Origin of the sequence: Vibrio sp. 14G-20, from assembly GCF_026241515.1 — a bacterium.
Classification (GTDB): Bacteria; Pseudomonadota; Gammaproteobacteria; order Enterobacterales; family Vibrionaceae; genus Vibrio.
The window spans coordinates 57,672-101,631 of record NZ_JAPHPW010000017.1 but is presented as its reverse complement, the minus strand read 5'-3'; the positions used below and the strand labels follow the sequence as shown (position 1 = coordinate 101,631).

Genomic DNA, 43,960 nt, shown 5'->3' with positions numbered 1-43,960 from the left:
CCTGCGACCCCATCATTATGAGTGATGTGCTCTAACCAACTGAGCTAAGTAGCCATTTCCAAATTGTCGTTCATTTCGAGACGTTGCCGCTTCGTTGTGAACGGGGCGCATTATGCGTAGTTGAGCGAAACCCGTCAACTTTTTTTTTGAATAAATCGCGAATAAACATCTGTTCGGTTTCTTTTTAGGCAAAGAGGCGTATTTGTCGACAAAAAATAGGTCTAAAAGGCGATATATATAGGAAGTTAAGTTTCTGGTGAGGGGCAATTTAGAAACGGGAAAAACAAAAAGGCCAGTGAATTCACTGGCCTTTTTTCTAGATGTTTAATCAGAATTATACGTTGAAGCGGAAGTGAACAACGTCACCATCTTTAACGATGTATTCTTTACCTTCAAGGCGCCATTTACCTGCGTCTTTCGCACCGCTCTCACCGTTAAATTCGATGAAGTGATCGAATCCAACAACTTCAGCACGGATGAAACCTTTCTCGAAGTCTGTGTGGATCTTACCCGCTGCTTGTGGCGCAGTTGCACCTACAGGGATTGTCCAAGCGCGAACTTCTTTAACGCCAGCTGTGAAGTAAGTTTGAAGAGTCAGTAGTTCGTAACCAGAGCGGATCACTCGGTTAAGACCTGGTTCTTCGATACCCATATCCGCTAGGAACTCTTCTCGATCTTCGTCATCAAGCTCAGAAAGCTCAGATTCGATTGCTGCACAAACTGCAACAACTACGTTGTTTTCGTTTTCAGCGTATTCACGAACAGCGTCTAGGTATGGGTTATTTTCAAAGCCATCTTCTGCAACGTTTGCGATGTACATGGTTGGCTTAAGCGTTAGGAAGTTTAGGTAGCCGATTGCTGCCGCTTCTTCTTTGCCAAGTTCAACAGTACGCGCCATACCACCTTCAGTAAGAACTGGAAGTAGCTTTTCTAGTACAGTGATTTCGAATTTAGCGTCTTTGTCGCCGCCTTTTGCTTTTTTCGCGTTACGTTGAATTGCACGCTCACAGCTGTCTAAGTCAGCCAATGCAAGTTCAAGGTTGATCACTTCGATATCTTCGATTGGAGATACTTTGCCAGCAACGTGAACAATGTTTTCATTTTCAAAGCAGCGTACAACGTGACCGATAGCGTCAGTTTCACGGATGTTAGCTAGGAATTTGTTACCAAGACCTTCACCTTTAGATGCGCCAGCTACTAGGCCCGCGATATCTACGAATTCCATTGTCGTTGGAAGGATCTTCTGTGGATTAACAATTTTTGCTAATGCATCTAAGCGTAGATCTGGAACCGGAACGATACCTGTGTTTGGTTCGATCGTACAAAATGGAAAGTTTGCTGCTTCGATGCCTGCTTTAGTCAGTGCGTTAAACAGAGTTGACTTACCAACGTTTGGTAGACCAACGATGCCACATTTAAAACCCATGATATAAACCTTATTCTGCTTTGAACGTATGTAAGCGATTTTGTGCTTTTGGTAGGCCATCTTTTAATAAGATGTCTAGGCTGCGAACCGATTCGTCAACGACGGCCTCGATACACTCTTGCTCTTTTTGAGGAGCTTTGCCTAATACATAACCTGCAACTTTATCTTTGTGTCCTGGATGGCCGATGCCTAATCTAAGACGATAGAATTCTTTATTGTTACCCTGTTTGCTGATGATGTCTTTCAGACCATTATGTCCACCATGCCCACCACCTTTTTTAAACTTTCCAATACCAGGAGGCAGATCTAACTCATCGTGAGCGACCATGATCTCTTCAGGTTTAATTTGGTAGAACTTTGCTAAGGCTGCAACTGCTTTGCCTGACAAGTTCATAAAAGTCGTTGGGATCAGCAAACGAAGATCTTCACCGTGAACCATGATACGACCCGTTAGGCCAAAGAACTTTGGTTCGTTCTTTAGTGTCACGTTATATACACGCGCTAATTCTTCAACTACCCAAGCGCCCGCGTTGTGGCGAGTTTTGGCGTATTCTGGACCTGGATTAGCCAGTCCAACGAGAAGTTTTATTTGTTGGCTCAAGGTATGGATCTCTCTTGGGATTTCAAAAAGCGCCGTATGATATCACAGTTTATGAAAAAGGTGCGAGCTAGCTGATAGCTGCGCGATTATTCCTGTTTGTGATAACTAGCAGTGCAATATTACTCACACATAAAAAAAGCACTTCATTGAATGAAGTGCTTAATGTTTTTCTCTCGTGTGTTCCTAAAGCAAAGCTATTGGGCTTTGATTAGTTGAACATCGCTGAGATTGATTCTTCGTTGCTGATACGACGAATCGCTTCAGCAAGCATGCGAGAAAGGCTAAGTGTTGTCACTTTACCAGTCGCAGCCATCTCTGGAGATAGAGAGATAGAATCCGTTACGATAACTTGGTCTAGAACAGAGTTCTTGATGTTGTTCGCAGCAGTACCAGAGAAAACAGCGTGAGTTGCGTAAGCGAATACACGCTTAGCACCGCGCTCTTTAAGCGCTTCAGCTGCTTTACATAGTGTGCCACCCGTATCGATCATGTCATCAACGATAACACAGTCACGGCCTTCAACATCACCGATTAGGTTCATTACTTCAGAAACATTAGCACGTGGACGACGCTTATCAACGATAGCGATGTCAACATCACCTAGCGCTTTAGCTGTTGCACGAGCACGTACAACACCACCAAGGTCTGGAGAAACCACTACTGGGTTTTCTAGGCCACGGTTAGCCATGTCTTCTAGAAGAACTGGAGTACCGAAGATGTTATCAACAGGTACATCGAAGAAGCCTTGGATTTGCTCTGCGTGTAGGTCGATAGTAAGAACGCGGTCAACACCAACGTTAGAAAGGAAGTCTGCAACAACTTTTGCAGTAATAGGCACACGAGCAGAACGTACACGACGATCTTGACGGGCATAACCGAAGTAAGGGATTACAGCAGTAATACGGCCAGCAGAAGCACGGCGCATTGCGTCAATCATTACCACCAACTCCATAAGGTTGTCATTGGTTGGTGCACAAGTTGATTGAATCAGGAATACATCGCTACCACGAACGTTTTCATTGATTTGAACAGCGACTTCGCCATCAGAAAAACGGTCTACGGTAGCATCGCCAAGAGAGATGTATAGACGATCAGCAATACGTTGGGCTAGTTCAGGTGTTGCGTTACCAGCAAATAGCTTCATATCAGGCACGGTGGAAACCTCGGGTTGCGTCCAGTTTTAAATAGATTGTGGGTGGGCTGATTGGTATTCAGCCAGAGTTTCTTTTAAAGGAGAAATATTTCTTCCTTTCGCTACGAAAGCGGAAACTGTGTCAGGCAGTTGTTCTCGCACCAATTCGGCTTCTTTTTTGCTGTTAAATTCAGCAAAAACGCACGAACCTGTGCCAGTCAATCTCGACGGCGCGTATTGTAGCAGCCATGAAAGTTGCTTATCAACCTCTGGGTACAGCATTCGCACAATTTTTTCGCAATCGTTTACGTATTCTTGCTCTAGAAGCGTTGATAGCGCTCGCTTTGGCGTGTTTCGAGTTAATTCTGAATGTGTAAATATGTCTACAGTTGCTATGCTCACTTGAGGCTTGACCACAAGATACCATTTTTCATCCGGATTAGCGGGCTGTAGTTGTTCTCCAACCCCTTCAGCAAAGGCGGAGTGGCCTCGAACGAAGACTGGAACGTCAGCACCAAGCTTCAAACCGATCTCGGCGAGTTGATCATCTGACAGGTTGAGCTGCCATAAATAATTCAGAGCGACCATCACTGTTGCTGCATTTGAAGAGCCTCCACCAATACCACCTCCCATAGGCAGCACTTTCTTGAGTTCAATATCCGCACCGAAAGAGGTTGAGGTATATTGCTGAAGCGCAGTAGCGGCTTTCCAGATCAGGTTGTCTTCAAGTGCTACCCCAGGAATTTCTGGTGTGATTGTTATCGAGTTAGTTTCTGAGTTTGCGGTAACCGTCAGTTCATCACCAAAATCGACAAACTGAAATAAAGTTTGAAGTTCGTGATAGCCATTGTCACGTCGACCAGTGATATAGAGAAATAAATTCAGTTTAGCCGGAGAAGGCCAATGGGTTGGCGTTGTTATCATTTTTTCAGTGTCCACTTCGAAACTACAATGTTGATTTTGTTATTGTCTTGCTTGAATGACAATCGAGTAGGGAGTGGGATTGTCTCTACCTTAGTGTTGTCTTCATCCGATAGTTGCTTATTCGGCATCTCTGTATTGCGATAGTTAGCAAAACTCAGTGTCCATAGTTGGTTGCTGACTTGTTTGGAGAGAGATTCAAGCGTGTTGGTGGTGTTCAATTGGTAGCTATCGGCTTGGTCTGGAATGCCAAGGAACCATTGTGGTAGATGATCAATAGGGATCTGTAAGCCTGTCAGCTGCTCAACCAAGACTGAAGCACTCGCATGAGTAAATACTTGATCATCATAGGTCACGACTTTTGCACCTGATGGATCAATGGTTAGGTTCAATGCAGTTTGACCGAGAAAAGTCGTAAGCCTTAATTGACTTTGATTTGGTGAATGCTTCCAAATGAAATTTAGGCTTTGGCGTTGCTCTGGGGAAATGTAAGCGAGCTTGCCTGAGGCTTGATAGTTGTCTATCTGTAAAAGCCGATCTTGATGACTTTGCCATTCAACGCTGGTTGGTTGTTCTGGGATAGACGAGCAACCCACCATAATTATGGCCATAAAAATAAGAGACGTGATTTTGAGAAGCTTGCTCATATTTGCTCACAACTTGTTCAAATTTATCTAAAAAACGCTTCAACTATAGCATTGAATTCACGAAGTCAGGAAAACAAATCCTGCTTGCTCTTTAAATAGAGCCATGCATCAAGTAAAATTCGCCCCTTGTTTCCATTCCCTGATCGAGAACTTCTGATACATGTCTTTGCTTGCCGTAGGTATCAATCACAATACAGCGTCGGTTGAATTGCGAGAAAAAGTCGCTTTTGGTCCAGATAAATTATCTGAGGCACTCAAGCAACTTAACGCAAATGCACACGTAAATGGAAGTGTCATACTTTCTACCTGTAATCGAACTGAATTGTATTGTGACGTCAAAGGCGTGGCAAAAAACAAGCTCATCGATTGGTTGTCAGTTTTCCATCAAGTGAGCCCTGAAGAGCTAAAACCGAGCATTTATGTCCATGAAGAGCAGGCGGCGATTAAACATTTAATGCGCGTAGCTTGTGGCTTGGACTCTTTGGTATTGGGTGAACCACAGATCTTAGGTCAGGTGAAGCAAGCTTATACAGACTCGCGAGAGAACAAATCTGTTGATGCTTCAATGGAAAAGCTGTTCCAGAAATCATTCTCTGTCGCGAAGCGTGTTCGAACTGAAACGGAGATCGGCGGAAGCGCGGTTTCGGTTGCTTACGCAGCTTGTACGTTAGCCAAACACATCTTTGAGTCGATTGCCGATTCAACCGTGTTATTGGTGGGTGCGGGTGAAACCATTGAGTTGGTGGCTAAGCATCTTTCAGCGAATGGTTGTACCAAGATGATAGTTGCTAACCGTACTCGTGAGCGAGCTTTAGGGTTGGCTGAAGAGTTTGGTGCTGAAGTGATCAGCCTCAATGAGATCCCTGATCATCTGCATCGAGCGGATATCGTGATCAGCTCAACCGCAAGTCCGTTACCTATCATTGGTAAAGGTATGGTTGAAACTGCACTGAAAACAAGAAAACATCAACCTATGTTGTTGGTTGATATCGCAGTTCCTCGCGATGTTGAATCTCAGGTCGGTGAATTGAATGACGCCTACCTTTATTCAGTGGATGATCTGCAGTCGATTGTTGATGGCAACATTGAACAACGCAAAGTGGAAGCGATTCAAGCGGAAGCAATAGTTAGCGAAGAAAGTGCGGCGTTCATGAGTTGGATGCGTTCACTGCAAGCAGTAGACAGTATTCGTGACTACCGTAAATCGGCTAACGAAATCCGAGAAGAATTATTAAGTAAGAGTTTACAATCGCTTGCCGCTGGCAGTGACCCTGAAAAAGTCTTACTTGAGCTGAGTAATAAGCTCACAAACAAATTGATCCATGCTCCAACGCGCGCACTTCAAAGTGCAGCTGAGCAAGGAGAACCTGCAAAATTAATGGTCATTAGACAGAGTTTGGGCTTAGAAAACCCTCAATAATATTAGACCTCCAACAGAATAAGACATTATGAAAGCCTCGATTCTAGTAAAGCTTGAAACACTTGTTGAACGCTATGAAGAAGTTCAACATCTACTTGGTGATCCAGATGTAATCGGGAATCAAGACAAATTCCGTGCACTTTCTAAAGAGTACTCTCAACTAGAAGAAGTGACGGCTTGCTTCCAGTCATACCAGCAAGCTCAAGAAGATCTAGAAGCTGCTGAAGAGATGGCAAACGAAGATGACGCTGAAATGCGTGAAATGGCTCAAGACGAAATCAAAGACGCAAAAGCGGCGATTGAACGTTTGACTGATGAGCTACAGATTCTTCTGATTCCAAAAGATCCAAACGATGAGCGTAACTGTTTCCTTGAAATCCGTGCAGGCGCGGGTGGTGATGAAGCGGGTATCTTCGCGGGTAACCTGTTCCGTATGTACTCTAAGTTTGCTGAGAAGAAAGGTTGGCGCGTTGAAATCATGAGCAGCAATGCTTCTGAACAAGGCGGCTACAAAGAGATGATTGCTAAGGTTAGTGGCGACGCTGTTTACGGTACAATGAAGTTTGAGTCGGGCGGTCATCGTGTACAACGTGTACCTGAAACCGAGTCTCAAGGTCGTGTTCACACGTCAGCATGTACGGTTGCAGTTATGCCGGAAATTCCAGAAGCGGATCTTCCAGAAATCAAAGCGGGCGACCTTAAAATTGATACTTTCCGTGCATCAGGCGCGGGTGGTCAGCACGTTAACACCACGGATTCAGCAATCCGTATTACTCACTTACCAACGGGTACAGTAGTAGAGTGTCAAGACGAGCGTTCTCAGCATAAAAACAAAGCGAAAGCGATGGCTGTTCTTGCTGCTCGTATTGTTCAAGCAGAAGAAGAGCGCCGCGCGGCAGCGGTTTCTGACACTCGTCGTAACCTGCTAGGTTCTGGTGACCGTAGTGACCGTATTCGTACGTACAACTACCCACAAGGTCGTGTTTCGGATCACCGTATCAACCTTACTATCTACCGTCTTAACGAAGTTCTGGAAGGTGACATGCAAAGCCTGCTTGATCCTGTACTTCAAGAGCACCAAGCTGACCAGCTTGCTGCACTTGCAGAACATAACTAACCTGTATGCAGTCAGCATATACGGTTGAAAGTGCTTTAAAAGCGGCAATCGTAAAGCTTCAAGAGGGTGATAACACATCACCCTCTGTTGATGCCGCGGTACTGCTTTGTCACGCCTTAGATAAACCAAGATCTTACCTACTGACTTGGCCTGAGAAGCATCTCACCTCAGAGCAAGAGTCTGAATTCAATGCTCTTCTAAAACGTCGCTTAACCGGTGAGCCTGTGGCTTACATTATCGGTGAGCGTGAGTTTTGGTCACTGCCGTTAAAAGTTTCCCCTTCTACATTAATCCCACGCCCAGATACCGAGCGTTTGGTTGAGGTGGCTTTGGATAAAACTTACGGCAAGCAAGGTGCGATTCTGGATTTAGGGACAGGTACAGGTGCTATCGCGTTAGCATTGGCATCAGAGATGCCGAATCGACAGGTAACGGGGATTGATCTTCGTCCGGAAGCGCAACAACTTGCGACAGAAAACGCACGACGCCTGAATATCACCAACGCCACCTTTTTACACGGCAGTTGGTTTGAGCCTTTGAACCTAGCTAACTCTGAAAAAGAAGCGGTGAAGTTCTCGTTGATTGTCTCTAACCCTCCATACATTGAGAAGAATGATCCTCATTTGTCTCAAGGCGATGTGCGTTTTGAGCCAATCACAGCACTGGTTGCTGAAGAGAAAGGACTCGCGGATATTCGATACATTTCTGAAAATGCACGTGGCTTTTTGGAAAATGAAGGCTGGTTGGCATTTGAACACGGTTACGACCAAGGTTTGGCAGTACGTGAGATTATGCAGGCGCTCGGTTATCTCGATGTGGTTACAGAAAAAGATTACGGTGGTAATGACCGAGTGACATTGGGTCGTTATTGTTCATAGTGATTGTTCATAGGCTGCGGTTAATCATCTTGTGAGCAATAGATGATGAACTTGCTAAATTGATACCTTTAACTCGACAATACATTTCACTCGGTGATGCATTTAACGCAGAAATACAGAGCATTAACGGGTATTGTGTAGCTCGTGTTAGCGAAAGCACATATAAAAATATAAAGGAATACCATGTACGAAGGTTTAAAACATTTTCACTTACTTACGATTGCTATAAGCGCACTGCTGCTTTCGATTCGTTTCGCTCTTATGATGGCTAACTCTCCGAAGCTTAAGCACCCTTTCTTGCAGCGTTTTCCTCATATCAATGACTCGTTGCTACTGCTATCGGGTATTGGTTTGATTTTTATCACTGGCTTTATTCCATTTACACCTGCAGCACCATGGTTAACCGAAAAACTAACCTGTGTTATGGCATACATCGCATTGGGCTTCTTTGCGCTTAAGCTAGGTAAGAACAAGTTATTGAGAGTTTTCTCTTTCTTTGGTGCACTTGGCTGGTTAGCAATGGCAGGCAAAATCGCAATGACGAAGACACCAACATTTTTCGGTTAATTATCTCCTTATTTCGGTTAACTATCTATGTACGAATTTTTTGATGAAGACTTTGACCAGCTAGAGTTAGCTGAAGGTGCATTGATCTTAAATAAAGCGATTAACCCAGACACTCAAGACAGTTGGGCAGAGCAAGAGCTGGCGAGATTGTTAAAAGACGCCGAATTTGCTCTGGTTAATGAAACCGATGAACAGCAGAAGTTTGAATCTTTTATTCGACTATTCTTTTATGAATGGGGCTTTGCTGGCGATAAAGAGGCGTATTTCTCTTCGGAAAACGCGTTCATCGATAAAGTGCTTGAGAGAAAGAAAGGCATTCCAGTGAGTTTGGGGGCGATCTTTCTTTTTCTAGGTCGCAAGCTAGGCTTTCCTGTAGAGGGTGTCTCTTTCCCAACTCAGTTCTTGCTTAAAGTGAGCTGGTACGGGCAAGCTGCTGCCTATATTAATCCTTATAACGGTGAGTACGTTGGTGAACAAACGTTGAGAGCATGGTTAATAGGACATGATGGCCCATTAGCTAAGGTGAAACCTGAACACTTAGAAGTCGCCGACCACCCAACCATTATTGGTAAGTGGTTAGCACTGCTCAAGAGTGCACTACTGCGAGAAGAGCGCTATACGCTTGCACTAAAATGTACTGATCTTGCATTAACGTTTGTACCGGATGACCCGTATGAAATCCGCGATCGTGGCTTTATCTATCAACAGCTAGATTGTCACCAAGTAGCAGCAACGGATTATCAATACTTTATCGACCAATGCCCAGATGACCCGGCATCTGAGTTACTTAAATCTCAAGTGAACGTCATGAACGAAAAAGCCGTGGTCGTTCACTAGTTAATAATTATTTTAGAGAGAATATGATGGAACAGAAAACAGTTCATATTGGCGACATGCCAATTGCTAACGACAAGCCATTTACGCTATTTGCAGGCATGAACGTTCTTGAATCTCGCGATCTAGCAATGCAGATCTGTGAGCACTACGTGAAAGTAACAGAGAAGCTGGGTATCCCTTACGTATTTAAGGCGTCTTTCGATAAAGCGAACCGTAGCTCTGTTCACTCATACCGTGGTCCTGGTATGGAAGAAGGTCTTAAAATCTTCCAAGAGCTGAAAGATACATTTGGCGTGAAGATCATCACTGATGTTCACACTGAAGCACAAGCTCAGCCTGTTGCTGATGTGGTTGATGTAATCCAACTACCTGCATTCCTAGCTCGTCAAACGGACCTTGTTGAAGCAATGGCTAAGACTGGTGCGGTAATCAACGTGAAGAAGCCTCAGTTCATGAGCCCGAACCAAGTTGGCAACATCGTTGATAAGTTTGCTGAGTGTGGTAACGACAAGATAATCCTTTGCGAGCGTGGCGCTTGCATGGGTTACGACAACCTAGTGGTTGATATGCTTGGCTTTGGTGTAATGAAGAAGTCTTCAAACGGTAGTCCAATCATCTTCGACGTGACGCACTCTCTACAAATGCGTGACCCATCAGGTGCAGCATCTGGCGGTCGTCGTGAGCAAACGGTTGAACTAGCTAAAGCTGGCCTAGCGACAGGTATTGCGGGTCTGTTTATTGAAGCGCACCCGAACCCAGATCAAGCACGCTGTGATGGTCCATCTGCGCTACCTCTAGATAAACTAGAACCGTTCTTGAAACAGATGAAAGCACTTGATGACCTTATCAAAGGCTTTGAGCACATCGATATTAAATAGCTGTAGCTGATGTTAAGTAACTCGCTAATGTGAATTAGTTAAAGTGGTTATTTTAAAGAGATCAAATAAACGCCCAACTCTAAGAGTTGGGCGTTTTTGTTTATCTGGGTATCAGTTCTTTTCACTGTGCGCTTATCTGTTTTTCTGAGTACTAATTAGCGCTAGATGATTAATTCTTTGTTAACAGAACCTCTGATTCCCTAAGAAAGTGGTATAGGTGTGTGAGGTCTGTCCTGTTTATAGTAAATTACTGATGTTCATCACACTTTATAAGTAAACGATTGCCTGTGATGCAGGGGAAGTTTGAGTGTAATCTCATAATTTTGTTACACTTAACTGCCGATCTATGCGTGACCAATTCGACATAAATATGAAATCGTCGTGTTACATCTAGAATGTTAATTTAAGATTAGTCATGTTGAAGTCTTATTGTTCGAACTCCAGGAAAGGGGTCGCAATAGATTATAAAAAGCAGTGGATTCCCCTAAAAAGTTCAAAGGTATGACAATGAAGCAACGCCTTATTCTAAAGACAGCACTAAGTGCTGCAATCCTAGCTACTCTAGCTGGGTGTGCGTCTCAATCAACTCAAGATTGGAACCAAGACGAAACTTACAAGCTAACGGTTCTGCATACTAACGACAACCATGGTCGTTTTTGGCAGAACAAATACGGTGAATACGGAATGTCTGCGCGTAAAACGCTTGTTGATCAACTTCGTGCTGAAGTTGAAGCAGAAGGCGGTAGCGTGTTGCTTCTATCTGGTGGTGACATCAACACGGGTGTGCCAGAGTCAGATCTTCAAGATGCAGAACCTGATTTCAAAGGTATGAATAAAATTGGTTACGATGCAATGGCATTGGGTAACCACGAGTTTGACAACTCTTTAGACGTACTACAAAAGCAGATCGACTGGGCTAACTTCCCAATGCTATCTGCAAACATCTACGACAAAGCAACAGGCGAACGCAAGTTCCAAGCTTACGAGATGTTTGAAAAGCAAGGTATCAAGATTGCGGTTATCGGTCTAACCACTGAAGATACGGCAAAAATCGGTAACCCTGAGTTCATCGCGAGCATTGACTTCCGTGACCCTAAAGAAGAAGCGAAGAAGCTAATCGCTGAACTTAAAGAAACAGAGAAGCCAGACTTAATCTTCGCTGTGACTCACATGGGTCACTACGAAAACGGCCAACGTGGTGTTAACGCACCGGGTGATGTAGCACTTGCTCGTTACCTAAACGAAGGCGACCTAGACATGATCGTTGGTGGTCACTCTCAAGAGCCTGTATGTATGGAAGGCCCTAACGTTGCGAAGAAAAACTTCAAGCCGGGTGATGAGTGTAAACCAGACGTACAGAACGGTACCTACATCGTTCAAGCTCACGAGTGGGGCAAGTACGTAGGCCGTGCTGATTACGAATTCCGTAACGGTGAACTAGAGATGGTGAACTACGATCTGGTTCCAGTTAACCTTAAGAAGAAAGTTAAGATTGACGGTAAGAAGCAACGTGTTCTTATTCAAGATGAAATCGCACAAGATCCAGAGTTGCTTGAATTCCTACGTCCTTTCCAAGAGCAAGGTCAAGCACAGCTAGAAGTTCAAATTGCTGAGACAAATGGCAAGCTTGAAGGCGATCGTAACGTCGTGCGCTTCCAACAAACTAACCTAGGTCGTTTGATTGCGACTTCTCACATGGAGCGTGCACAAGCAGACTTCGCTGTGATGAACTCTGGTGGTGTTCGTGACTCAATTGAAGCGGGCAATGTCACTTACAAAGATGTACTGAAGGTACAACCTTTTGCAAACATCCTGACTTACACAGACATGACAGGTAAAGAAGTTCTAGATTACCTAAACGTTGTGGCGACGAAACCAATCGATTCTGGTGCTTACGCGCAGTTTGCTGGCATTTCAATGACAGTAGCAAATGGTGAAGTATCGAATGTCTTCATCGGTGGCAAACAGCTTCGTTTAGACGAAACATACCGTTTCACAGTGCCAAGCTTCAACGCGGCCGGTGGTGACGGTTACCCTAAACTGTCTGATCACCCTGGTTACGTAAACACTGGCTTTGTTGATGCAGAAGTACTGAAAGAGTACCTAGAAGCAAACAGCCCAGTAGACGTGAACAAGTACGCGCCTTCTGGTCAAATGGTTTACAAGTAATTGAACCCAATAAATTTAATCACTAGGTGCTGAATTAGATTGACTCTAGCACCATGATAAATTTTACTAAAGCGACGCCTCGGCGTCGCTTTTTGTTTATCTATCGTTTGGATTTGTTATGACCCCAGCAATCAACCTTGCCAAGAAAAAGAAAATCGCTCATTCAGTGCATCAGTATCATCACGATGCGAATAATACCAACTATGGTTTAGAAGCGGTTGAAGCGCTTGGTCAGGATCCTAAACGAGTGTTCAAAACGCTGTTGTTCTGTTTGAATGGTGTGGCTAAAGACTTGGCTGTGGCGGTTATCCCTGTGGACCAAAAGTTAAACCTAAAACTTGCAGCAAAAGCGGCAAAAGGAAAAAAAGCAGAGATGGCCAATCCTGATATTGCACAGAAAACCACAGGTTATGTTGTGGGTGGAATCAGTCCGCTTGGTCAGAAAAAAGCATTACCTACTTTTGTCCATTCCAGCGCTACCAGTTTTGAAACGATATGTGTGAGTGCAGGGAAGCGAGGGCTAGAAATTGAGTTAGATCCAAAAGACTTAGCGATGCTGACTCGCGGTCAGTTTGCTGATCTATGTTTATAGATTGTCGTCGTCATGATGATAAAACTATCGAATGACAAACAAGAACGCCCGCTAGACTAATCTAGCGGGCGTTCTTATATCGAGTGTCTCGTCTTAACTTACTCTGACTACTTCTTCAGACCTAAAGTACCACCAACACGCTTTGGTGCAGATTTGTTCGGTCTGTTTGAATCTTGGCTGTGGTTTACCGGTTTACCGTTTCTACGATCGTTATTGTCGCGATCTGTACGATTGCGATCCGAACGATTTTTATCTGAATTAGAACGTTCTGAACGAGAGTTTGACTTCCAGTTCTCGGTATTACCACCGCTTTCACCGTTCGATGAATTGCGGCCACGCTTTGAGTTAGGTGCATGACGGAATTCATCCGCATTATTACCACGGTACGTGCGTGTACGGTTCTCGTTTTGATTACGGCGCGCTGTTGAAGTTTGGTTCTCTTCACGGCTGTCAAAAAGTTTCGCGTCAGTTGCTTTACGAATGCGTTGACCTTTCGCGTTCATTTTTGATGCATCTTCAGTGCTTACTGAGCCTTCACACATCGCTAAAATTTCAGTGATCTCTTCGTCGCTCAGGTAGCGCCATTTGCCGTTGGGTATACCGTCTAGTGAGATATTCATAATACGAACACGGCGCAGCTTAAATACTTCGTAACCAAGCGCTTCACACATACGGCGAATTTGGCGGTTAAGGCCTTGCGTTAAAGTGATTCGGAACGAGAACTTGGTTTCTTTCTCGACCTTACATGGCAAGGTCACTGTATCGAGAATATGAACGCCAGCGCCCATTTGCTTCAAGAATTCCGTCGTAATCGGCTTATCTACACGCACCACGTATTCTTTCTCGTGGTTGTTACCTGCACGTAGGATTTTGTTTACGATGTCGCCATCGTTGGTCAAGAAGATAAGACCATCAGAAGGCTTATCTAGACGACCAATCGGGAAAATACGTTTGTGGTGGCCGATAAAGTCGACGATGTTGCCAGGAATATCACGTTCAGTGGTACAGGTGATACCTGTTGGTTTATTAAGAGCAATGTAGATCGGCTTCTCTTTTGAGCGAACAGGTTTATTGTCGATCTCAACATCATCACCTGGCAAGACTTTAGTACCCATCTCAGGGATCTTGCCGTTAATAGTAACTCGGCCTGCATCAATGAGTTTATCGGCTTCGCGGCGTGAGCAAAAACCAGTTTCACTGATGTATTTATTAAGGCGTTTAGCTTGGGATTCTTGTGACATGATATTCTCTTAGCGTTTCACAACGGAAATATAGATAAACAAAAAGCAACCTTTGGATAGTTGCTTTGAGTTGAAATTCGTTAACTGAGGCAATTTTAGCACTTGGTGTGAGTCTAGGCACGAAATATCGATCTTGATGCTAAATCGTTACTAGTCCATTTATCTATCTCAACCTATTAACTGGTGCGCTTTTGATGGCGCTCTCTGTTCTCTAGCTTTTTCTCATTACTCTTTCTGAGCATGACATAGACTGCGCCCGTACCACCATGAAATTGCTGAGCAGAATGAACACATTGAACGTCGTTGATTTGCGTGAGCCAATTTGCCACGTAACTTTTCATCATTGCTGGTGGATTCGAACGCTCACCCTTACCATGAACAATGATGACGGTACGAACATCCATTCTCAAACATTGACGCAAAAATGAAAGCACTTCGTTACGTGCATCTTTCAGTGTTTTTCTATGAAGGTCGAGCTTGGCTTGAATAGGGTATTTGCCTAGGCGCAGCTTTTTGTATACGCCTTCCTGTACACCGTCTTTTTTATAAGCAATGACATCGTCTGGCTTGATCATTGGCGAGTAGTCTAATGACAAGTAGTCTTTCTCGTCGTCTGACAGCCACATAGCGGCTTCACGCTTAGCAAGGTGAGATTCGGTGACTCGGTGTACTTTCTGGTGTTCAGCGGTGTCATGGTCGATACGTTTAACATCGCCCATCATTTCTTGGAATAGATCTAAGTCGTCGTCATGAGACATAGTGTTCATCTCAAGTTGGAGAAGGATAGGGTAAGTATACCTAAGTCGAGGCAGGGTTTAAAAATGAAAAAACCGGAGCAGACAAGAGAAATCTACTCCGGTGCAAAGAGTTTTAACATTTATTTATCAATAAAAGAATACTCAAAAGTAAATGATTTAGACTGAGCTATTCTAATGAGGAGATTTTTCAGTCATAACTTTGTAGATGAAGAAGCCTCCATAAAACATCATGAGACCTAAAGCCCCGAAGATTACTATCATTGAAGATAGCCCCACCGCATTACCAAATAGGAGATCTAGCCAAAAGTCCATGTGTATACCTCAAAGTTATATGACACGGGTTAGTGTATTAACTGGCGTTATCAATTTACTGATCTGGATCAATCCTGTTTCATAAGTTAAATACTTGTTGGTAACTGTGTGTTTTTCGTCACATCAAGCGTGTCATTGTATGTCTTTTGTTCGAACGATTCGAATTCACCATAAATATGAGAAAAAGCGCTTGCGGATAAATTAAGAATCCGTATTATACGCTCCATCGACAGGCAATAAGCCAGTTAGATATCTCGGTGAATAGCGCAGCTTGGTAGCGCATCTGGTTTGGGACCAGAGGGTCGGGGGTTCGAATCCCTCTTCACCGACCACATTTAGAAAGCCTGCTCATTGAGCAGGCTTTTGTCGTTTCCGGGCATGGGAAATGGGGTTTGAACCTAGGTAGGGTTCGCTTGATATTCAAAATAAGCTCTTCACCGACTACATTAATAAAAGCCGTAACAGAAATGTTACGGCTTTTTTGCATTTCGAAATAGTTAATGTATTTATATGGTTTAGGCCATCAGGATGGGATGTCAGTCCCCAAATTACTTACTTAATATCGCAGGTAATGTCTTTGATTGGCGTCTCTGAAGTAACAAAACAAACATAAGCTTCAACAGGGTTATTTGGACCAATTCGAATGTAACCTGCCTGTACTTCATCTTCGTCAAACGTCACCGAGTGAGAATTACCCGTTCCGCCATCGTAGAAGCTTGCTTCAAAATTACCATTCATTTGGTTTGCGATACGGTTACGTGTTGTAGAAGTCGTGAACGTAATATTCGCGCATCGCATTGGTGGCTTCTCAGTAATCAAGAACTGTCCGCTTTCTTTATCTAGTACGCCGCCTTTTGTATCTGGCTGAATGTCTATCGATTGGAATTGTTCGATTGTACAAGTTTCTTTGGCTGAGGCTATTGAGGGCATCAGCATCGTGAGGGCTAAAGGGAAAGCAAAAAGTACTGGTTTCATTAGAACAACGCCATAGGTAAAAAGAGCGAAAGATAATAGCACCGCAATGGTGCTATTAAATGTAAAGATTCTGTTATTAAGGAAGTGCTTTTATAACGAAAACAAAATGAGGTTGAGCATCGTTAGCTTTTTTGGCTAGCCTTAAATTGACATTGGGCTGGTTGGCTTTGTGATTGCTGGATGACGCTGAACCCTTTCTCTTCTAATAACTGTAAAAGGTTGCCTTCTCCAATTAGGTGCAAGGTGCCAACTACTATCAAGTAGTTCCCTTTAGGCTTAAGCTTCCAATCTGTGGTGGATAGTTTGTTTGCCCAGTCTATGTTGCGATCGGTTAAGAATGCTTTCTCAAGTTCAGGCGACATCTCTGACAGCTCTGCGAAGGCTTCCAGCTTTGCTAAATCACCCGCTTTCCAGCTTTCAATTAGGCAATGAACCACACGATCAGTTTGGTCAAATTCTTCAAGGCTACTGACTAACCACTCCTTACCGTCGTCCTTTTGTTTTGTCATCAGGTCTATTTGAAACTGCAGAGGCTCTAAACTGATCACCGGAACATCTTGGATAGTTGCTTTGTGAGCTAGTGTCGCATCAACGCCGCTGGCGGAGCCATAACCCAGGTTTTTTAACTGCTGCATCTGTATGGAGAGAGAAGTAGCCCAAGGCGGTGAACTAAGCAGTTGTTGCGTCGGCATGCCCAATGATTTTGATATGTCGGTTAATAATTGTAGCTGTTCTGCATTGAGTACATCGGCAGTCGTGAGTTTGTTGTTGGGATACACAACACCACTTGTCTTTGTTATGTCCGTCTCGATAACTAATCCGTCACTGTTTTTTAGCGTGTCGGTGATTGCCGAAGGGAGTGGGTACATACTCTCGTCCCCAACGTGTACAGAACCTAAGATAGTGAGTGTCAGTTCACCCTTTTTCGCTTGCCAATAGAGTGGCTCGGCGACTGCTTGCCTAGCTGAAAAGGCGAGAACGAATAAAACCATGTACCAGAGTGGACGCAAAGGGAGCTCCTTTAGGAAGAATTAAACTCGTTAAAATCGATTTTGACGGCGTTTTTTAACGGTTTTTTTTGAGAACGATGTCACGTTGTTTGTACGAAAAGTATAACAACCCGAACAAACTGTTAAACCTTTCTCTCTATCAACGACACGATTTTATGAAATCCTTTAAAAAGATTGTGATTCAATTCTCAATTTTTACGTCAAAATAAAACTGACGGAAGTGCCGTTAATTCTAACTTTATGATTTTTATGTAATTAATTTTATCGCCAATTTTGAGATTTGAAGCTGATCACTTTATTAACCTGATTTAATTCACGCCAAAAAATAAGCCCATATAGTTTAGCTAACTTTCGAAGCGCTCTAATTTGCTTCTTACTCAATTTTTAAATTTATGGGTGAATACGATGTTGAAGAGAAACTTACTATCTGTAGCGGTACTGGCTGGTTTGACGGGTTGTGCTGTAACGCAAGCACCTGAGCAACAGGTTGTTAATGCACTGGCTGATAACCTTGATGTGCAATATGAAATCTTGACTAACCATGGCGCAAACGAAGGCATGGCCTGTCAGGACTTAGGCGCAGAGTGGGCATCATGTAATAAAGTGAACATGACGCTAACTAACGATGGTGAAGCGATTGATTCAAAAGATTGGACCATCTACTTCCACAGTATTCGCCTTATCTTAGATGTTGATAATGAGCAGTTTAAAATCACTCGCGTAACCGGCGACTTACACAAGCTAGAACCAACAGAAAAATTCGATGGTTTTGCAGCGGGTGAAGAAGTGATTCTGCCATTAACCAGTGAATACTGGCAACTGTTTGAAACTGACTTCATGCCAGGTGCATTCGTAACGGCGCCTAACGCAGAACCAAAGATGATTGCTTCATTGAATACTGAAGATGTAGCGTCGTTCGTAACAGGTCTAGAGGGTAACAACCTTAAGCGTACTCCTGATGACAACAATGTCATGGCAACCGCGGTTACGCGTTTTGAAAAGAATGCTGATCTAGCAACTCAAGACGTATCAACAACGCTATTACCAACGCCAATGTCGGTGGAAGCGGGTGAAGGTTCAGTCAGCATTGCTGGTGGTATTGCCCTACCAAAAGACGTATTCGATGCTGATCAGTTCGCTGCAATTGAAGAACGTGCAGATGTGGTAAACGTAGATGTGAGTGGTGACCTTCCAGTAAGTGTTACCGTTGTTCCTACTCAGTTTACGGGTGATTTAGCAAAATCTGGCGCTTATGAACTAAGCATCTCGGAAGAGGGGATTGCGATTAAAGCGTTTGATAAAACAGGTGCTTTCTACGCAGTTCAGTCTATTTTTGGCCTAATAGACAGTCAGAACGCTGAATCATTACCACAACTGTCGATCAAAGATGCGCCACGTTTCGATTACCGTGGTGTGATGGTGGATGTTGCTCGAAACTTCCACTCAAAAGATGCCATCCTAGCAACGCTAGATCAAATGGCGGCATACAAGATGAATAAACTGCACCTTCACTTAACAGATGATGAAGGCTGGCGTTTAGAAATCCCAGGTTTACCAGAGCTAACGGATGTAGGGTCTAATCGTTGTTTTGATTTGGAAGAGCAAAGCTGTTTACTGCCTCAGCTAGGTTCAGGTCCAACAACAGACAACTTTGGCTCTGGTTTCTTTAGTAAAGCGGATTACGTCGAGATTTTAAGCTACGCCAAAGCGCGCAGCATCGAAGTAATTCCAGAAATTGATATGCCAGCACACGCTCGTTCTGCTGTGGTATCGATGGAAGCGCGTTACACTCGCCTAATGGCGGAAGGTAAAGAAGCGGAAGCGAACGAATACCGTCTGATGGATCCACAAGATACATCGAACGTAACCACGGTTCAGTTCTACGATAAGCAAAGCTTCATTAACCCATGTATGGAGTCTTCGACTCACTTTGTCGATAAAGTGATCTCTGAAGTGGCGGCAATGCACCAAGAAGCGGGCGTTCCACTAACGACTTGGCACTTCGGCGGCGATGAAGCGAAAAACATCAAGTTAGGCGCTGGCTTACAAGATATTAATGCAGAAGATAAAGTGGCTTGGAAAGGCAATATTGACTTGTCTAAGCAAGATAAGCCATTTCAACAGTCTCCTCAGTGTCAGTCTTTGATCACTGATGGAACGGTAAGCGACTTCGGTCATTTGCCAAGTCACTTTGCAGAGCAGGTATCTAAGATTGTTGCTGACAAAGGCATCCCTCACTTCCAAGCATGGCAAGATGGCCTTAAATACAGCGAAGGCGAGAAAGCATTTGCAACCGAAAGCACTCGCGTAAACTTCTGGGACGTTCTTTACTGGGGCGGAACTTCATCAGTATACGACTGGTCAGCGAAAGGGTATGACGTGATTGTCTCTAACCCGGACTACGTATACATGGATATGCCATACGAAGTTGATGCTGCAGAGCGCGGTTACTACTGGGCAACGCGTGCAACAGATACACGTAAGATGTTTGGCTTCGCACCAGAAAACATGCCACAAAACGCAGAAACATCATTAGACCGTGACGGCAATGGCTTCTCTGGTAAAGGCGAAATTGAAGCGAAACCTTTCTATGGTTTGTCTGCACAGCTTTGGTCTGAAACAGTACGTACCGACGAGCAGTATGAATACATGGTATTCCCTCGCGTACTTGCAGCAGCAGAGCGCGCATGGCACCGAGCTGATTGGGAAAATGACTACAAAGTGGGCGTTGAGTACTCTCAAGAAACCAACTTAGTGAATAAGCAGGCTCTAAACAGCGACTTTAATCGCTTTGCGAATATTGTTGGTCAACGTGAACTAGCTAAGCTTGAGAAAGCAGGCATTGATTATCGACTACCAGTACCGGGCGCTCAGGTTGTGGATGGCAAGCTAGCGATGAACGTTCAATTCCCAGGCGTAGAGCTTCAGTACTCTGCTGATGGCGAAAACTGGTTAACGTACGATGAGCAACAACGTCCATCGGCTTCTGGCGAAACTTACATCCGCTCTATCTCTGAAAGTGGCGAGAAAGTAAGTCGAGTAACCTCAGTTAAATAATCGATAAGCAACATTAATAGAAGAGCTCCCTCGTTATTATCTTACTCAAGGTAAAAAGTGGGAGCTCTTTTTGTTTGCCGCGAATTAGGGTCTCATCCAAAACGGGAACATATAGAAACCGTCTTGGTTTATAACGTCAACAATGCACATAAGGTGAGGTTCATCGCAAAAGTGACGCGCTTCTCATTATTCTCTTCAAAAAATAAGTCCCTCATAAAAAACTCTAAATCAGGTGTGATTCAATTAACTGAATCTAATTTTGCACCGTAAAATAATGTGATCCCGATCTGTACATTTTTCCATCTTGAGTTTTTTATCAATTTTTATGTTTTTAAGTATTTGATTTTAATATGTTAAATAACTTGTTCTTTTTTGATAGTGAGAGAGATCACTCTGTCTGCTCTTTTATTTTGAAACGCAAATTAATTCGAGCAACATAGATTTCATGCCAGGGAGGCGACCAACTACTCAAGCGGTGAAGGTGAATGATGTACCGAAGATATGCCGCTGAAAAAATCAAACTAAGGCAGTTTACTATGAAAAAAATTATCGCTCTAAGTGCTCTTTCTCTTGCTTTCGCTTCTAGTGCTTTTGCTGATTCTTCTTACGTAACAGGTAACATCCAAATTCACGATGACGGCCGTATCCACGGTTCTGATATGACTTCTACGCTAGAAGCTGGTCACACGTTTGACAACTCTCTAGGCGGCTTCACGGTTTACACTGAGTTTGATGGCATCCAACTGGGTGACCTTGAAGGACTAACTGCTGCTGAAACTGGTGACTTACCAACTACTGGTCAAGCAAACGCATTCATCACTGTTGGTGGTGAGCAAGCGTTCAACATTACTGATAACCTATGGGTTGCCGCTGGTTACCAACATGTGTTCTCTGCAGGTGAGAGCATTCAATTCCGTCCATTAGTTAAGATCGGTTACAACTTCGATAACGGTATCTCTATTAGTAACCGTACTCGTGCACACATCGATGATACTTCTGCTGATGCTGACACAGACTACCGCATGGATAACCGCATTGCTTACACAGTGAATGCTGACCTAGCACTTAGCTACAACAACGTATACATGATTGATGCAGAAGCTATGGACCACGAGTTACGTGCAACATGGACTCGTCAAGGCGTTCAACCTTACTTTGAGTTCCGTAGCCAAGCTAACGGCGTAGACTTCGCAAACGGCGACTCTAAGCAGAACAACGCATTCGTATTCGGTGCTTCTTACGGCTTCTAAGCGGATTTATTTAGCGGTTTAGTCAATGAGACTATTCGCGAAATAGCTTTTTTGCCAAAGCACTTCCTTCGTGAATGAGCGAGGGGATTAAGCGGCACTAACAGCCCGGTTAGTGCCGCGACAAGATTTGCTTTACTGTCCAAAAGCAAAGAGCCTAGTAAGTAAACCACAGTCTTGGGTTTGCTTGATACTAGGCTCTATTTTTATGCTTTCATTTCTAGCTTAGTGTTCGTGTACTTTAGTTGCCTTTATAGTGACGGTACTCAAACACCTGACCTTTATCATTAAACGCGTACACAGAGTACTCGTCTTTCTTATCGCCATATTCCATACCCGGTGAGCCCATTGGCATACCCGGAACCGCCAAACCAATCGCATTACGTGGTGGATTGTCTAAAAAGGCTTTTACGTCTTCCGCTGGAATGTGACCTTCAAACACATAACCGTCGATCTCTGCCGTGTGGCAAGAAGCCAGCTCTTGCGTTACGCCTAACTTTTGCTTGATAGGGTTCATATCATCGTGGAGCTTCTCTGTTACATCGAACCCGGCATCACGCATATGCTCTGTCCATTCTGTGCAGCAGCCGCAGTATGGAGATTTGTGGTTTAGAACATCAGTAGCCAAAGCCTGTCCTGAAATTGCAGCGAGTGCAGTAAGAGTCATAACTTTACGAATCATGGTTAACCTCATGAATATGGTTTTTATTAATATTAGAATGAGTTGGTTTGAACAATCTCAGCCTGTTGGCATTGCTTACTACAGTAATTGACGACATCGCCATAGCTGCTCCTGCAACTACTGGGCTAAGCAGAAATCCAAAAAACGGGTAGAGCACACCGGCGGCAATAGGGATGCCAAGCGAGTTATAGATGAAGGCACCAAATAGGTTTTGCTTCATGTTTCTCACGGTCGCTTGGGACAGTTCTATCGCGTTACTTACAGACAGTGGCGACGAGTTGAGAAGTGTCATTTGTGCACTTTCAATCGCAACATCACTGCCACTGCCCATTGCGATACCTATGTCGGCCTGAGCAAGCGCTGGTGCATCGTTAATGCCATCTCCAACCATAGCCACACTCTTATATTGTTGTTGAAGCTGAACAATATGCTGAGCTTTCTGCTCTGGTAGTACTTCCGAGATAACCTCATCGATACCGACGCTTTTACCAATCGCTTGAGCAACAGAATCGTTGTCGCCTGTTAATAGCACGGTGTGAATTCCGGCGGATTTTAGTTGAGCAATGGCTTGTTTGCTATCTATTTTTAATGCATCTGAAATGCCTAATATGCCTTCCAGTTTTTGGTCGATGACTACGAAGATTGGCGTCCATGCTTGTGTGCGGCAAAGTTCGATAAAGTCACTGCCCATTTGAGTATCAATACCAAGTTGGGTTAGGTATTTAAGAGAGCCGACTTGAACGTGTTTGCCGTTAATGTTGGCTTGTACTCCAAGGCCTCGGCGGTTTTCAAAGTCGCTGTGTGGGAGTGCTGAAACTTCTAAGTTTTCGGCATACTGGCAAACGGCTTTCGCAAGTGGGTGCTCTGAACCGACTTCAACGGAATAGGCGTAAGCCAGCAGTTCTTGTTCTGATAGGTTGTGATAAAACGCCTGCTGAACGCTTGGCTTACCTTGGGTTAGGGTGCCTGTTTTATCAAACACGACTGCATCGATTTTGCTGGCTGATTGCAACACATCGGCGTCTTTGATCAGAACGCCAAACTCAGCGGCTTTACCTACGCCGACAGTAATAGAGAGTGGAGTCGCTAGGCCTAAGGCACACGGACAAGCGATGATCAGCACGGTAGTCGATACCACAAGCATGTAACTGGCACTTGGTTGTGGGCCAACAAAAAACCAAACTAGGGCGGCAACAGCTGCGATTGCGACCACAACGGGTACGAACACGGCAGAAATAGAGTCAGCAAGCTTCGCTATCGCGGGTTTGCTGCTTTGTGCCTGGCGAACCATCTGAATGATTCGAGCTAACATGGTGCTTGAGCCTATTCCTGTCGCTTCAATAACTAAGCTGCCATCGCCATTAATCGTACCTGCAGAAACACCATCACTCACCGATTTAACGTTGGGAAGTGGCTCACCGGTCAGCATGGATTCATCGATATAAGACTCGCCAGATACCACAACACCGTCAACTGGCACTTTCTCACCGGGTTTTACTCGTACTTGCATGCCTACTTGGATGGCTTCTACAGCAATGGTCTGTTCTTTGCCATCGACGATGACCACCGCTTTTTGAGGTTGTAAATTAATCAATGCTTGTAGTGATTTTGTGGTGCGAGCTTTGGCTTTTGCTTCAATGTAGTGGCCCAAAGAAATAAGACCAACGATCATCGCGCTCGCCTCAAAGTAGACATGGCGAGAGGCTTCAGGGAACCATGATGGAATCAGCACGACCAACATTGAGTAGAACCATGCTGCGCCTGTACCCAAAGCAACTAACGTATCCATGGTTGCACGTTTATGCATCAGAGATTGCCAAGCGTTGGTGAAGAAGCTACGACCTGAAGTGGCCAGCAGTACCAAACAGACCACACCGATTAATCCCCAAGCCAGTTGATCGTTAAATGTAGTAATGGTCATGCTGCCGCCGAACACACCCCAAGCCATCAGCGGAGCCCCAAGCAGTAGCGCGCTTACTGAGTTTTTTAGGAAGGCCTGTTGAGTGCGAAGTTGTTGCTCTTGCTGTTTTTGTTGTTGTGTTGCCGCATCATCAACAAACTCGGCGCCATAACCTGCAGTTTTAACCGATTCGATGAGCTCGTTTTCGATCAGGTCACGTGTTTTAGAGGTGAAAACCAAGGCCGTTTGCTCGGCAAGGTTGATCTGAGCTTGGTCGACGAACTCGTTCTTTTTCAGTGCTTTTTCGACTGAAGAGACACAACTCGCACACGTCATCCCCTCAAGAACAAGGTGATAAGTATATTGACTCGCAACGGGTTCAGTTGGCGTCGATTCTGTAGGTGCTGGTTTTTTATCTTCTTCTAAATCTGAACTTGGTGAGAGGTCATGGGCTTCAGAGTAGGGAGTTGCGTGATAACCCACGCTTTCGACCAACTCAATTATCTCGGATTCAGAAAGCAGAGTGATCAGTGATAATTCCTGTTTGCTGACTTCTAGGTTTGATGCTTGCTCGGTTTGTTCAAGCGCTTGAGTCAGTTTGTTCACGCACTTACCGCAGTTAAGGCCAGATAGCGAAAGGTGCAGTTGATTGCCCATGCTATAACCAAGCGTCGCTAACTGTTCGCTGAGTTGAACGTAACTAAATGGAGTCGAAATATCGATGTAGGTCGGAGATATATCATTGATCGTCGTGTTGTCGAGATCAGCAAACAGTGTGCGGATTTTCTTCGCACAACCCATGCAATTTAGGCCGTTGAGCGCGGTTGTGTAGTGGTTCATATCGATACTCCAATTCTCATCTACGCCTAACATAAACCTTCCCGTAAGGGTAAGGTCAAACATAAATTCAAGAATTTGATCTTAGTGGTGCATTAGCTGGTGGATTCAATTTTGGAATCGGAGAGGGGAATAAAGGATCCGCGACTATAATCTACTGGTTAAAGCTATAGATTCGCTATTTTGAAGGCGGAATTCGGCTTTCTATAATCGCTTTCGTACAACAACAGCACATTAATCATTCACTACTGATTGTAGATTTAAGCGGTGGTGATAAAATAGCGCCCAAAATTTAGTGATATTTGGTCATTACAGGCTTTGTAATCGGCGCCACTAAAAGAATCACCTACATAATCAAGGTATTTAAATGACGGTTAAAACTCGTTTTGCTCCTAGCCCAACTGGCTATCTTCACGTTGGTGGTGCACGTACTGCACTTTACTCTTGGCTATTCGCTAAAAACCAAGGCGGTGAATTCGTTCTACGTATCGAAGACACAGACCTTGAGCGTAACTCTCAAGAAGCGGTTGATGCAATTCTAGAAGGCATGCAATGGATGGGTATGGAATGGGACGAAGGTCCTTACTACCAATCTAAGCGTTTTGACCGTTACAACGAAATGGTTGATAAGCTACTTGCTGAAGACAAAGCATTCAAATGCTACGCGTCTAAAGAACTGCTTGATGAAATTCGTGCAGAGCAAGAAGAAAACAAAGAGATGGCTCGCTACGATGCTAACCACCCTAAAGTTGTTGCAGCAAACGAAGCAGCAAAAGAAGGCGATGCGTGCGTTATCCGTTTCCGTAACCCTAAAGAAGGCAGTGTAGTATTTGATGACCAAATCCGTGGTCGCATCGAAATCGCTAACAGCCAACTTGATGACCTAATCATTCGTCGTACAGACGGCGCTCCTACTTACAACTTCGTAGTAGTAGTGGATGACTGGGACATGGGTATTACACACGTTGTTCGTGGTGAAGACCACATCAACAACACACCTCGTCAAATCAACATCTATGAAGCACTAGGCGCGCCAGTTCCAACGTTCGCTCACTGTGCAATGATTCTTGGTGATGACGGTGCGAAACTTTCTAAGCGTCACGGTGCTGTTTCTGTAATGCAATACCGCGACGAAGGTTACCTACCAAATGCACTAAACAACTACCTAGTTCGTTTAGGTTGGTCTCACGGTGACCAAGAGATCTTCTCTCAAGAAGAGATGATTGAGTTCTTCAGCCTAAACGCAATCAGCAAGTCTGCATCTGCATTTAACACAGATAAGCTACTTTGGTTGAACAACCACTACATCAAGACTTCTGAACCTGAGTACGTTGCAAAATACCTACAATGGCACCTAGACGCACAGAAGATCGATACAACAAACGGTCCAGCTATCACTGAAGTGATCAAGCTAGTTGGCGAGCGTTGTAACACACTTATCGAACTTGCTGAGCAATCTCGTTACTTCTACGAAGATTTCTCTGAGTTTGAAGCTGGCGCAGCTAAGAAACACCTACGTGGTGTTGCTAAAGGCCCACTAGAGCTTGCTCTTGCTAAGGTTGAAGCACTTGAAGATTTCACTACTGCAAACATCAAAGACGGTGTGATTGCAGCAGTATGTGAAGAGCTAGAGATCGGCATGGGTAAAATCGGTATGCCACTTCGCGTAGCAGTAACAGGCGGCGGTCAGTCTCCTTCTGTTGATGCTGTGATGGAGCTTGTTGGTAAAGAGCGCGTAATCGCTCGTATCAAAATGGCTCTTGAGTTCATCGCTGAGCGTGAAGCTAACGCTTAATTGAGCGATTGCTAGAATCAAAAAAGGGTCAGTAACTTGGTTACCGACCCTTTTTATTTGTTTGGAGTTTTATCTAGCTAAGCCTAGATTTTCTTGAAGATGATGGAAGTGTTGATCCCGCCAAAGGCAAAGTTGTTGCTCATTAGATATTCAACATCCAATTCGCGACCAGATCCTGTGATGTAATCAAGCTTGCCGCAGCGTTCGTCGATGTTCTCAAGGTTTAAGGTTGGGCTGAACCAACCTGAATGCATCATCTCTAGGCTTAACCAAGCTTCAATCGCACCACACGCACCAAGCGTATGACCAAAGTAGCTTTTCAATGAACTGATTGGCACTTCACCGAAAATGTTCGCGGTCGCATTACTCTCTGCAATATCGCCTTTTTCAGTGGCGGTACCGTGCGCAGACACATAACCGATTTTTTCTGCCGGAAGTTGCGCATCTTTCAGAGCTTTTTCCATACAGATTTGCATGGTTTCCATCTGAGGTTGGGTCACATGAGCGGCATCACAGTTGCTGGCAAAGCCGATGATCTCAGCGTAGATCTTTGCACCACGAGCCACGGCATGTTCATACTCTTCAAGAACAAGCGTGCCTGCACCTTCACCAATAACTAAGCCATCGCGCTCACTGTCGTAAGGACTAGGGGACTTTTCTGGCGTGTCGTTTTTTAAACTGGTAGCAAAAAGGGTATCGAAAACGGCAGACTCAGTTGGGCATAGTTCTTCACCACCACCAGCAACCATCACGGTTTGGTAGCCGTGTTTGATCGCTTCATAGGCGTAACCAATCGCTTGGCTTCCTGAAGTGCAGGCACTGCTGGTGGGAATCACGCGTCCGCGCAAGCCAAAGAACAGTCCAACGTTGACCGCAGCGGTGTGTGGCATCATTTGAACATAGGTAGTTGCTGTGATTGCTCGTGTCGATTTCTCGTTAAGCATCACACCAAACGCACCTACGGCATCAGTACTGCCGGTTGAAGACCCGTAGGCAATGCCCGTTTCTCCGTTAGTTAGAACATCATGTCCAATCAACCCAGCTTGTGTTAAAGCATCTTCAGTCGCGACAGTGGCTAAGCGAGAAACCCGACCCATGCCTCGAACCTGTTTACGTTTGTAGTGTTTTGGTAACTGGAAGTCATCAATAGGCGCAGCTAGCTTAGTGTTGAGGCCATCGTATTGCTCAAAACTTGGCATATATTGAGTGGCATTTTCACATGCTTTCAGTTTTGGCTCGATGTGCTGCCAATCATTACCAAAGGCAGTAACACCAGACATGCCAGTTACAACAACGCGGTGGGTCATACTAAGCCTCCATTGACTGAAATTACTTGGCGAGTGACGTAGCCTGCAATATCAGACATTAGGTAGCTGACTAGGCCAGCCACTTCTTCTGGCTCGCCCATGCGGCGCAGTGGAACTTGAGGTAGAGCGTGATCTTTCACGTGCTCATCAACCATACCGGTATCGATTAAGCCTGGAGCAACACAGTTTACCGTGATCTTGCGTTTTGCGAGCTCAAGAGCAAGAGACTTAGTTGCGCCAATTACGCCCGCTTTTGCTGCGGCATAGTTAGTTTGGCCACGGTTACCCATGATGCCTGATACTGACGCTAAAGTGACGATGCGACCGCCTTTACGCTTTTGAACCATAGGCATTACGCACGGGTGAAGTACGTTGTAGAAGCTGTCGAGGTTGGTATGGATCACGCCATCCCACTCTTCTTCCGTCATGGCAGGGAAGGCCGTATCACGAGTAATGCCCGCGTTATTTACTACGCCATAGTAAGCGCCATGTTCAGCTATATCTGATTCAAGCGTTTCACGGCATTCACTGCGATTGCTGATATCGAATTGGATCAGACGTCCTGCGCCACCCAATTCAGTGATCGACTTTAAGGTATCTTCGGCACCTTGCTTGTCACCCATGTAATGAACGGCGATTTCAAATCCGTCTTTTGCGAGTTGAATAGCGATCGCTTTACCAATGCCTTTACTGGCACCAGTGACTAAAACCTGACGGGTCATGATGGGCTCCTAGTTTTCATTTCTTGTAATTTTTGTTCAGTTGGCACATAGACATTAAGTTGGCATTGAGCCACCAATTCGCCTTGGTCTTCGACTCTGGCGGTAAACACGGCCATGCCACTGTCTTCCATCAGTTGCTCGGCGTAGATATCAAGGGTTTGCCCTTGAGAAAATTGGTCACAAAGTGATTTGTAACGACGAGAACCCAGTAAGAAGCCGATGGGTGGAGTGGTGCCGTTTTTTATCGCGTGGTATCCAGACCAAGCGGCAACCGACTGCGCCATAAACTCGATACCAACATAAGCGGGTACGGTTTGAGTGTCTGCGTTAAAGAACAGGTTATGTGCTCCAATATCCACTTGGCAGTGAATCGATAACGCCTCTACGCTGATAGCACGATCGATTAATATCATCGGGTCATCATGTGGGAGGAGTTGGTCTACAGAAGGGATATCAGTCATTTACTACACCAAAAATCAGGCTAATGTTGTTGCCACCAAAAGCAAATGAGTTGCTTAAGATGTTCTTTACTTTAAGTTTCTGGGCACAGTTTACCAAATCAATCTCAATATCCTCAGCTTTATCCTGACATTTTTGTAAGGGAAGCGGTAAGTCATATTTTAAAATATGCCATGCTATTGCTGCTTCTATCGCACTCGCGGCTCCAAGAGTATGCCCGGTGAGTGGCTTGGTGGAACTGACGGGAACCTTGTTTGCAAAAATACGATGAATGGCTTTGCTTTCCATTGAGTCATTGAGAGGCGTAGCGGTGCCATGGGCATTGATATAGCCGATATCCTCTGCTGTTAGCTGTGCAGCGTTCAGTGCCTTTCTCATGGCTTGTTCTGCGCCGTTTCCTTCAGGGTGAGGGGCTGATATATGGTGCGCGTCAGAACTATCACCACAACCTAACAGAGCAATATTGGGTAAGTTGTTCGATGGTTTTATTTTGCTAAGCAGCATAAATGCGGCGGCTTCTCCGATATTAATACCATCTCTAGAAGCACTAAAAGGCTGACAATGTGTCGTTGAAAGCGCTTCAAGGCCATGGAAGCCATTGAGCGTAAGTTTACATAAGGTATCGACACCTCCAACCAAAACAGCATCGGCTATGCCGGAATCTAACAGTCGCTCGGCGGTGAGAAATACACGGCCACTTGATGAGCAAGCCGTCGAAATTGCATAACTTGGCCCCATTATCGCGCAGTATTGGCTGACGAACTCAGAAGTATTGCCAAGCTCTTGTTTCGAGTAATGGTAATGCTCAGGAAACTCATCGTGTGTCAATTTATGTTTGAAAGCCGCTTCACCATCAGAAATACCTGAGGTGCTAGTGCCTATAACAACAGCAACTTTATCCGAGCCAAATTGTAATGTTGCTTGCTCGATAGAATCTTTGATTTGGTTTAGGGCCGATAACGCGAGCTGGTTATTACGAGTAGCGTATTCGGCAAGGTGCTGAGGAATTTCAGGCAGATCGCCCGCTACCTTACCAACGACAGTCGACTTGCCGTCATTCAGCATATCGTCCACTTCAACCATGTTCGATCTGTGCTCATTTTTAAGGCAGTCGTGAATTTCAGCAACACTTGAGCCTAGCGCCGAGTGGAAACCACAGTCTTGGATGTAAAAAATAGGCATAGTGTTCAGCTCTTACTTGGGTTGTCGACAATCGTTGAGTTTAACGTTTGTATAGTGATGGTATAGCCTTGGGTTAAATGCGTGAAAACAATATCGCCGCGAGTTTTGTCGGCTCCGGAATCCGCTTGGTAATCAATTCGAATGATTGCCTGTTGGTTATCGTCAAACACTGTACGGCTGTTTTTTGTGTCGACCAAGTGCCAGCCGATACTTTCTAAAGGTTGAGTCCACGCTTCAACTGGCCATAGGGTCAGCATTAAATTAAATAGCACCTGTTCGGGTTGCGGCAGGGTCGCCCCAAGGCCAGATAAAACCTGTGTATCAATCACTTGGTTTTGGTACTGCAGTGACAAAATTCGAGTACCCCAAGATGAAAAACCAGCTAACACCACTTTATCTGGTGTCACTTCAACTTGGACAGGAAGTTGTTGAGTCTCGTTTTGCCAGGTCGCGTTAATCAACTGGCTCGCCGTAAATGAGTATCCAAGCTCAGAAGGCAAAGGTAAGGCTAATTCGGTGTCATTATCGATAGACATACTTGCGCCAGTCGGCTGCTGAGAAACCATTGAACAGGCACTGAGTAGTAAACCCAATACAACGCCCAGCGTTATCTGTATTGTATTTTTCATCTAAAAGCCTCATGAGGTTTTGGTTTTCTTGCGGCTTTCTCTGTATTGATTGCGAGTGGAGAAAGCAACCACGCCACAAAAATACCCGTTAAGACGGTAACACCGAAGCTATGAATGGCATGAGTCTGACTTAGTGACAATAAACCAAATGAAAGCAACGTCGTGAGGCCAGACAAGGTAATGGCTAACAAGGTGCTCAGTGATTTCTTCTGCTCAGCAAAGAAAAGGGTGTAGTCGATGCCAATCCCTAGAATCAGAATCAGACCCAATAAGTTAAATAGGTTTAAGGTCGAACCTAAAACGCCGGTGATCGCTAGCCCTGCGATTCCCGCAATCAAAGACGGCAACAGCATCAACAGGCTCTGTTTTACGCCATAACGCCAACCTAAAACCATTCCAATGGCTGCCAATGCTATTAATAATAGTTCGGTGATCTTGACTCTGTATTCAGCAAAAAGCGACGAAATTTCATCGGCCTTATTGAGGAACTTAACATCTTGATGCTGAGCAAAATCTGAACCAAGCCATTGAGAGAACAGCTCTGAGTCAGTGACATCTTTGATTAAAATAACAGACGAAGCTTGTCCATCTATCGGCCTCAACCAAAGAGGACGAATGGGTTCTGATACTGGTGATGCTAAAAACCCATCAACTGTTATTGGTTCATAGTTAGGAAGCTCAGGGAAACTCGACCAACCTAATGTGGTTTGTAATGTTGAGTTCTGATTAGCGTAGAGCTGTTTCACCAGCCGATAGTTTTCATTTTGCTCGTGCTCACTTGGCAGGTGTTGATTGACGCTGCGATATCCTGAGATGCCTCGCTTCTCGATCAATGAATCTAATTCAGAGGTGATCAATGCCAATTTTTTCAGTAATGCTTGATTACTTTTCGCAGTCACCAACAGCATATTTTGACCACTGCCTAATCCTGAAATCTCAGTGATGGCTTGCTCTTGCTGTTTGAGTTGCTCTGGCATTGCCTGAAGTTGGCGTATATCGTCGTCGTAACGAATTTGACTGAGTGACATTAGGCTAACGACAGTCACCGTTAACGGTAAGCCTATTCTGAATTTTGGCTTGCTCCATACACTCAACCAACTATGCCAAAGCTTCGCTAGGGGAAGTGGGCGTTCCTGACTTGGTTTCGCCGCTAAAACGGGGTACCAACACACTACACTGGCGTAAGCTGCAATGAGTCCAATTGACGAGAACAAAGCAAGTTGTTGTAAGCCTGGGAAAGGTGCAACAAGTAAGCCTAGATAGCCAATCAAGCTAGTAATAAGCCCTAAACTGATCGCAATAAGGATATGCTGCAACCCTTTTTTACTTTGCCATTTACTTCCTGCCGCTAAGCGATCGGTAAGGAAGTGAAAAGAGTAATCGATTGATACGCCGATCAAACTGGCGCCGAACACTAAGCTGAACAAGTGAATTTTGCCGAAGATAGCGACGGTGCTCGCGAGTGCAACCAGTAATCCAGTACTGATTGAAAGTAGTGATAAAGCAAGTGGTAGGGCGCTACGAAATGTCAGCCACACCAACAGAATAACGCCAGCTAACGATCCTAAACCAATGGTGCTGATCTCAGATTTTGCACTTTGAGTGCCGTAATTAGCGTAGAAAACCACGCCAGTATGCTGAACTTTGACGTCAAATTGCTTCTCTATGTCTCGCTCTAAAGCGTCAAGTGCCGGAAGTTGCTCTTGAATAGCCAAGTTATAGGGTGAGCCAGCCAAGGTTGCGGTAACCAAAATGTGTGACTGAGCTTGCGATTGCGCCGTTAGGTAGCCCTCTTTAAGGCTAAAGTTACTCGAACGAGTACCAACGGCGCTGATGTAGTCTCGAAATAACAAAAAAGGATCGAGTGTCAGTTCGGCTGCAGTGACGCCTGAAAATGGATTGTATAACGACTGAATTACATGTTGAGCGCGAGATTCGGGCGAGTGTACCAGTGTTTCTTTTTGCTGAACGGTCAACAGTTGAGCCCGATGACGAAAATAGAAATCGCTCCATTGGCTTTGAGTGCTGGCGTTGATTTTGCCTTGCACGTGCTTAAAAAGAGTTGGCTGACTGGAGAACGCTCTTTGGTTGAGGGCTTTTTCAAAAGCATTAGTGGCAGCGGTGGCATGTTCGATATCAGAGCCACTTATTATGAAGACGACTTGCTCACTCATCGAGTTGGAAATTTGTTGAAAGGCTTGTTCTACCATAGGATCTTGCTGGTTTTCTGGCAGCAATTTCATAATGTTGCTTTCAATCGGTACTGAAGAAGAAAAAGCGAACTGTTTGATTAACAGTCCGCTAAATAGCACCACGATAACAAGCCAAATAAGGGCAAGGCTAGAGTTGGAATTGTTGCGCTTCAGCATCTGATAATACTTCCGGTTGATGGCTTAGCTGGCTAAATTCGATCACTGTGCTGTCTCCACGAATCTCTTTCAGCTCAATGCGTTCAATATCGTTGTTACCTTGTAGTGTGATGGCTTCAAATACCGCATTCATTGGCGCACTTTTGGGCTTTAGAGTGAGCGTCCATGACGTACCCTCTGTGCTTTCATTTGCACTTTCATCTGAGCTTTGCTCAGTCGCGGGTTCAAATGACAGTGAGAACTGCTCTTGGAGTTTTTGAGTATCACCGTGGAACACCGATAGGAATATATGGCTGAAATAAAACGCCATTGGGTTTTCTTGGTCGGTGATGATCTTAGCTGGTTGATCAGCAAACCTTTGGCTCAGTTTGTTGTCGGTTAGCACCAAGCTCACAGGGAAGGGTGTCGCTTGTGTCCAAAGTAAACCATTCGATTTGTCTAACAGGAAAGCACCTTGTGATGTTAAAGGCTGAGCGAACATTTCCATATTGCGTGTTTGAGTAAACTCTCCACGCACGATGTTGTTTGCACTTAATACTGTTTGAAGATCTGAAATAGAGCCAACCGTAGCTGTACTTTCATTAGCAATAACAAAGCTACTCGCCATCACAGAGGCAAGCCCTAGTAGTGCGATGCTGATTTGCTTACGTCCGTGTTTAAACAGACTCATGTTTCACCTGCTGCTGTGTGTTAGTTGCTTGAGATTGATCGGATAGCGGATTATTTGATTGAGTGGTGTTTGATTGTGGCAAACAGCCAAATTGGTGCCAATGATCGATTTTATCGGTAAATATTTTCGGCGAAGCAAAACACATTTCTTGTTCTTCAATGGTCACCGCAACCTGCATGGTATGAGCTCGCGTCATACGAGCTCCAGTGTTGGCATCGTGAATTTCGTAGTCAACACGCAAGCGATTTTCCCACTCGGTCAGCTTAGCTGATACCTTGATCTGATGATTAAAAGGGATCGCTTTAATGTACTTTACGCGCGTGTCGATGATTGGCCACATGTAGCCGGAATCCTTCATCTCATGATAGTTGTACTCAATCTTATCCATCATGATGCGCCTTACTTCTTCAAAAAACCGGAAGTAGTTGCCGTGATAGATCACGCCCATCGGGTCGGCATCTTGGAATGAGGTAACTAGAGTGACCTCAGATTGTAATGGATGAAGGATTTCAGACATAAATCGCTCTCAACAATATTGCGTAAAGGGTTGGCTACTTTATGAGGTTAGCTACTCTATGAGTAAAGTGACCAGTGCTGACTTTGAATACGAGCAATGAAGTGGCGTAGATCGCCTTCAAGCGGTCGATCTTCAACAATAAACTCAAACTCTTTGAGTACTTCGTCGCGAATGTGCTTTAGGTTTTCACTCATGTGGTGCTCATCAAGCTCATTGTGACGTTTACGAAGTTCAAGTGCTTGTGTACCCGCCAGAAGTGATGCTGCTGCCACTTGTTCCGTTAGCTCTAGAACGCGTAAACAATCACGAGCAGCAATGGTACCCATGCTGACTTTATCTTGGTTGTGACATTCAGTAGAACGAGAGAACACGCTCGCTGGCATGGTGTGTTTCAGTGCTTCTGCCGTCCAAGCTGAAACACCGATCTGTACTGCCTTGAAGCCGTGGTTGATTGGCTTACGTTCGCCTTCTGCGCCTGTTAGGTTAAATGGCAGTCCGTTGTTGAACTTGTAATCCATCAACTGTGCCATTTGGCGATCAAGCAGATCCGCAAGGTTGGCTACTGCTGTTTTTAACGTATCCATCGCCATGGCAATATGGCCGCCGTAGAAGTGTCCACCATGCAGTACGCGTTCATTATCACCATCGATAATTGGGTTATCGTTGGCGCTATTTAGCTCATTCTCAATCATTTGGCGAAGCCAAGGCAGAGAGTCTTGAACGACACCGATAACATGTGGAGCACAACGCAATGAGTAACGATCTTGCAGTCGGTCACTGTTGCGAGGTGGGCGTTCTGCTTGAAGGTCGTCGCGTAACCACGCTGCAATTTGTTGTTGACCAGGGTGAGGCTTCACTGCAAACAGCGCTTCATCGAAGTGGAAGTCATTACCTTGCATACCCACAGACACCATTGCCGTGATCTTAGTCGACAGTTGAGTTAGGTATTCAGCGCGTTTGTAGGCGATACAGGCTAAGGCTGTCATCACTGACGTGCCATTCATCAACGCTAGGCCTTCTTTGGGCTTAAGCTTGATAGGGTTAATGCCTAGTTCTTTGTAGACATCACTGGTTGGGCGAACTTCGCCTTTATAGATAACATCGCGCTCGCCAATTAGCGTTGCTGCCAAATAAGACAAAGGCGTTAGATCGCCACTGGCGCCGACAGAGCCTTCTTGAGGAATACGCGGTGAGATATCTTGGTTGATCAGGGTAACGATTTGGTTGAGCAGATCGTGAGTCACACCAGACACACCTTGTGACAACGAACAAAGACGCGTTGCTAACACTGCGCGCGCTTGCTCGTGAGACAAAATTTCGCCTAAACCACAGCCGTGAAAACGCGTTAGATGCAGAGGTAATTCATCGACAAGGTTCGGCGGGATCGCAACGGTACATGAGTCACCGTAACCCGTTGTTACGCCATAGATTACGCCTTCTTCTTTTAGAAGGCGTTCTAAGAAAGCAACACCGCGGTCGATTTTTGATGTGAACTCGTCACTTGAGTTCATCGAGGCTTTTGCGCCTTGTGAGATAGCGACAACGTCCTCGATAGTGAGGCGTTCGGCACCAAAAGTGATGCTATTTGGATTCTTTTTCGTCATGGTGCTGGTTGCTCAATGTCCAAAAGTTAAAAAAGTTGTACCACTGAAGCGGTGCTTTCAGTGTGTAGTGCTCAAGTCGATTTGCGTATTTTTGCACGACTTGCTGTAAAGATTGTTCGCGAGTCTTTCTGGGTAGTTCTATCTTGTCGCTAAAATGCTCGAAATAGACATTAAAATGCGGCTTAGATTGTGAGTCATCACGTAGCCCAAATAATAGAAATACTGGCGCTTTGAGAACAGAGGCTAACATAAATGGCCCTTGAGGGAAGGGCGCTTCCTTACCCAAGAACTCAGCCCATACTGAACGGCTCTCTTTGCTGGTGGAGGTTCTATCGCCAACAATCACAATCCACTCACCTTGTTCCAGTTTCTGTTGCAACAAGATAGCAGTATCAGGCCCCATTGAAGTTACCTGAATCAGGTTTAAATCAGACTGCGGGTTGACCGCTTTCATCACCGAATTAAAACGCTCAGCGTGCTCGGTAAAAACCAATGCATTGATTTTGATGTTCGAGTGTCTGCGACCCAAAGCTCGACACAGTTCGATGTTGCCAAGATGAGAACCTAGGATTAGCACACCTTGCTTATTTGCCACCATGCTCTCAAATTGTTCTTGACCATGAATACTCAGGTTATCGACCGAAAAATCCCCTTTCCATGCAGCCAACTTGTCTAGCATGGTATGGCCAAACGAGAGCAGATGGTTATAACTGGTTAATTCAGCGGGTAACTCAATATTCTGTTGTTCAGCGTATGCCTTAAGCTGAAATAGGTACTGTTCTGAGGCGTTTCGTGCACGTTTGCCCGTTAGGTGGTAGTAACGCATCACGCCGCGTAAAATCAGATTAAATACGCCTCGGCCTAACAAGGTATAAACGGCCAATAACAGTTTGATTCCCAGCACAGTGCCGCGTTCTTGAGTACGCGACCAATGGGGTTGTTCTGGACCTATTTGTTCGGAATTTACTTGTCTTGAATCTGCCGAGGAACCTTGGCTATTTTCAGCTGGCAAACTTTTAGCTGCAGATAAACTCTCGGCAGCAGATAAGCTCTCGGCGGAATCCGATTTGAAATGACGAGCAATCAATTTTGGTGATCTCGGCAGCATGCCGAAGAACAGTCTTGTGTGCATCCAACTGATTTTTACGTTGTCCCACAGTGCATCGAAATGAGAGATACCATTTTCTGGGTAGATAACACGCGTTTCAACGAAGTCGATATCGCAGCCTTCCCAATACAGGCGAACCAGAATCTCGATATCAAAGTCCATTCTCGAACCGACATCGTATTTATTCAGTACGGTTTGCGTCTTATCGATTGGATACGCTCTAAAGCCACACATGCTGTCTTTAATCGATAGAGAGAGGGTTTCTATCCATACCCAAATGTGTGTCGCGTAGCGTCCGTAGAGCCTTGCTTTAGGCACGCTCTCGTCATAAACAGGCTGACCTGATATCAAGCGCTGAGGTTTGTCTTGCGAAGCTTGGATTAACGCGGGTAGGGCGTCTAGGTCATGCTGTCCGTCAGCATCAATCTGAATAGCGTGGCTAAAGCCGAGCTCTTGTGCTCGTTTGATGCCAGCCTTTACTGCGCCCCCTTTGCCTTGGTTTTGCTCGAGCGTCACCAAAGTCACATTTGGGTTTTCGGCAAGGGGAGTCAGAAACTGTTTGGTCGCGAGTTCACTGCCATCATCAACAATAATAATCGGAAGTTCGAAATTAAGAAGTGATGAGACCACCGAGGGCATGGTTGCACCGTGGTTAAAGCACGGGATTAGGAAGCAAGCTTTGTAGTTGCTTTCTTTTAGAGTTTGTTGAGAAACAGCCTCGATGGGAGCGCTATTCACTTTTCTCTCCCAGCTTCATTTTGCCTGAAGAGTGGGTCTGTTCACCGTTGTTTGAGGTGTAACTAAAGCTCAGTTTGTCTTTGTCAGCGTCCCACTTTAATGACAACTGAATAGTCGAGTCTGGCAGGATCGGTTCTTGGAATTTGATGACTTCCATGCCTTTAAAAAAACCAGGGACACTCAGTTCTTGGACTGCGTAGTGAAGTGCCCAATCAATCTGTGTAACACCCGGAAGAATAGGGAAGCTCTTGAAATGCCCCTTAAAATCGGTGATGTCTCCAGTAATATGGAGTGTCAGGGTCGATTCTTTCTCTGCAGTGTCAACAGCAATGACGTTTGGTTTTCTCTTATCCATAGCGTGTGCTTAGAATCCTTGGGCTGAAAATAGGTGTTCTGACAAAAATATAAAAAGATAACCTCAGTGTAAAATACGATCAGCGGTTTCTATGATTTTATTAGCTGTTCGATATGAGAGGTTAGTCGCTTACCTTGGCTGTTGAGTGGAATCTCATCAACAATGCGATATTTTCTTGGGATAGCGATCGGTTCTAACCATTTTCTAAGTTCTGAACGCAACATCAACCAGAACTTACCTTTACTCATGGTGGTGAGAGTTGCTTGGCCATCCTCTGATAATACCAAAACCGACGCCAAGATTAAGCGCTCCGGTTCTTCAAATGGAATGACGACACATTCGCTTATCCAAGGCAGTTGCTCAAGTCGCTTTTCGACTTCAACCAGTGATACTCGTTTTTCTTCTATCTTGATCACTCGGTCGGTTCGGCCTTTCAATATAAACTGATTCTCCGAGACCATTTCGCACTCGTCTGCGGTTTGATACCAGTTATTGTTATCGATGTAGGGCGACAATAACTTAATGCAATTCTCACTGTTGAGACTTGCCTCAATACAGTCAAAAAGTTGCCAAGGTGTTTGAGCGCTTTCTTGCTGGCGAAATGCGATGCCACCAGTTTCTGTGCTGCCAAAAACCTCGATGGGAAAATGTCCTAACAAGTTAAGTGCTTGGTGAGCCGATTCGGTTGGTAAAGGGCCACCAGAAGAGAACACACCAGCTAGCTGTGCAGACTTTGTCTCGTGTTTTAATCGCTTGAGTAGCGCAGGGCTACTGATCAGCACGCTCTGTTTGTTAGCGTGAGATAGGATTTGTTCAGGGTACTCAAGATTGTGTCGAGCAAATGGAACACCAGAACAAAGTGGCCATAAAATTCGGAACAACAGACCATAGATATGTTGGTGTGAGACCGTACTGTGGACTCGGTTTCCCTTAAGTAAGTCGCCCCAGTTTTTATCTAGCTGAGCGATTTCAATATCTAGGTGCTCTAAGGTTTTGTCTATAGCTTTGGGTGTACCACTTGAACCTGAAGTAAACAGAGTTAATGGGATTGTTGCCAAATCAATGGTCGTAAGATCGTCGGTTAGAGGCTTTTGTACTTCGGTGCTTGAGCCCAATAAGGTTTGGATATTGCGAACGTCACTCACCTCAACTTCGCCAATCGAGTCATCAACTAGCAGGCAATCAAACTGTTCACTTAACTCAGCAAGCGCACAAGGCTGGTAGTTACCCGGTAAGATGATGTGTTTGTTGGCTACTGCACACGCCAAAAATGCTATGGAAAATAGGTAGCTATCTTGGGTACAAATCGCAACTCGTTGAAAAGGGGATGAAGATAAAAGGTGCACGAGTTGAGATAAGTCGTTGTTAAAGGTTTGCCACGTAATCTCTCTATTGTCGTCAAAGCAGACAATAGATTCAGGGGTTCTGTTTTGGCTGAGAAGCTCAGACAACGAGGTGTAAGATACGGTTTGGGTCATAACAATTTAACTCTGACGAATGCGCTGTCTTACTACCCACTCTCCTGCAAAGAGTAACCCGGCGAATAAATAGCTCAGTAAGCCATTGTAGAGGGTCCATATTTCAAGAGGTTGGAAGCAGGTGTAAAGGGCGATAGAGCCATTGATAACAAAGAACAGGCACCAAACTTTGGTGACTTTTCGTGTGTAATCAACGCCACTTTGCGGAAGTTCAGGCTCTTGAAGACGAGCAAGACGCTCGATAATCGTTTGAGGTTGCCATAGGCTTGAAGCGAATACAGCCAACATACAAACATTAACGATGACGGGATAATAGGTTAACCAGCCATGCTGCTTGAAGGTTAATCCTAGTGCCAGCAGAACAATTCCGGCACTTCCACTGATCCAAGCTAAGTGTTTTAGCTCTTTGATTTTAGCCTGACCGCCAGTAAAAATACGGACAGCAAAGATAGCGGCCAAGGCGATACCAACGGTTTGTAGGCCAAACTTGTTGAGTCCAAAGTAAACCGCTATTGGATAAGTGAAAAGTATGATTGCCGACAGTAAAGTCAGCAGAGGACGCATTATGCGTCCTTCAATAGTTCAGCCACAGACTCCACAACGTCCTTAACGGTGCGTACTGCTTTGAACTCTTCAGGTTTGATCTTCTTACCTGTTACGTTCTGTAGGTGAACGACCAAATCAACAGCATCAATGCTGTCTAGGTCGAGATCAAGATAAAGGTGAGCTTCAGGAGTGATATCTTCAGCATCAAGCTCGAACAGCTCAATAAGCGCATCTTTAACCTGGTTGTATACTTCTTGGTGGTTAGCTTGTGTCATAAAGATCTGTCTAGTTGTTCGTTTGAGATGAGATGTAGTTCGCTAGATTTTCTACCGATGCAAAATGCTGGCGAGTGTTTGAATCGTCGGCATCGATAACAATGTTGTACTTTTTCTTGATAGCAAGGCCAAGCTCTAGCGCATCAATAGAATCTAATCCAAGTCCATCACCAAATAGTGGAGCTTCTGTTTCAATCTCATCAATGCTCATGTCTTCAAGGTTCAGTGCGTCGATGATCAGTTGTTTCAGTTCGTTGTGTAATGTTTCCACTTTGGCCTACTTAATGCTTTATCTAAATGCTGCTTTAAGGGGGCGATTCTACATTATGCGATGTATTTTCGAAATGCTGATATCGCCTGTTGTTTATTGATTGGCTAAATACTTTCTTCGGAAGGGAAAATAGTGTGTGCAAGATGATGATTAAGGCGTCTTGCTGCCGAAGTTAAGTTATTCGAATTTTCAATAAAGGGTGCGACTTCTATTTTACCTTTCACCGCGATATGAAAAAAGGGTTTCGTAGCAGGAACTTGATACCATTTTTTTTCTTTGGTTAAGAATGTCGGAGAAACCGTAATATGAATCACGCGTAAATCGGTTTGTGTTCGAGTGGCAATTTGTGCCGCCCCACGTTGTAAGGATGGTTCAATTCCGGGCGTTGTGCGAGTTCCTTCGGGAAAAACCAGCAGCACATTGCCACGTGAGAAACGTTCTTCGCAGCGCTCTAAAAGATCGTCAGGGGCTTGATTCGGTATATAACCCGCCGCTTTGACAATCCTTTTCATAAAAGGGTTTTCCCAAATAGCGGCCTTAACGAGGCAATCACATTGAGGAAGTTGAGAAGCGATCAGCACATAGTCGATCAAGCTAGGATGATTGGCGACGATGATGCAGTTACGATCTTCACGCAATAGATCCGCGCCATCAATTCTGTAATCAATAGCGCCAGTGAACTTCATGATTTGGCAAAAGGCGTTGAATGAGAAACGAATCAATCGCTGCGCTTTAAGCTCTCTTTTAATTGTATTGGGAGTAGTTAGCGCAATAGTCGGTAAGATTAAGAAGCTTAATACTAAGCCTCCTAGACCAAAGATGGAGAAGCAAAGCCCTGTCGCGAATACTCGCCAATATTGATCGACCTTACTCATTTTCGAGTTCCAGTTTTCACGTTGTTGACCCACGACCAAGCTTGGTGCTTGCCTGCAATCGTCCAACGTTGGGTATCCAAAAGGATATGTTGTAGCGTTTGAAGGCCTTGTGGCAACTCGGATACTGATTGACTTGTTTCTACTGCTCTATAAATAGAGTAGTCATCGCCCGCAGTGAGAATTAAGCCTAACGCGTAATCTGCGTAGTTTTGTGTCTCATATTCCTGGTAGAGTTCTGGCAGAGGTTGGTCGAAATCAATGACTAAAACACGGTGCGATGGATGCTGGTAGAGGTAAAGGTACGCCTCAATCAATGCATTATGGAAGGTGTCTTGTCCGGCCGCTATTGAGGTCAGTGGAATTGGTGCTTTCGCGGCAATCGTTGTGAGGCCAGCAGCCGTGTTGTGTACTGACTGCGAGAATGCCATTGGCGAGGCGTCATCACCTTCTAATATAGATTGAATTAAGATGGCGGTTCGGTGCAGTTCACCATGCCGACTGGCAAACACTAGGTAATCAATCGAGGTGTCTTTTAACAGAACCAATGCGGTTTGGACGGCAAGCTTGCTTTGTACACTCATTCGGCGGCGCATCATTGGCGGGATGGCTTTAAATTCAGCTGTACCATTGTCTGGCCAAGCTAAATTAGCGCTCCATGTTTGCCATTCGGCATTAGAATTGAGCCCCGCAGAATTTGCAGACCATTTCTCAATATTAAACGACATTAATTGGGATTGATTTGACATAGAGTATTGATTTGCTTTGGGTCTAACTAAATACTACGCGTGCTTATAAATAAACACAGATAAGGAATTTAAATGAAATTACTAAAAATAGCCGTTTCAATGTTATTCATATTCGTTCTTGCAGGGTGTGGACGTGTCCAACCTGTAATGAATGTTGAGGATACTCCAGTTGCACTTAATCTTCAAAGCAAACAGGTGAAATCAGCTATTTATGAGTCGGCTGAGAATCGAGGCTGGTTGGTTTCAGAAATAAAGCCTGGCTTGATCCGTGCGGAGCTGTATGTTCGTTCACACCATGCCGTGGTTGAAATTCCTTATAGTGACAAGTTTTACTCTATTCTTTACGTTGAATCAGAGAATTTGAAGTATGACGATGGTGAAATACACCGTAATTACAATCGTTGGGTTAATAACTTAAACGTTGATATTAAACGTAAGCTTGCAAAAATGGCTGCTGAGTAACCCTCTATTATTTTAAAGTTAGGTTTTTCGTGTCGGAATATAAATTAGATCCATTCAATGCATTAGAAGCAAAAACAGAAGCGCAAAAGTTGTCTTTCGCTCCTATTGTTTTTCATACTGCTCGTACACTTCGTGATTTAGGTATTTTAAAAGCCTTAGATGATGCGGGTAACGATGGTTTACCTGCAGATACGCTCTCTGAAATAACCGGTGTATCCGAGTACGGCGTGAAAGTTCTGCTCGATATGGCGTTAAGTGCTCATATTGTTACTTGGGACAAACCTAACTATAAAATGGCTAACCTTGGCTTCTACCTTTTGCACGATGGTATGACTAACGCAAACATGGATTTCACAGCCGATGTTTGCTACGCCGCGATGATGCATTTAACGGAAGCGATTGAAGAAGGTACACCTGCGGGCTTGAAAGAGCTGGGTGACTGGGAAACCATTTACCAAGGTTTGTCTCAATTGCCAGAAAAAGCAAAAGAGAGCTGGTTCAAGTTTGATCACTTCTATTCCGATCGTTCGTTCCCTGTTTTGCTTGAGAAAGTCTTCAGCAAGAAACCTAAATCGCTGGTGGATATTGGCGGTAACACCGGTAAGTGGGCAATGCAGTGCTGCAACCACGACCCAGATGTTGAGATAA

At 44.7% G+C, this 43,960-nt stretch carries 42 protein-coding genes and 1 tRNA gene (1 of these 43 running past the window's edge); 14 read left to right on the top strand and 29 right to left on the bottom strand.

Annotated features, from left to right (window positions below; genetic code table 11):
* Positions 1–334: 334 nt before the first annotated feature.
* The 5 genes from ychF to lolB form a co-directional block, all read right to left on the bottom strand.
* Entirely contained in the window at positions 335–1,426 is a 1,092-nt protein-coding gene (gene ychF, locus OQJ75_RS15755; RefSeq protein WP_010439159.1) for a redox-regulated ATPase YchF, read from the bottom strand.
* Between the two features lie 10 nt (positions 1,427–1,436).
* A complete protein-coding gene (pth, locus tag OQJ75_RS15750; RefSeq protein ID WP_265970917.1) occupies positions 1,437–2,027 on the bottom strand; it encodes an aminoacyl-tRNA hydrolase in 591 nt (196 codons plus the stop codon).
* Between the two features lie 208 nt (positions 2,028–2,235).
* A complete protein-coding gene (locus OQJ75_RS15745) occupies positions 2,236–3,180 on the bottom strand; it encodes a ribose-phosphate pyrophosphokinase (protein ID WP_004739814.1) in 945 nt (314 codons plus the stop codon).
* A 27-nt stretch (positions 3,181–3,207) separates the two neighbouring features.
* Entirely contained in the window at positions 3,208–4,083 is an 876-nt protein-coding gene (ispE, locus tag OQJ75_RS15740) for a 4-(cytidine 5'-diphospho)-2-C-methyl-D-erythritol kinase (RefSeq protein WP_265970918.1), read from the bottom strand.
* Positions 4,080–4,727 (bottom strand): lipoprotein insertase outer membrane protein LolB, encoded by a 648-nt coding sequence (gene lolB / locus OQJ75_RS15735; RefSeq protein WP_265970919.1) that lies wholly within the window; start codon positions 4,725–4,727, stop codon positions 4,080–4,082. Before lolB ends, ispE begins: the two co-directional genes overlap by 4 nt.
* 160 nt (positions 4,728–4,887) lie before the next feature.
* Between lolB and hemA the strand changes: the two genes are divergently transcribed.
* The 8 genes from hemA (at position 4,888) to ybaK (ending at position 13,185) form a co-directional block, all read left to right on the top strand.
* Complete coding sequence (gene hemA / locus OQJ75_RS15730) at positions 4,888–6,147, top strand: glutamyl-tRNA reductase (RefSeq protein ID WP_265970920.1); 1,260 nt, start codon at positions 4,888–4,890, stop codon at positions 6,145–6,147.
* A 28-nt stretch (positions 6,148–6,175) separates the two neighbouring features.
* The gene (gene prfA / locus OQJ75_RS15725) at positions 6,176–7,264 is read left to right on the top strand and encodes a peptide chain release factor 1 (protein ID WP_010439174.1); all 1,089 of its coding nucleotides are present in this window, start codon (positions 6,176–6,178) and stop codon (positions 7,262–7,264) included.
* Positions 7,265–7,269: 5 nt separating this feature from the next.
* A complete protein-coding gene (prmC, locus tag OQJ75_RS15720; protein WP_265970921.1) occupies positions 7,270–8,142 on the top strand; it encodes a peptide chain release factor N(5)-glutamine methyltransferase in 873 nt (290 codons plus the stop codon).
* A 183-nt stretch (positions 8,143–8,325) separates the two neighbouring features.
* The gene (locus OQJ75_RS15715) at positions 8,326–8,709 is read left to right on the top strand and encodes a SirB2 family protein (RefSeq protein ID WP_009848726.1); all 384 of its coding nucleotides are present in this window, start codon (positions 8,326–8,328) and stop codon (positions 8,707–8,709) included.
* A 27-nt stretch (positions 8,710–8,736) separates the two neighbouring features.
* Positions 8,737–9,546: a SirB1 family protein gene (locus tag OQJ75_RS15710; RefSeq protein WP_265970922.1), complete on the top strand. Its 810-nt coding sequence runs from the start codon at positions 8,737–8,739 to the stop codon at positions 9,544–9,546.
* 23 nt (positions 9,547–9,569) lie between these two features.
* Entirely contained in the window at positions 9,570–10,424 is an 855-nt protein-coding gene (gene kdsA / locus OQJ75_RS15705; RefSeq protein WP_174571129.1) for a 3-deoxy-8-phosphooctulonate synthase, read from the top strand.
* A gap of 507 nt (positions 10,425–10,931) precedes the next feature.
* Positions 10,932–12,593, top strand: a complete 1,662-nt coding sequence (ushA, locus tag OQJ75_RS15700) for a bifunctional UDP-sugar hydrolase/5'-nucleotidase UshA (protein ID WP_265970923.1) — start codon at positions 10,932–10,934, stop codon at positions 12,591–12,593.
* A gap of 118 nt (positions 12,594–12,711) precedes the next feature.
* Complete coding sequence (gene ybaK, locus OQJ75_RS15695; protein ID WP_265970924.1) at positions 12,712–13,185, top strand: Cys-tRNA(Pro) deacylase; 474 nt, start codon at positions 12,712–12,714, stop codon at positions 13,183–13,185.
* Positions 13,186–13,292: 107 nt separating this feature from the next.
* On the opposite strand, the gene rluF is transcribed toward ybaK, so the two are convergent.
* The 3 genes from rluF to OQJ75_RS15680 all read right to left on the bottom strand — a co-directional run bounded on the left by rluF (position 13,293) and on the right by OQJ75_RS15680 (position 15,496).
* Complete coding sequence (rluF, locus tag OQJ75_RS15690; protein ID WP_265970925.1) at positions 13,293–14,426, bottom strand: 23S rRNA pseudouridine(2604) synthase RluF; 1,134 nt, start codon at positions 14,424–14,426, stop codon at positions 13,293–13,295.
* Positions 14,427–14,602: 176 nt separating this feature from the next.
* Positions 14,603–15,184, bottom strand: a complete 582-nt coding sequence (gene smrA, locus OQJ75_RS15685) for a DNA endonuclease SmrA (protein WP_017076135.1) — start codon at positions 15,182–15,184, stop codon at positions 14,603–14,605.
* Between the two features lie 171 nt (positions 15,185–15,355).
* Positions 15,356–15,496, bottom strand: coding sequence for a DUF3149 domain-containing protein (locus OQJ75_RS15680; protein ID WP_017062321.1), 141 nt, complete (start codon positions 15,494–15,496; stop codon positions 15,356–15,358).
* A 255-nt stretch (positions 15,497–15,751) separates the two neighbouring features.
* Between OQJ75_RS15680 and OQJ75_RS15675 the strand changes: the two genes are divergently transcribed.
* Positions 15,752–15,828 (top strand) — tRNA-Pro (locus tag OQJ75_RS15675).
* 220 nt (positions 15,829–16,048) lie between these two features.
* Here the strand turns inward: OQJ75_RS15675 and OQJ75_RS15670 are convergent.
* Positions 16,049–16,471: a hypothetical protein gene (locus OQJ75_RS15670; RefSeq protein ID WP_265970926.1), complete on the bottom strand. Its 423-nt coding sequence runs from the start codon at positions 16,469–16,471 to the stop codon at positions 16,049–16,051.
* A 122-nt stretch (positions 16,472–16,593) separates the two neighbouring features.
* Entirely contained in the window at positions 16,594–17,481 is an 888-nt protein-coding gene (locus OQJ75_RS15665) for a TraB/GumN family protein (protein WP_265970927.1), read from the bottom strand.
* Positions 17,482–17,886: 405 nt separating this feature from the next.
* Here OQJ75_RS15665 and OQJ75_RS15660 point away from each other — a divergent pair, with 405 nt between their 5' ends.
* Positions 17,887–20,538, top strand: a complete 2,652-nt coding sequence (locus OQJ75_RS15660) for a beta-N-acetylhexosaminidase (protein WP_265970928.1) — start codon at positions 17,887–17,889, stop codon at positions 20,536–20,538.
* A 536-nt stretch (positions 20,539–21,074) separates the two neighbouring features.
* A complete protein-coding gene (locus OQJ75_RS15655; RefSeq protein WP_265970929.1) occupies positions 21,075–21,788 on the top strand; it encodes an oligogalacturonate-specific porin KdgM family protein in 714 nt (237 codons plus the stop codon).
* A gap of 238 nt (positions 21,789–22,026) precedes the next feature.
* On the opposite strand, the gene OQJ75_RS15650 is transcribed toward OQJ75_RS15655, so the two are convergent.
* Together OQJ75_RS15650 and OQJ75_RS15645 are read right to left on the bottom strand one after the other, a co-directional pair.
* Complete coding sequence (locus OQJ75_RS15650; RefSeq protein ID WP_265970930.1) at positions 22,027–22,467, bottom strand: DUF411 domain-containing protein; 441 nt, start codon at positions 22,465–22,467, stop codon at positions 22,027–22,029.
* Entirely contained in the window at positions 22,457–25,270 is a 2,814-nt protein-coding gene (locus OQJ75_RS15645; RefSeq protein ID WP_265970931.1) for a heavy metal translocating P-type ATPase, read from the bottom strand. The genes OQJ75_RS15650 and OQJ75_RS15645 overlap by 11 nt, the downstream gene beginning before the upstream one ends.
* Before the next feature lie 301 nt (positions 25,271–25,571).
* On the opposite strand from OQJ75_RS15645, the gene gltX reads away from it, so the two are divergent.
* Positions 25,572–26,999: a glutamate--tRNA ligase gene (gltX, locus tag OQJ75_RS15640; RefSeq protein WP_265970932.1), complete on the top strand. Its 1,428-nt coding sequence runs from the start codon at positions 25,572–25,574 to the stop codon at positions 26,997–26,999.
* An 83-nt stretch (positions 27,000–27,082) separates the two neighbouring features.
* On the opposite strand, the gene OQJ75_RS15635 is transcribed toward gltX, so the two are convergent.
* The 17 genes from OQJ75_RS15635 to OQJ75_RS15555 all read right to left on the bottom strand — a co-directional run bounded on the left by OQJ75_RS15635 (position 27,083) and on the right by OQJ75_RS15555 (position 42,829).
* The gene (locus OQJ75_RS15635; RefSeq protein ID WP_265970933.1) at positions 27,083–28,306 is read right to left on the bottom strand and encodes a beta-ketoacyl-ACP synthase; all 1,224 of its coding nucleotides are present in this window, start codon (positions 28,304–28,306) and stop codon (positions 27,083–27,085) included.
* Positions 28,303–29,028 (bottom strand): 3-ketoacyl-ACP reductase FabG2, encoded by a 726-nt coding sequence (locus OQJ75_RS15630; protein WP_016767037.1) that lies wholly within the window; start codon positions 29,026–29,028, stop codon positions 28,303–28,305. The genes OQJ75_RS15635 and OQJ75_RS15630 overlap by 4 nt, the downstream gene beginning before the upstream one ends.
* Positions 29,025–29,489 carry a hotdog family protein gene (locus OQJ75_RS15625; protein ID WP_017076633.1) on the bottom strand — a complete coding sequence of 155 codons (465 nt, stop codon included), beginning with the start codon at positions 29,487–29,489 and terminating at the stop codon, positions 29,025–29,027. Before OQJ75_RS15625 ends, OQJ75_RS15630 begins: the two co-directional genes overlap by 4 nt.
* Positions 29,482–30,669: a beta-ketoacyl-[acyl-carrier-protein] synthase family protein gene (locus tag OQJ75_RS15620; RefSeq protein ID WP_265970934.1), complete on the bottom strand. Its 1,188-nt coding sequence runs from the start codon at positions 30,667–30,669 to the stop codon at positions 29,482–29,484. The genes OQJ75_RS15625 and OQJ75_RS15620 overlap by 8 nt, the downstream gene beginning before the upstream one ends.
* A 5-nt stretch (positions 30,670–30,674) precedes the next feature.
* Positions 30,675–31,298 carry a DUF3261 domain-containing protein gene (locus tag OQJ75_RS15615; RefSeq protein WP_265970935.1) on the bottom strand — a complete coding sequence of 208 codons (624 nt, stop codon included), beginning with the start codon at positions 31,296–31,298 and terminating at the stop codon, positions 30,675–30,677.
* Positions 31,295–33,667: an MMPL family transporter gene (locus OQJ75_RS15610; protein WP_265970936.1), complete on the bottom strand. Its 2,373-nt coding sequence runs from the start codon at positions 33,665–33,667 to the stop codon at positions 31,295–31,297. Before OQJ75_RS15610 ends, OQJ75_RS15615 begins: the two co-directional genes overlap by 4 nt.
* Positions 33,639–34,337, bottom strand: a complete 699-nt coding sequence (locus OQJ75_RS15605; protein ID WP_265970937.1) for a LolA family protein — start codon at positions 34,335–34,337, stop codon at positions 33,639–33,641. Before OQJ75_RS15605 ends, OQJ75_RS15610 begins: the two co-directional genes overlap by 29 nt.
* Entirely contained in the window at positions 34,324–34,854 is a 531-nt protein-coding gene (locus tag OQJ75_RS15600) for an acyl-CoA thioesterase (protein WP_237290795.1), read from the bottom strand. Before OQJ75_RS15600 ends, OQJ75_RS15605 begins: the two co-directional genes overlap by 14 nt.
* 56 nt (positions 34,855–34,910) lie before the next feature.
* Positions 34,911–36,458 carry an HAL/PAL/TAL family ammonia-lyase gene (locus tag OQJ75_RS15595; RefSeq protein WP_135455401.1) on the bottom strand — a complete coding sequence of 516 codons (1,548 nt, stop codon included), beginning with the start codon at positions 36,456–36,458 and terminating at the stop codon, positions 34,911–34,913.
* Complete coding sequence (locus tag OQJ75_RS15590; RefSeq protein WP_265970938.1) at positions 36,436–38,304, bottom strand: glycosyltransferase family 2 protein; 1,869 nt, start codon at positions 38,302–38,304, stop codon at positions 36,436–36,438. Before OQJ75_RS15590 ends, OQJ75_RS15595 begins: the two co-directional genes overlap by 23 nt.
* Complete coding sequence (locus tag OQJ75_RS15585; RefSeq protein ID WP_102514069.1) at positions 38,297–38,659, bottom strand: 3-hydroxyacyl-ACP dehydratase; 363 nt, start codon at positions 38,657–38,659, stop codon at positions 38,297–38,299. Before OQJ75_RS15585 ends, OQJ75_RS15590 begins: the two co-directional genes overlap by 8 nt.
* 89 nt (positions 38,660–38,748) lie before the next feature.
* A complete protein-coding gene (locus tag OQJ75_RS15580) occupies positions 38,749–40,137 on the bottom strand; it encodes an AMP-binding protein (RefSeq protein WP_265970939.1) in 1,389 nt (462 codons plus the stop codon).
* Between the two features lie 6 nt (positions 40,138–40,143).
* Positions 40,144–40,701: a septation protein IspZ gene (locus OQJ75_RS15575; protein ID WP_265970940.1), complete on the bottom strand. Its 558-nt coding sequence runs from the start codon at positions 40,699–40,701 to the stop codon at positions 40,144–40,146.
* The gene (locus OQJ75_RS15570; protein ID WP_265970941.1) at positions 40,701–40,958 is read right to left on the bottom strand and encodes an acyl carrier protein; all 258 of its coding nucleotides are present in this window, start codon (positions 40,956–40,958) and stop codon (positions 40,701–40,703) included. Before OQJ75_RS15570 ends, OQJ75_RS15575 begins: the two co-directional genes overlap by 1 nt.
* Positions 40,959–40,968: 10 nt before the next feature.
* On the bottom strand, positions 40,969–41,229 hold the full coding sequence (locus OQJ75_RS15565) for a phosphopantetheine-binding protein (RefSeq protein ID WP_004736154.1): 261 nt from the start codon (positions 41,227–41,229) through the stop codon (positions 40,969–40,971).
* A 104-nt stretch (positions 41,230–41,333) separates the two neighbouring features.
* The gene (locus tag OQJ75_RS15560; protein ID WP_265970942.1) at positions 41,334–42,104 is read right to left on the bottom strand and encodes a lysophospholipid acyltransferase family protein; all 771 of its coding nucleotides are present in this window, start codon (positions 42,102–42,104) and stop codon (positions 41,334–41,336) included.
* Positions 42,101–42,829 carry a beta-ketoacyl synthase chain length factor gene (locus tag OQJ75_RS15555; protein WP_265970967.1) on the bottom strand — a complete coding sequence of 243 codons (729 nt, stop codon included), beginning with the start codon at positions 42,827–42,829 and terminating at the stop codon, positions 42,101–42,103. The genes OQJ75_RS15560 and OQJ75_RS15555 overlap by 4 nt, the downstream gene beginning before the upstream one ends.
* A gap of 93 nt (positions 42,830–42,922) precedes the next feature.
* Here OQJ75_RS15555 and OQJ75_RS15550 point away from each other — a divergent pair, with 93 nt between their 5' ends.
* Together OQJ75_RS15550 and OQJ75_RS15545 are read left to right on the top strand one after the other, a co-directional pair.
* A complete protein-coding gene (locus OQJ75_RS15550) occupies positions 42,923–43,312 on the top strand; it encodes a hypothetical protein (RefSeq protein WP_017106337.1) in 390 nt (129 codons plus the stop codon).
* Between the two features lie 29 nt (positions 43,313–43,341).
* Positions 43,342–43,960: the 5' portion of a methyltransferase gene (locus OQJ75_RS15545; protein ID WP_265970943.1), read on the top strand. The gene runs 455 nt beyond the window's last position; the window shows 619 of its 1,074 coding nt (coding positions 1–619); its start codon is at positions 43,342–43,344; its stop codon lies off the right edge, out of view.

Coding starts and splice junctions, on each gene's coding strand:
- ychF (WP_010439159.1), bottom strand. CDS start 1,426: ATGGGTTTTAAATGTGGCATCGTTGGTCTACCAAACGTTGGTAAGTCA.
- ispE (WP_265970918.1), bottom strand. CDS start 4,083: ATGATAACAACGCCAACCCATTGGCCTTCTCCGGCTAAACTGAATTTA.
- lolB (WP_265970919.1), bottom strand. CDS start 4,727: ATGAGCAAGCTTCTCAAAATCACGTCTCTTATTTTTATGGCCATAATT.
- hemA (WP_265970920.1), top strand. CDS start 4,888: ATGTCTTTGCTTGCCGTAGGTATCAATCACAATACAGCGTCGGTTGAA.
- prfA (WP_010439174.1), top strand. CDS start 6,176: ATGAAAGCCTCGATTCTAGTAAAGCTTGAAACACTTGTTGAACGCTAT.
- prmC (WP_265970921.1), top strand. CDS start 7,270: ATGCAGTCAGCATATACGGTTGAAAGTGCTTTAAAAGCGGCAATCGTA.
- OQJ75_RS15715 (WP_009848726.1), top strand. CDS start 8,326: ATGTACGAAGGTTTAAAACATTTTCACTTACTTACGATTGCTATAAGC.
- OQJ75_RS15710 (WP_265970922.1), top strand. CDS start 8,737: ATGTACGAATTTTTTGATGAAGACTTTGACCAGCTAGAGTTAGCTGAA.
- kdsA (WP_174571129.1), top strand. CDS start 9,570: ATGATGGAACAGAAAACAGTTCATATTGGCGACATGCCAATTGCTAAC.
- ushA (WP_265970923.1), top strand. CDS start 10,932: ATGAAGCAACGCCTTATTCTAAAGACAGCACTAAGTGCTGCAATCCTA.
- ybaK (WP_265970924.1), top strand. CDS start 12,712: ATGACCCCAGCAATCAACCTTGCCAAGAAAAAGAAAATCGCTCATTCA.
- rluF (WP_265970925.1), bottom strand. CDS start 14,426: ATGTCACAAGAATCCCAAGCTAAACGCCTTAATAAATACATCAGTGAA.
- smrA (WP_017076135.1), bottom strand. CDS start 15,184: ATGTCTCATGACGACGACTTAGATCTATTCCAAGAAATGATGGGCGAT.
- OQJ75_RS15680 (WP_017062321.1), bottom strand. CDS start 15,496: ATGGACTTTTGGCTAGATCTCCTATTTGGTAATGCGGTGGGGCTATCT.
- OQJ75_RS15670 (WP_265970926.1), bottom strand. CDS start 16,471: ATGAAACCAGTACTTTTTGCTTTCCCTTTAGCCCTCACGATGCTGATG.
- OQJ75_RS15660 (WP_265970928.1), top strand. CDS start 17,887: ATGTTGAAGAGAAACTTACTATCTGTAGCGGTACTGGCTGGTTTGACG.
- OQJ75_RS15655 (WP_265970929.1), top strand. CDS start 21,075: ATGAAAAAAATTATCGCTCTAAGTGCTCTTTCTCTTGCTTTCGCTTCT.
- OQJ75_RS15650 (WP_265970930.1), bottom strand. CDS start 22,467: ATGATTCGTAAAGTTATGACTCTTACTGCACTCGCTGCAATTTCAGGA.
- OQJ75_RS15645 (WP_265970931.1), bottom strand. CDS start 25,270: ATGTTTGACCTTACCCTTACGGGAAGGTTTATGTTAGGCGTAGATGAG.
- gltX (WP_265970932.1), top strand. CDS start 25,572: ATGACGGTTAAAACTCGTTTTGCTCCTAGCCCAACTGGCTATCTTCAC.
- OQJ75_RS15635 (WP_265970933.1), bottom strand. CDS start 28,306: ATGACCCACCGCGTTGTTGTAACTGGCATGTCTGGTGTTACTGCCTTT.
- OQJ75_RS15630 (WP_016767037.1), bottom strand. CDS start 29,028: ATGACCCGTCAGGTTTTAGTCACTGGTGCCAGTAAAGGCATTGGTAAA.
- OQJ75_RS15625 (WP_017076633.1), bottom strand. CDS start 29,489: ATGACTGATATCCCTTCTGTAGACCAACTCCTCCCACATGATGACCCG.
- OQJ75_RS15620 (WP_265970934.1), bottom strand. CDS start 30,669: ATGCCTATTTTTTACATCCAAGACTGTGGTTTCCACTCGGCGCTAGGC.
- OQJ75_RS15615 (WP_265970935.1), bottom strand. CDS start 31,298: ATGAAAAATACAATACAGATAACGCTGGGCGTTGTATTGGGTTTACTA.
- OQJ75_RS15610 (WP_265970936.1), bottom strand. CDS start 33,667: ATGCTGAAGCGCAACAATTCCAACTCTAGCCTTGCCCTTATTTGGCTT.
- OQJ75_RS15605 (WP_265970937.1), bottom strand. CDS start 34,337: ATGAGTCTGTTTAAACACGGACGTAAGCAAATCAGCATCGCACTACTA.
- OQJ75_RS15600 (WP_237290795.1), bottom strand. CDS start 34,854: ATGTCTGAAATCCTTCATCCATTACAATCTGAGGTCACTCTAGTTACC.
- OQJ75_RS15595 (WP_135455401.1), bottom strand. CDS start 36,458: ATGACGAAAAAGAATCCAAATAGCATCACTTTTGGTGCCGAACGCCTC.
- OQJ75_RS15585 (WP_102514069.1), bottom strand. CDS start 38,659: ATGGATAAGAGAAAACCAAACGTCATTGCTGTTGACACTGCAGAGAAA.
- OQJ75_RS15580 (WP_265970939.1), bottom strand. CDS start 40,137: ATGACCCAAACCGTATCTTACACCTCGTTGTCTGAGCTTCTCAGCCAA.
- OQJ75_RS15575 (WP_265970940.1), bottom strand. CDS start 40,701: ATGCGTCCTCTGCTGACTTTACTGTCGGCAATCATACTTTTCACTTAT.
- OQJ75_RS15570 (WP_265970941.1), bottom strand. CDS start 40,958: ATGACACAAGCTAACCACCAAGAAGTATACAACCAGGTTAAAGATGCG.
- OQJ75_RS15560 (WP_265970942.1), bottom strand. CDS start 42,104: ATGAGTAAGGTCGATCAATATTGGCGAGTATTCGCGACAGGGCTTTGC.
- OQJ75_RS15555 (WP_265970967.1), bottom strand. CDS start 42,829: ATGTCGTTTAATATTGAGAAATGGTCTGCAAATTCTGCGGGGCTCAAT.
- OQJ75_RS15550 (WP_017106337.1), top strand. CDS start 42,923: ATGAAATTACTAAAAATAGCCGTTTCAATGTTATTCATATTCGTTCTT.